Raw genomic sequence first — 55626 nt, forward strand, 5'->3', positions numbered from 1 at the left:
CACAGAGCAACAAATTCCTGAAGGATTCAGGTCGTTGCGAAGCCCAGGTCGGATCCTTCGGACAGCGTGATGTTCACAGTCCGTTCGAGCTTAGCGCAGGATTTTAAGCAAATCTTGTTCTGACCCCGCATAGGCTCGAAACGCTTCTGTTCCCGCGCAAACCGTTCGGGTTTCATCGCCTTGCGGACAAAACCGATAATGCGAGTCCGATCCTTTCGGCGGTTTTGATCATTGGCGAACGCATTGTATAGCCGGTGACGTTTTGTCATCTGCGGATCGGTATCTACAATGCCGACGGTCTGGAGAAGGTGTGCGATTTCCGAACCGATCAGTCCGTCTTCGGTGTCTCCCAATGCGTCGGCTATGGCTTGCAATTGCGATTGAGTGAACGTCGCCATTTCCGCTTAGCTCCATACCGCTAGCTTTGAACCAGGGTCCGACGCATCGAGGGCGCCAGTCGAGATGTCACACGACCCATGACGCTGCTGAACGTTCACAGAACTGACCGGTGAGCGTTTCTAATCCTTCGCGTTTTCTCGTTGTTAACGCCAGCGTCCTGCGCATATTTCGGCCAGTTCGAAACGACCTCGCTGACATTGGAAATGAGTGTCTTTGCCTTGGTTGGCTTTATGGATGCGGTTTCCGCAAAAGCCAACAGATCTGCCATTTCGAAGCCGTCGCGTTTGCCATTAAGGCTCATCTGATGTTGCCCAGTCCATTCGCCACTCGGATTGTACGAGTAGTTCACGTCGAAGGCTGGAGACAGCGTCCACTCGCCAGTCTGGTCCATCAAGAAGGCGATATTTTTGACGTGATCATCCTGGTTTCTGGCGATGATGTTGAATATCGCCCGGAGAAACTGCTGCTCCAATGCTGGAGCGCCGAGGCCGAGTTCGCGGATGGTCAGGATGGCCTGCTCGTAGGAATAGCCGCGCGGGTCGTTGAAGTCATAATGCTGTAGGGCGCAAAGCGACTGCATGTGGAGCTTGTGCGTCACCCCGTTTTCATCGACAGGTCGGTCAAACCGCCTTGTCATAAAATGACTACGTCCACCCTCATGGTGCAAACGGCACGGCATCATGTCGATGCCTGCAGCCGTTGCCATCAGGTAGTAGCCGTATTCGATCAAGCCGAACCCCTGCGGGTCGGGTTCTTCCTTGTCGCGGTTATTGTCGATGCCATCGAACTTCATCAACCAGTGTTCGAAGCCATCACCGGCGTCGATCTGACCATGGCGGAATTCGCCGGTTTTCTGGTTCCAGGCCAGAATCGCCTTCGCGCGCGCTCCACCTGCCGATGTGCCAACTCGGAGAATGTCATCGATTGCGGCAAGGTCGTTCTTGCCCTCAAGCACGCCTTCTAGACTCGCTTTCTCGTTCAGTACCAGATTGGCCAAGCGAACGAGGTTGGCGACCTCGACTTTGCGGGCCTTGCGTTTTGAGCTCATCAATGCCGGCTTGAACTCGAGAGCTCCCATGCCGCGAGTTCCGACATAGCAAAGGCGCTCCACCGGATTGAAGCTTTCAGGCGTGCGGCCTTGTTCTGCCAGCCAGGCGTTGATTAGTCGATCGCCATATTTGTCGGGAAGGGCGTCCGCCAGCATTCCCGGTAATCCCTTGAACGTTGTCCTGGGCAAGGCAGGGAAGGAGTAAGGATCCTGACTTAAAGGCATCACGAGCGGTGATAATTCGATTCCGGATTGGGAGAATTCAGGGTCGTACTGGAAGACGGCATACCCTTCGTCCGCCAACCACGAAACGGCTGCGATCTCGCGTCCCCAGAGATTGATGGATGCGTCGGTAGATGGCTCAGCCATGTGCTAGCTCTTTGTTCCCCATTCCCACGGTTTGGTCTTCTTGGTTGGCTTGGTTGAGCTTGAACGTTGCCGCTCAACCCCCTTCGTCCGCACCCGCTCGATTGGTCTGATGCGCGGATCGGGAACAAGGAGATCGACATTCTGCTGGATTTTCAGCGAAATCAGGACGCGGATGAGCGAGTCGAGTGTAGGATTATCCCCCGACTCGAGTCGCCTTAATGTACGCTCGGAAATGCCTGCATCCTGGGCGAGTTCAGCCTGCGTGATGTTTCGCGAGAGACGGAGTCGCTCGAGTTTCTGGCCAATGTCCCTCGTGATTGTTTCTGGAGTTCTCACGCGCACCTGTTTATTATCGGCCATATGTGACCTCATAATCCGTTTTTTAGCACTAGTAGGCCACATACGGCCGCTACTATGCATTTATAAAATTGAGACAATAGGACATATAAGGCCATTTATGGCAAAATTCAACCGCTGTAGGTCGCATATGGCCGCTTAAAATAGTTTGGTGGTTTCTAACCTGAAGACAATGAAGGATAGGACATCGTCTTGAGCAACAAAAAAGCAAGAGGTCCCGACATTGGATTGCGCCAGGCCAAACGGCTCAGTCAGTTGTACGAGCGGGAATGTGGTCTCTACCCGTGGTTGGCAACTCGATCTTAGGAACGGGAACACAATGGGACCGCGGCTCGTCATGGTCGCTATCCGCGCCCACTTAGGCATCATGTTGACAAGACGTTGGTGGTTCCAAATCATCACACGGACGTCAGGCAAACATCTCCGGCACCTTTCATGCTGTGTCCGCGTTCGGCGTAGTGCGGCGAGAGTTGGCCAGAGCGATGCCCGCGAGTGTTGCGGCTATTCCCAAAACCGCGAGCCAGTTCAGCGTTTCGCCAAAGAATGCGGAGCCCATGGCCAAACCGAACACGGGTACGAGAAAGGCAAAGCTATTGGCACGACCGAGCTCGGTGGTGCGCAGGATGTCGCTCCACAGCCAATAGGCGAGTGCCGATCCAAATAGGGCGAGACCAACGAGAATGGCCAGGAATTGCGGCGTGAAGGCTATGGCGAAAGGGTCTTCGAATACTGCGGCACCGCCGATTAGCGGGACCGCGCCGATCAGCATCTGCACACCCATCGCCATCAGCAGATCGACCCGTTCCACAATCGCACGTATCAACACGTTGCTCACCGTGATGCCCAGAGCTGCCAGCAGGATATAGCCTATCCCCAGGCCATAGGCGCCGGCGGCGGGCGTCTGCATTTCCGGCGCCGCTATCAGAATGATGCCGGCAAAGCCCATCGCCAGGCCCACCTTGCCGCGCCAACCGAGCTGCTCACCCAGAAAGACAGCTGCCAGGGCAGCGGCCATGAGTGGTTGGGCGTTCGCTATCACCGTGGCAATGCCGGGCGAGACGAATTCTGAGGCCATGAACATGCCGAGAAATCCGAGCGACGTAGCCCCAAGGCCAACTCCGGACAGTGCGAGCCAGACACGTCTCCCGCGCGGCCAGCGTCGACGCAGGACGATCCCCGCGCAGAGTAGTGCAGCTCCGGCGAGGAGAGCTCGCAGCGCCGCGAATGTCAGGTGCGGGGCATGGGCAGACCCCGCCACGATGAGCGGAAAGCAAATGGCCCAGAGGAACATCACCAACAAAATCTTCGCGAACTTTTCCAGGTTCATTCTGCGACCGCCGCCTTCATTATCGCGCCGGTCATCAGATTGCTGGCCCCAATCTGCGGCACGTCGGCTGGCGTATCGCGAAGCGTGCGCTCCTCCGCATCAACATAGCCGCGCGTCCATGGAAGGGAGTCGAACCTGCGTGTGAGCTGTATCTGGAAGACCACAAGCCCATTAAAGCGAAAGCCCGCCTCGCAGGCGGCCAGGTAAAATTCCCACATTCGGCAGAAGCGTTCGTCGTAAAGTGCTGTCGCCTCGGTCCGACGCGCCAGGAAACGCTCGCGCCAAGCTTTCAGGGTCTCGGCGTAGTGCAGACGCAGCACTTCCAGATCAGTAACGATCAGCCCCGCGTGCTCGATCGCAGGCGCGATTTCGGACAGCGAGGGGATGTAGCCGCCGGGGAAGATATACTTGCGGAGCCAAGGGTGCGGCGCGGCCGGTTCGGCCACGCTGCCGATGGTGTGCACCAATGCCACGCCGTCATTCGTCAGCAGGGAGGCGACCTTGGCGAAATATTCGCTGTAGTGGCTGGCGCCAACATGCTCGAACATTCCGACTGAGACGATCCGGTCGTAAGGCCCTGTCTCATGGCGGTAGTCGCGTAACTCGAACCGCGCCCATTTGTCCAATCCCTCGCGCCGGGCTCGAGCGGCTGAGTATTTCTGCTGCTCGACCGACAAGGTGACGCCGGTGACGTTCGCCCCTGTCGTGCGCGCAAGGTAAAGGCCAAGGCCGCCCCAGCCTGAACCTATGTCGAGTACCTGCTGCCCTGGCGCAAGCTGCAGCTTGGCCGCGATGCGGCGCATTTTTTGCTCTTGGGCCGTTTCGAGGCTGTCTGCTGGCGTTTTGAAGTATGCGCACGAATACTGACGTTCAGGGTCGAGGAAAAGCTCATAGAGATCGTCCCCCAGATCGTAGTGATGGGCCACATTTTTCTGCGCACGACCAACCGGATTGTGCATCAGAAACCGCCGGCCCATCATCCTTAGTCGCTTATGGACCCGGCGCGACCAAGGGCCCGGTCCGCGTCCGATATTCGATAGGCAGAGCGCGAGAAAGTCGTAGAGATCGCCTTGTTCCACCGTCAGCGTGCCGTCCATCCAGGCCTCACCCAGGGCGAGGTCGGGATTGAGCGCGATGCGCCGCAGCGTCGGCCAGTCGTGGAGGGCGATGGCGCATTCCAGCACGCCCGATCCGTAGCGGCGCGTCTCGCCGTCGGGCAGGCGCAGCCACACGGTGCCGGCGCGGGCGATCCTGCGCAGCGCGCGATCCAGGATCCACAGCGCCACGGGTGCACGGCGACCGGGCTTCTGGACCGTTGGCCCCGGAGCCGCGACGATCGGTTGGAGTTTCATGACTCTTCCTCCATATGTAGCCGCGTCGCGGGCTGGCGCGCCTCGCCGTGATCGCCGTGCCGACACCAGACGCAATCGCAATTCTCGTGGCTGCAACTCGGATCGGCGAGCGGCGCCCGGTAGCGCCTGAGCGCGATCGGCAACGCCAGCTGCTTGAGCGGCGTCAGGTCGTAGGCGCGGCGCAGGAGATCGCCGGTGTCGCGGCGGGCCAACCGACCGATAGCAAGCCGCATCCCCGGCTCTCGCGCCGTGTTGAAGATCCACCGGTTGGCGATTCCCGCCTTCAGCGTCCGGCCAAGCTCAGCCCGCCACCGCGCGGCGTAGTCGCCTCCGTCGAGAATGCTCTCGGCCGCCAACACGCCGGAACGAATGGCATAGCGCAAACCGAAAGCCGCGAGCGCGTCCTGAAAGCCTGCATGTTCGCCGACTACCGGATGTCCACCCTGCATAGCGCTTTTCGGCAGGCGTATGTTGCCATAGCCACCGAAAGGGCGAGGGTTTGTCATTTCCAGCCCGACATGGGCTCGGAAGAAATTCTCGGTCGCCTCCACGTACTTCGCCTGCTCGCGAAAGCGAGTGAACATGCAACTAGCCACGGTGCCGCGACCGCCCTGCACCAGCAGATAGGCGTAGCCTCCCGGCGCGACATCGTGCCCGAGCGCCAGCCAGGCGCCGTCGGCGATACCGGTCTTGAAGACGTGGCCGGCAGCAATCACGCCAGCCTCGCGCGGCCCGGCGGCGAGAACGCCCACGCCGGCGAAGCTGCCAACCCTGTCGCCGAAAACGACCTCCACACCGGCGGCCCGAGCCTGGGCCAATAGCGCGCTGTCGAGCGTACCCTCCGCTGAGCCCCGGCGCAAAAGGTAGAAGAGAGGTCTCCGCCCTTGGACCAGATGAGGTCTCCCGTGCGGATCGAAAATTGCACCCCGATCAAAGGCATGGCACTCGAAATCGGCAGCAATGCCGTCGGCCGCGAGTTCCGCTAGAACGTCTGATTCGCGCGTCCAGTTCTCAAGCCCCTGGAAATCGTCATGAAAGCGGTGACCAACGCAGTCCTTCCACTCGCGCACCACCACATTCGCTCCGCCACGGGCAAGCACGATCGCACAGGCAAGACCGGCAGGCCCCGCCCCCACGATCGTGATCGCCTCATTCGGGCTCGGCCGATCGGTCCCCGACCTCTGCTCGGATGGGGCGGCGATGCAATTCCGGGATTGCGTCATTCGTCGAGTTTCGTTCATGGGCCTCAACTCTCGGCAACGCAGCCTACAGAACGGCTGATAACCGACTGCGGATCTGTGGTTTACTCTGCGACGGGCAGCACGCCACTGCTGATGCTGGCGGCGCAGATTCTTGGTTGGCAATTCACCCGTTGAACCCAGCGCTGCTAACGGCGCCACATCCGCTTCACAGGCAGAAGAAGGGGTACGGGCACCTGTCGTCTCGAACGCACGACGATCCCAAGCAGAAGAACGGTCATGGCGAGTGTTGCAAAGGTCTGTGTCATCATTTTCGTTTGCTCCACTTAACGCCCCGGTAGAGTTACCTCGGCGCTCTTTAGGTAGACGCCGATTGGCGAGAAATATTACACTGCGCGCAGCAGTCTCTCGGTTGGGCGTCAGGTCGGAGTTCGACTACAATCACCCGGTAAAGCCCTCTCAACATATAGCTTTCTCGCCAAAGGAAGAGTTTCGGAGCGGGGGTGAAGGAGCGGATCGACTTTTCTATTTTGTGGCGACACAGGGCTCAAGTAGGAGGAACATCAGACGTACTCCCGGCCTGTGAGGGAGCAAGCGTTCCGGTCGGTTACAATCGACGAAGATCGCTTGCCCTACGAGTAACAAAGTTTAGGAAATTAACCCGCCCTGGGATTGCGCTCGGGGGAGTTTCTGACGGTGCCGGCACCGAGATTGAACCAGGCAGCTATCAGTAATCCAGCGAAAATAGCCGCGGAGGAGGACAGGTAAATCGTTTGTCTTGCCGTGACATTCCCTCTTGATTGCATGGGCGGATAGGTTCATCGAGAGACCGACAGAGACAAAGTCGCATCTCACCGAAATTCGTCAAGGTTTACGCTGTTCGTAAACAGTCCCCCGCCGAGACAGGCCAAGCGCCACTTGCATCGTGACATCACGCCGGATCTGGGCAACGAGGGCCCTCGCTTCGCGAATTTCCAGGTCAAGGGCCTCGGCGACTTCCGCCAGTGGCTGCCCCTCGATATCGCAGCGCAGGAACAACTCCTTGCGAAGTTTACAAGCACAGCTCCCCGAATCAGGCAAACAGGCGCAGAACATAGTGTCGAGTATCGCGCGAAACTCAGCGTCGATCTCCATTCCGGGGGGACCAGTTTTTGAATACTTGCGAAGCGTCATCGCCTTGCCCTTTCCATCCATATACGGCCCGGAAAATCCGCAATAGATAGACGCGCAATGGCGAAATTTATTACCGGATGAAGGCCCCGTCGGTTGACTGTTTGTCCGCGCAATGTGTGGCGTGTTCGGGGTTTTTACAGCCCCCGGGGGGACAAGAGCAATCGTCAAAGCCATGCTGACAACAGCCACCGCAATGAGCAAGCAACTGGTCACGCAGGGCCGCACGGGCACGGTGCAGGCGCACTGCCAGTGTACCAGACCTGATGCCCAGATCGGCTGCGACCATCGCGCGGTCTTCCTCGTCGACGTCGATCCGGTGAATCAATATGGCGTCCGTCGGGCGCAGTTTGGGTACTAAACCCTTGATGCAACCGCAGACCATCGCCATCGCCTCACTCGATTCAACATATTCTTCCGCCGATTGCATCTCGCGTGCAACGGCATCGTTCAGCCGCCGCCGCCGCCCAGCCTTGCGGAAATGGTCGTTGAGCGCCGAGCGCAGGATCGCATATAGCCAAGCATCCAGTCGCTCGGCATCTCGCAGTTGGTCCTGCCGGGCAAGGACGCGGATACAAAATTCCTGCAGCACGTCCTCGGCCTCTTCGCGATTGCGCAGCCGCTTCTCAAGGAAGCCCAGAAACGCGGCTCTACCTTGCGCCAGAGCCTGGTCCAGCCCGCCATCACCGGTCGCTCCAACAGCCTCTCTGTTCCCACACATGACCCGTGCTCCCAAGTGTCTGATCGCTAGCCTTTTTATGCGAACAAAACAGGACATTCTCGCGCACACTTGTTGCGCGCAATGATGTAGATCAAGTGAAGTGTTCCTAGCCCCGCAAGGAGGCAGAAAAACGAAATATAGGCGTAGCGAAGGAAGAGGATGTCCACGACGACTACGGCGACGATGGTCAGAGCAAACCAGCGCATGTGGTAGTAGGTCGAAATCAGCGGCGGAAGGATGATCAGGAACAGATATATGACGTAGGTCATCCACCGCGGCATCATATAGTCGAGGATCATCGTTCCTTCATAGGCAAGGCTATCCTGATTGACCGTGACCCGCACCCAGTCCGGATTGGCTAGGTGCGGCACGTAAAGCGACAGTCCGAATGCTAGTCCGGCCACCGACATCGCCGCCATCCAGGGCCGGCGTCGGCTGTTTGGTGGTTCCAGCACCCAAGAGGCAAGTGGGATCCAGAATGGCCACATAAACCAGGTGAAGAAGATGAACCCCAAAGCCCCGAGAAGCGTTGCAGCCGGATCGCCCGTGTTCACTCCCCACCAAACATTACCCTCCATGAATTGCTGCACACCGGCAAAGACCGGCATAAGCGCCACCGGCAAATAGCGGCGGTTGATTGCCCAAGCCCGAGTGACTGCATAGCTGCCGCCGACAACGAGAAATGCGCTGGCTGTGAAACTGACGGATTGGGAAAGGCACATGGCGCAGAGGGACCCTGAAGTTATAGATTGGAGAATAGATGTTGATCTGGCGGACAATTCCTCCCGGCATCATTTTATTGATACCATTGTGGACATAAGTAGCTTAGGCCACTTGTCGAATCCGGGGTTGCTACTGGAACCCGACTTAATCGGTACTATCCACACCGATTTTCTGTGGCAACGTCAACGAAACCGCACCTATCCGGAGGTCGCCCCCTTGCTCTATTCCAGTCTGCTCACGGTTTCGGTCTTTTTCATCACTGCTCTTATTCATCTCGGAGCCCTGCGATGGTGCTCCCGTGGTATGGCCGCTATCCCCCTAACGCCCTCGGCGCGCGTGCTGGCGGTTGCCGCGTTGCTCTTCACTGCCCATATTGCAGAAATCGCGCTTTACGCGATCACTTATTTTCTCGCAGAACATGTGTTCTTGGTCGGTGGCTTCGCTGGCTTACCGATCGCTGCGCCTCTCGACTATTTCTACTTCTCGGCGACTGCCTACACTTCGCTCGGCATCGGTGACATCTTCCCCACCGGTCATATACGTTTCCTGACCGGGATCGAAGCTCTGAACGGCCTACTGCTGGTCGCATGGTCAGCCTCGTTCCTGTTTGCACTAATGAACCGGATTTGGGAGTGGCAGCCCTGCGTGCGCCCCAAGCGATGAGAGAACACAGCCAAGAGCGCATCATTCCGTTTTTCTTGCACAAGTCATCAGGGCAATCAGCGCAATGACTGCGGAGAGCGCCGAACCGGCGAGCACCGCCAGTTTGGCAGTATCTGCGAGGAGCGGATCGTGAAACGCAGCCGTCACGATGAACAGGCTCATCGTAAAGCCGACACCGGCGAGCAGGGCAGCCAACGCGATGTCACGCGCAGTGACCATGGCTGGTAGGGATCCGATCCCCAAACGAACCGCGAGCAGCGTACCCAACAACACACCGAGGGGCTTGCCCAACACGAGTGCTGCTCCGATGCCAAGCGCTATCGGTTCAATGGCTAGCGCGGGTTGCGCAAGATCGAGCGGAACGCCTCCATTGAAAAATGCGAACATCGGTACTACGAAGAAGAGAGCGATCGGGGATATGCGGCGCATGGTACTCGTGACCGTATGGGGCTGGAAGGATGAAAGCGGGAGCGAGAGGCCGACCACCGCACCCGCCGCGGCACCTTCGAGGCCTGTCGCAATAAGCCCGGTCCACAAGACCGCCCCGGCCAGAAGATAGGGCGCGAGGTGCGCATATCGGCACCGGTTGAGGGCGAACAGCGTCAGCAGGCCGGCGATGATGACTGCAACTGGCCACACAGCCGCCACTTCGCCGTAGAAGAGCGCAATCACAATCACAGCTCCGAGATCATCGAAGATAGCGGTCGCTGTGATGAAGGCTATGACCCCAGGGGCGACCCGACCGCCAAAAAGCGACATAAGCCCCAAGACCAGCACGATATCGGTGGCAATCGGGATCGCCCAACCGTTAAGGGCTACAGGATCTGAGAAATTGAACAAGGTGTAGACTGCCGCCGGCAGGATCATACCGCCAAGTGCTGCGGCAGCAGGAACCGCAGCCGTACACGGCGACGCGAGAACACCTGTGGTGATCTCTTGGTTGGTATGGAGGCCGATCTGAAAAAAGAAGACTGTCAGCAGTCCTTGGTTGATCCAGTCGATCAAGGGTGCCTCAATCTGCAGCTCGGCTAGACCCAGCCGCAAAGGATTGTGGTGAAGGAAAGCATAGCCATCGGAAAGTGATGAATTTGCCGCGATCATTCCCAGCGCAAGTGCTAGGAGCATCGCAGCGCCAGCACGACGTCCGTCCCGGATCGCTCGCGGTATGGCCACCGTCATGGCTGGACATCTTCACGCTGTGACGCCAGCCAGCGCGACAAGTAGCTCCGTTCGTAGATAAACACTGCGGCGATGGCTGAAACAGCATAGGCAACAATTGCGGGGTCGCTTCTCAGCTTCATCGCTGTGAACGCAGCAAGGACAAGGGCGTCGAAAGTGATTGCTATCAGGAGCACAGGCGCGGCGGCTTTGATTTCCTGTCGCCGAAACCGCCAGACACCAAATTGCACCACCATGTCCATCACGAGATAGAAAAAGGCTCCGAGCGAGGCGATCCGGCCGAGATCAAAGAGAATGGCCAATGTAGACGCGATCACTACCGTATAAATTAGCGTGTGCCGCTGGATCGGTCCTGACATACCGAAATGGCGGTGCGGAATCATCTCCATCTCGGTGAGCATGGCGAGCATTCGAGACACTGCAAAGACGCTGGCGAGCACCGCTGAGGCCGTAGCCACGACCGCTAACAGCACCGTGAGCAGAAACCCAACTTGGCCCAGAGCCGGTTCCGCGGCTTCTGCCAGGGAATAGTCGCGGGCTGCGACGATCCGGTCAATGGTCAGGCTCGATCCCACTCCGAAGGCCACGAGCAAGTAGACCAATACGCACAGTGCTATGGATATCATTATAGCGCGCCCGACATTGCGATGGGGGTTTGTGATCTCGGCACCACTGTTGGTGATTGTGGTGAAGCCCTTGAACGCAAGGATGGCGAGCGCCACTGAGGCGATGAACCCGGTCGCGCTGAGTTCGCCCCCGTCTTGCGATGCGGCGGCGAAGCCAAACCCGCTCGACCACAGCGCCGCGATCCCGAACAGCGCGATACCGCCAATTTTGATCACCGCCATGACCATCGAAAACAGCCCGATCGACCGGTTGCCGGCGATATTCACCAAAAAAGCGAAGAGGATCACCGAGACGGCGAGGATTGGTACGAGCGGTCCGCCGTTAATGTCGAAAGGTCTCAACAGATAGGCGGCAAAGGTCCTGGCCACGAGACTTTCCGCAATAACCATGCTGAGCGCCATCAAGAGCGCGGCGCCCGCGGCGATCGCACCTGGGCCGTAGCACTTCTGCAGAATCATCGCGATGCCGCCTGCCGAAGGCCAGGCGTTCGACATCTTGATGTAGCTGTATGCGCTGAACCCTGTGACGATTGCACCGGCGATGAAAGCCAGTGGAAAGATTGGCCCGGCAAGCTCCGCAATCTGTCCGGTTAATGCAAAAATACCTGCGCCGATCATTACGCCGGTGCCCATGGCGATAGCACCGCCCAGTGTTATCGAACCGGCTTTATAGGTTTCATTGGAATGACTATGTTTCAATACTTTGCCTCGTCTCACACGTTTTCTCTGGCGACGTACGCTGCACACCATCGGAAATTGAAATGATCATGCCTGGCCGCGACAATCATCGGATGTTTGACCTGTCCGCGTCGTTGTCCAGCGAGAGTACACCATGTCGCAGTGCAAAGATCTCCGTTGCCCTCTTACACGAAGAATTTGGCAACCAGTACGATCGAAGGCTCCAACATCGTTCACCACCGGAACTGTCGATTTCGTAAACGGCAGCATCGTCGTTCGGATCAACACAGCGCGACACTCGCCCTGCGGAAAGCAGATGTACGACAAGGAGCCAGGCGAAATAGCGTACAACCGTCATCGGCGCGCTCCCGTAGCAGCGTAACGCCAGGCTTTAATCCGCATCGCGGGAAGCAAGGCGTGAAGCTCTGCCAATGCCGTGTCATAGTCAAGGTAATCTACGATGTTCGTCACTTTACCGGGCAGCCAACCATTGGTGGGCAGTGCGCGTAGCGCAATCAGGATCATGGCAGCGGTGAGTTCAGCCTGATCGCCACCGTCAAAATACCGCGCAGCAATCAACCTTCGGTCCGAAGTCTGAGCCTCAACAGCTATCCGTGTCCGTCTCGCTGCGAGCCTGGGTAGCAGCCGCGTTGTCCGGGCGATGGTATGGGCATGGCGCAGCAGTAGCGGGCCGAGTCCGATTCGCAAGAACAACACGATCGATCGGGTGACATATCCTGGATCGACGGCAAGATACGTCTCCACGCGGGTCTTGCTGCCCGCTGGCAGAATGCCATGATCAGGAAAACCGACCCCCAGAGCAAGGCGCGCCCTCGTGCATTGTCCGAATACAAAGCCGCGCCGCCGTTCGCCCGGTGATACAATCGCGCTGTTCTGCCCGTCTTTATACGGCGTCCCCAACGCGCGAATAAACCACTCTGTGGCAGCAAGGCCATAGTGTCGTCCCATGCCTAACTCGAGACCGATGTCGATGGAATCTACGTTCGGGCCTCGCGCGATTTCGGCGCCCATCAACGTGCTGAGCCCCGGCGCGGTACCGACACATAGGACAAGAAGCCCCGGCCCGTTCCGGGCTGCTCGCGAGAGATCGTAGATATAACCGGGCGTTGCCGATGTATCGAGTACGGTGCCTCCGCGTGCGATGATCGCCGCTACCGCCACGGGTGGCGTTGCCTCGGTAAGATTGACGACCGTAGCACCATCCGGGATGGCTGTAGCGGAGCCGGGAGTACGGATGTCGATGGGACGCCCTGAGAGCCGAGACGGTGAGAGCCCCTCCGGTACGCCGCCACCCCGCGACAGGAGCGTGATCCCCCAACGACCATCGCTCTGTAGAAGTGGGATCAGGTGTCGACCGACGTCACCCGATCCTCCGATCAGTACAAGGGTCTGGCTATCGAACTTTCTGCGCTCACTAAGATCCATGCGCCCGTGTCCGGACGTTGGGAATGAAAGCTGGCACTCTCGTCGTATATTGATCCCAGGCGTCTGCGAATCGAGCGCGGCTGTCGGCTTCTTCGCTGCGGGCGAGGCGAGCGTACATCCACACCAACACGGGGAACATTGCGAGGGTGAGCAGCGTTGGCCATTGCACCAGGAATCCGAGCATGATCAGCACGAAGCCGACATATTGCGGGTGCCGGATGCGGGCGTAAGGGCCGGTCGTGGCCAGCCGCCCGTGGCGCTGTGCCTGCCAGAGGTGGTGCCACGCTACCGAGATCAGCCAGAATCCACCGCCGATCAGCAAGAAGCTCAACAGGTGGAACGGTCCGAAATGCGGATTCGCTCGCCAACCGAGGATCATTTCTGGCAAATGGCCGCTGTCATGGGCGAGCCAGTCGACTCCCGGATAGGCTGTTTGCAGCCAACCCGAGAGCATATAGATCGTCAGCGGAAAACCGTACATCTCGGTGAACAGTGCGACGACGAAGGCGCTGAACGCCCCGAAGCTGCGCCAGTCGCGCGAGGTCTGCGGCTTGAAGAAACTGAAGGCAAATATTATGAAGACGGCTGAGTTGATAAAAACCATGAACCACAGGCCGTAGGAATATCCGGGCTCGGTCATGACTTGCTGCCTCCCGAGCCATGCCCACCATGCATGAAAAAATGCATGCCGACGCAGACGAGCAGCAGAAGCCAGAGGAACGAATAACCGCCGAAGATATGAATGCGGTGTTCGTAACCCAGAAGCAAACCGCCGATCACGAGGGCGCCGATGAGAACGGTGCCGGTACGAGATTTCCAGAACGACGGCGGGCGGTGGATGCCATTGCCTGTTTCTTGGTCTCCCTGAGCGTTGTGGTCGAGCATCTGCTTATGTTCCTTTCTCATATCTTTGCCCCCCGCAGGCGCAGTGCATTCAACACCACGGAGAGCGAGGAGGCACTCATCGCAAAAGCGGCGAAGATTGGGCCGATCAGGATGCCGAGGAACGGGTAGAGAATGCCCGCCGCGATCGGCACGCCGGCGCCATTGTAGATCAGGGCGAAAAACAGGTTCTGGCGGATGTTGCGCATCGTCGCACGGGCCAGCCGACGGGCGCGCACGATCCCGTCGAGGTTGCCCTTTACCAACGTGATACCGGCGCTTTCTATCGCCACATCGGCGCCTGTGCCCATAGCGATGCCGACATCAGCCTGCGCCAGGGCCGGAGCGTCGTTTACGCCGTCACCCGCCATGGCGACCTTGCGGCACTGCTGCTGCAACTCTTTGATGATCCGCGCCTTGTCCTCCGGCAGCACGTCGGCGCGGATCTCGTCGATGCCGAGCCGGCTGGCGATCGCACGGGCAGTGCGTTCGTTGTCGCCCGTTGCCATGATGATACGTAATCCCTGCTCGTGGAGTGCCACTATCGCCGCGGGCGTTGTCTCCTTGACCGGGTCTGCGACCGAGACCATTCCGGCGATCCGGCCGTCGAGCACGACGAACATCACCGTCTCGCCTTGGTCGCGGCGCACATTGGCCTTGGAGGCAAGTTCGCCCGCGTCGAGCCCAAGGTCCTGGACGAGCTTGAGGTTGCCAAGGGCCACCGCGCGGGAATCGACGCGACCCTTGACGCCTTTGCCGGTCACCGCCTCGAAATCGGTGGCCTCGGCGAGCTTCACGCCACGTTCCTCAGCGCCGGCGACGATCGCCTCAGCCAGCGGATGCTCCGAGCCCTTCTCCAGCGTTGCCGCGAGACGCAGCACCTCGGTCTCGTCGTGGCCCGTTTCGGGCAGGACGGCGACCAGTTTCGGCTTGCCCTCCGTCAGGGTGCCGGTCTTGTCCACGATCAGCGTATCGATCTTCTCAAACCGCTCCAGCGCTTCGGCGTTCTTGATCAGCACACCCGCTTGAGCGCCACGACCGGTCGCCGTCATGATTGACATCGGCGTGGCGAGACCTAGTGCACATGGGCATGCGATGATCAGGACAGCCACCGCCGATACCAGCGCATAGGCAAAGGCGGGCGCCGGACCCCAGATTGCCCAGGTGACAAACGAAAGCACCGCGACGGCGATCACTGCGGGCACGAACTTGCCAGCCACCATATCGGCCCATTTCTGGATCGGCGCACGGCTGCGCTGCGCGGCCGAAACCATCTCGACGATCTGAGCCAGCATGGTGTCGGACCCGACCCTAGTCGCCTGCATAATCAGGCTACCAGTGCCGTTGATTGTGGCGCCGGTCAACTTGTCCCCTGCAACTTTTTCCACCGGAATTGGTTCACCGGTGATCATGCTTTCATCGATCGAGGAACGGCCCTCGACCACTTCGCCGTCCACCGGTACCTTGTCGCCAGGGCGCACGCGAATACGGTCTCCAACCTGGACATGTTCCAGCGGTACTTCCTCCTCGGTGCCATCCTCGCGGACCACCCGCGCCGTCTTGGCCGCGAGGTCGAGAAGCGCGCGGATCGCCTTGCCGGTTCCCTCGCGAGCACGCAGTTCCATCACCTGGCCGAGAAGCACCAAGGTAACGATCACCGCTGCCGCCTCGAAATAGACACCGACGGCGCCGGTTTCGGGATCCCGGAAACCCAGGGGGAAGATGCCGGGCGCGATCACCGCGACAATGGAATAAGCGTAGGCCGCACTTACTCCCATACCGATCAGACTGAACATGTTAAGGTTCATGGTGCGGAATGATTTCCAGCCACGCACGAAGAATGGCCAGCCCGACCACAGGATCACCGGCGTGGCCAGCGCTACCTCGAGCCAAAGCGAGACTTTTTCGCCGAATAACTCGCGAATTGCCATAAGCCCCAGATATGGTGTCATCGTCAGGATAAGGAGTGGCACGGTTAGTGTCGCACCGATCCAGAAACGGCGAGTGAAGTCCGCCAGTTCGGGGTTCGGAGCGTTGACCGCCATCGTCGCCGAGGACAACTCCAGCCCCATGCCGCAGATAGGGCAATCGCCCGGTTCCCTCTGCCGCACCTCCGGGTGCATCGGGCAGGTATAAATCGCGCCGGTCCAGTCGGTGGGCACCTTGTCATATTTCCCGCCAGGTGCCGGCGCGGTGGCGTGTTGGCTACGGCCGGCATGGTCGTGCTTGCCATGGCCATGCGCCGCGTGGCCGTGTCCCCCGGCCTCCCCCTCGGGTACGAGAAACATGCCGCATTTAGGGCATTTGCCCGGCCCTTCTTGGCGCACTTCGGGATGCATAGGGCAGGTGTAGATAGCCTCGGCGCTGGTCTCGTGCGGGTGATGGTGTTGGCTCTTGTTCATGGCCTGTCCTACATGTTTTGAGGTCGATAGGTGACCCCGTTGACTTCCTGCAGTTCGCGGATATTAACAGCGATGCGCGCGACTTGAGCCGTAGCCTTTTCCAGCGACATGCCATCACAAAGCCTTTGGTGATGCCGCACACCATTTTGAGCTGCCATTTGGAATGCCTGATCACCATGGTGCCTGAGATTGTTAATGCCATATTTGAAGGACGGCCCATATTCGGTCCCTGGCACGCTCTGGTCATGACAAGCCGAACAGACGATGTTGAAATAGCGCTCAACCTCCTGTGAGGCGACCAGAAGTGTGGGTATAACGCAAGCCGCCTGCACCAGCTCACCGGCTGCTTCTTCCGTCCCCGTGGGGTGACGCGCGCATATGCTCTGGTCCCGTGGGAGTACAAGCTGGGCGATACGGGTACAGATAGCTTTTTTGGCCTTGTGCTGCACGAGTGGCATTAGTTGTTCGAACGTGCCTGCAGCCCGGCAATATCTGACGGATCGAGCATCGCGCCGACAGTCCCCAACTCAGCGACGGCCGCAGCAGCAACCGCCCTCGGCCGGCACTGTGGCGGGTTTCTCCACCGGAGTCTTTTCAACGTCCGCAGCAGGCGAACTCGCGGAGCCTGTTGCAGCATCGCCACAACATGCCATCGGCTGGCGGGTGTGTGTGTGTGGGCCTTCGGCCGGAATCAATGTCGTCTTGTCCATGTTCGGTCTCCTTCCGTTGAGGATCGACATGTAGACGCCGGCGAAGGTGCGGCATTACATAGAGTAATTCCGCTGATAGTCGGACCCGGTTTACTTGTCGGCTGTTCTCCGATGCCGACATAGGGATAGTCAGTGACAGTAACGAGTGTGACCATTTTTTCCCAGCCTCGTTGATGTCCCACCCTTGAAGTCTACCTGATACGAATACTGTTCGCTCACCGGTAGGTTGGGTCTGGGCATGGACGTGTCCCAGGGCCCGTTGGTCGCTCGGATCACTGAAGCAGGCAGGGCGGTTCCACAGGCGGAAAATGGTCAAGTCCCGTGCCGCTTGCGCGCAACGGCCGGCAAGGGACGCTCGCGCCGCGTCTGGCGACGAAGATGTCGACCCTGCACAATTGCCAGCTCACCATCCGCGCCCTTGTCCTGCCTTGCTCTTCGCGGCCTTCGGGTCCCGCTCCGAAACTTGAGGGAGCGGAAACCGAAGAAAGGACCGCGCAAAGCGCGGAGAGCCAATGGAAAAAGCAGACCTTGAAGAGCTGAAGGAAAAAGTCACCTGCGCGGCCGTCCTGGAAACCGCCGGCTTTGCCGTCGACAGACGGGAAAGCACACGTAGGGCGGTCAAGTACCGCCGGAGCGGCGACATCATCATCGTCATTCATGACGGCAAGGGCTGGTTCGATCCCCTGTCGGACGCCAAAGGCGACGTGTTTCGCCTTGTCGAACATCTCGACGGGCTTGCCTTTGCCGCGGCCCTTCATGTCGTCGCAGACCTCGTCGGTTTCACGCCATCCGAACCCGCCTGGTTCTGTCAGGCCAAGGCGAGGGAGCCGCACCAGACGGTGGCGCAACGCTGGCAAACCCGCCGCAAGCCGTGTGGAGGCTCCGCAACCTGGCGGTATCTGCACGATGCGCGCGGCATTCCCGAACCGGTACTGCGACAAGCCATTGCCGCTGATGTGCTGCGCGAAGGTCCGCACGGCAGCATGTGGGCCGGCCATACCGACGAGACCGGTCAAGTCACCGGCTGGGAGCAACGGGGTAAAGAGTGGCGCGGGTTTGCGAGCGGCGGCGCCAAGGTCCTCTTCCGGCTCGGGGCGACTGACGCAACGCGTCTCTGCGTCACCGAGGCGGCGATCGACGCCATGAGCCTTGCCGCGATCGAACGTTCGCCGCCCGGATCGCTTTATCTGAGCACCGGCGGAGGCTGGTCGCCATCGACCGAAGCTGCCCTGCGCTGGCTTGCGGCTCGCCCGGACGTTCTCCTGGTCGCGGCCACGGACGCCAACGGCCAGGGAGAGATCTTTGCCGAACGTCTGCGGGCCCTTGCCGAAGAGGAAGGTTGCAACTGGCAGCGGCTCAGACCGCCAACAGACGACTGGAACGCCTGCCTGAAAGAGAAGGGGTGAGAAGAGAAGACGAGAGGAGAAAGACAAAAAACGACTGCCGCATACCCGCTGCCTGCGTCAAGGGTGAAGCTCCGCCCGGCTGACGCCGGCCCTTGACCCAGCCAGCCGGAGAGGCGGCGCCAAGAAGGGGTCCGGAAGGGCTGAAGAAGATGGTGATACCGACAGGGTACGCTGCGCTCCAGCCCGTGACAGGCCTCAAAGGAGCCCGCCATGACCTCTCCAATCCGCAAGATCTATTTCGGTGTCACAGATCGCCGCCAGATGTTTCGTCTGTTCGACCGTCACGCGCAGCGGCCCGACCGTTGGCAGAAGGATGACAGCGCGCTTTATGCCGGCGAATGGTTTGAAATCGCGCAAGACCAGCACGACTACATGCTCGACATCCTGCCGCCTCTCTGGATGCGCGGGGACATGTTCGCCATGCGCGAATTCCTGACCGGCAGCGTCACCAGCGTCTTTTATACATTGCGCATCAACGGCGCGATGCGGTTCTTCCACGCCTATTGCGATCTGTCCGATCCCCGCTCCCCATATGCCATGCGCGGGGCCATCGCCGAGCGCGAGCGCTGGCCGGTCAAGGCGATGACCCGCGACGAGCGGCTCGAGCATATCTGGAGTGCCACCCATGACGATTATCGCGGATATGCCGGCGAGGACTTCCATCTCAAGCATCGCGGCAAGCGCACGGTTTTCGTGCACAGTCGGCCGGGGACGCGGTTTCAACTGCTCGAAACCCTGAGCGACGCGCAGATCTCGGAAAAGCTGCCCGTTCAACTGCGCCACCTGCCGCACGTGCAAGCTGCGTGAGGTGCGCCATGTTCACATTTGTAATTTCTGCGGTCCGCAAGGTCATTGCGCGCGGTGAAGCAGATGCCGCCGCAAATGGCGGTTTCCGCAATCCCTATTTTGGCGAGGGGCAAGACGAGCGTGAGAAGCCTGGGTTCTGGCTGGTGGGCGACGAAGGAGTGTACGTGATGTCGAACGGCAAGCTTGCCGAGGGACAAAAACCGCTCGTCGTCTACGCAAACGAATGCGATCCGAAGGCCAATCCCGACTGGTGGGACTACAAGCGCCGGCACTTCGGAGGCGACGATGGCGTCGAGTTTATCGATGCCGATCTGCTCATTCCAAGCTTTGACCGGAAGCCGAAGGCCACCCATCTCGGCATCCAACTTACCGAGAATGACATCTCGTTCTCGCTGATCACACGCTAACCCCTTTTTTCAATCCCGCACGTTTCCAACGCCGCCGGTTCGCCAGGTGGTGCGGTCTCGTGCGCCCGCATTCCAGGAGAAACCCACCATGGCAGACCACGATCCCTTCAATCTCGACCCGTTCGGTAGTTCGCAAAACACGCTCTCTTCCGGTCTGGGCTTCGGTGTGACCGCCTTTGCCGAAATCCCACTGATTGAGCCAGACGACACTGCCCGACCGCCAGCGACCGAGACGGTCAGGCAGCCCAAAAGCCGGCAGCTGACTGAGCGGCAGTCCGCTGAAGTGTCTGAGCGCGGCAGCAACTTCCATCTTTCCGGAAGCCGCGCACTGGCGAAGGGCTGGAAGGCCCGCGCCCGCGACAATCTCGAGGCGATCCAGCTTGCGACGTCGATCGCGGCCGAGGACCGGCCTGCGAGTAGGGAAGAACAGGCGCGTCTCATCCGCTTTACCGGCTTCGGCGCCTCCGATCTCGCCAATGCCGTCTTCACCCGGCCGGGCGAAGACAGGTTCCGTGAAGGTTGGGAAGACCTTGGCGAGGGCTTGCAGGAGGCGGTGAGCGAAACCGATTACGCCTCGCTTGCCCGCTGCACGCAATATGCGCATTTCACGCCGGAATTCATCATCTGGGCGATGTGGAAGGGACTGGAACGCCTTGGCTGGCGTGGCGGACGCGTGCTTGAACCGGGGATCGGCACGGGACTGTTCCCGGCTTTGATGCCGGAGACTTTGCGTGAAACCTCTTTCGTCACCGGCGTTGAGCTCGATCCCGTGACCTCACGGATCGCCCGGCTGCTGCAGCCGGTTGCCCGGATCGTCGAGGGCGATTTCGCGCGCACCGATCTGCCGGCGCATTTCGATCTCGCTATTGGCAATCCGCCCTTTTCCGACCGGACCGTGCGCTCCGATCGCGCCCTTCGCTCAAAGGGACTGCGGCTGCATGATTATTTCATCGCCCGGTCGATCGATCTTCTGAAACCCGGCGCGCTCGCCGCCTTCGTCACCTCGTCCGGCACGATGGACAAGGCGGATCCAACCGCTCGCGAACACATCTCCAAATCCGCCGATCTGATCGCGGCGATCCGCCTGCCGGAAGGAAGTTTTCGGCAGGACGCGGGCACAGACGTCGTCGTCGACATCTTGTTCTTTCGCAAGCGCAAGCCGGGCGAGCCAAATAGGGGCACGGCCTGGCTGGATCTGGCCGAGGTCGTTCCCGCCAGCGAGGACATTGAGGCCATCCGCGTCAATCGCTGGTTCGCCGAGCATCCGGACAATGTACTCGGCCGCCACGCCACCACATCCGGTCCCTTCGGTGAAACCTATACCTGCCTTTCCAACGAAGGCGACCTCGAGGCTGATCTGGATACGGCCATCCTTTCTCTTCCGGAAGCTCTCTATGACGGCGAGCCCGACGCGATCGATTTCGATCTCGAGCTTTGCCCGGCAGGGTGCGAAGTCGCCAGGCCCGAGGAGCCCCATGTCCGCGAAGGCAGCTTTTTCTTCGACACCTCGAAAGGCCTCATGCAGGTGATCGACGGCAAGCCCAGCCCGGTTCTCGTCCGCGAGGGACGGTCCGGCGAGGGTCTCTCGGAAAAGCAGATCAACATCGTCAAAAAACTGATCCCGATCCGCGACGCCGTGCGTGCTGTGCTGAAAGCCCAGGAGACCGATCAGCCGTGGCGAGATCTTCAGGTGAAGCTCCGCATCGCCTGGTCGAGCTTCGTGCGCGACTTCGGTCCGATCAATCATACCAGGGTCTCGATCGCAGAGAACGTCGAGACCGGCGAAACCCGCGAGACGCATCGTCGACCGAACCTGCAGCCTTTCCTCGACGATCCGGATTGCTGGCTTGTCGCCTCCATCGAGACCTACGATCTCGACACGGATACGGCGAAGCCCGGTCCGATTTTCTCCGAACGGGTGATTGCTCCGCAGGTCGCCCCAGTCATTACCAATGCCGCCGATGCGCTCGCCGTCGTCCTCAACGAGCGTGGCCGTGTCGATCTCGACCATATTGCCGAGCTTCTGCATGAGGACCGCACAACTGTGATCGAGGAGCTTGGCAGCGCGATCTACCGCGATCCGGCGGATGGATCCTGGCAGGCCTCGGACGCCTATCTCTCAGGTCCGGTGCGCGACAAGCTGGCGATGGCGCAAGCAGCCGCCGAACTCGACCCGGCTTACAAACGCAATGTCGAAGCGCTTGAAGCGGTGCAGCCGGCCGATCTCAGCCCCTCGGACATCACCGCGCGTCTTGGGGCTCCCTGGATCCCCGCCAGTGACGTCGTCGATTTCGTGAAGGAGACGATGGGAGTGGATATCCGCATTCACCACCTAGCTGAACTGGCCTCCTGGACGGTCGACGCCCGAATGCTCGCATTCCGGGCTGAGGGCACTTCCGAATGGGGCACCAAACGCCGGCATGCCGGCGAGCTCATTGCCGATGCGCTCAACAGCCGGGTGCCGCAGATCTTCGACACGATCAGGGAAGGGGACAGCGAGCGCCGGGTTTTGAATGTCGTCGACACCGAGGCCGCGAAAGAAAAACTCGCCAGGATCAAGACCGCGTTCCAGAGCTGGGTCTGGTCCGATCCGGATCGGACCGACCGGCTGGCACGGGTCTACAACGACACTTTCAACAACATCGCCCCCCGATCCTTCAACGGGGACCATCTCCAGCTCCCGGGCGCCTCCGGCGCCTTTGGTCTTTACGGTCACCAGAAACGCGGTATCTGGCGCATCATATCGGCGGGTGCGACCTATCTCGCCCACGCCGTCGGCGCCGGCAAGACCATGACGATGGCGGCCGCCATCATGGAACAGCGCCGGCTCGGTCTGATCTCGAAAGCCATGCTGGTCGTGCCCGGTCATTGCCTGGCGCAGGCCGCCCGCGAATTCCTCGCGCTCTATCCGACCGCCCGTATCCTCGTCGCCGACGAGACGAATTTTTCCAAAGACAAGCGCCACCGCTTCCTGTCGCGCGCGGCGACGGCGACCTGGGACGCGATCATCATCACCCATTCGGCCTTCAAGTTCATCGCCGTCCCTGCCGTCTTCGAAAAGCAGATGATCGAGGATGAACTTGGCCTTTATGAAGACCTGCTCACCCGGGTCGAAAGCGACGACCGCGTGTCGCGCAAGCGCCTGGAACGGCTGAAAGAGGGATTGCGGGACCGGCTGGAGTCCCTCGGCTCGGTCAAAGACGACCTTCTGACCATATCCGAGATCGGCATTGATCAGATCATCGTCGACGAGGCGCAGGAGTTCCGGAAACTCTCCTTTGCGACCAACATGTCGACCCTGAAGGGCGTTGATCCGAACGGCTCACAGCGCGCCTGGGACCTCTATGTCAAATCCCGCTTCATCGAAACCAAGAATCCCGGCCGCGCACTGGTACTGGCGTCCGGCACGCCGATCACCAACACGCTCGGAGAAATGTTCTCCGTCCAGCGGTTCCTTGGGTTTGATGCCTTGAAGGAGCGTGGCCTGCACGAATTTGACGCCTGGGCCTCGACCTTCGGCGATGTGGCGACCGAGCTCGAACTGCAACCCTCCGGCAAATACAAGCCCGTCTCGCGCTTCGCCACCTTCGTCAACGTACCGGAACTGATCGCGATGTTCCGCTCCTTTGCAGACGTCGTGCTCCCGGCCGACCTGAAGCAATATGTAAGAATTCCGGCGATTTCGACGGGCAAGCGCCAGATCATCACCGCCAAGCCGACAGAGGACTTCAAGCTCTACCAGCAGGTCCTTGAGGCGCGGATCTTGGCGATCGAAAAGCGCGAAGGACCGGCAAAGCCCGGCGACGATATTCTGCTCTCCGTGATCACCGATGGGCGGCATGCTGCCATCGATCTCAGGCTGGTCGACTTCGGCAACGACAACGAGCCTGACAACAAGCTCAACAAGCTGATCGAGAACAGCTTCCGCATCTGGACGGAAACTGGCGACAACACCTATCTCACCCGCGAGGGCAAGCCGTTCGATCTGCCGGGCGCGGCGCAGATGATCTTCTCCGATCTCGGCACGATCAACGTCGAGAAATCCCGTGGCTTTTCTGCCTATCGCTGGATCCGCGACGAACTCGTCCGGCTTGGTGTCCCTGCTTCCGAAATCGCCTTCATGCAGGATTACAAGAAGACGGAGTCCAAGCAGCGGCTCTTTGCAGACGTCAATGCCGGCAAGGTCCGCTTCCTGATCGGCTCGTCGGAGACGATGGGGACCGGGGTGAATGCCCAGCTTCGCCTGAAGGCGCTCCACCATCTCGACGTGCCGTGGCTCCCCTCCCAGATCGAGCAGCGCGAAGGCCGCATCGAGCGGCAGGGCAACCAGCATGAGGAGATCGATATCTTCGCCTATGCCACCGAAGGCTCGATGGACGCGCAGATGTGGCAGAACAACGAGCGCAAGGCCCGCTTCATCGCCGCGGCCCTTTCCGGCGACACATCCGTGCGCCGGCTCGAAGACCTCGGCGAAGGACAGGCCAACCAGTTCGCCATGGCCAAAGCGATCGCATCGGGAGATCAGCGCCTGATGCAGAAGGCGGGATTGGAAGCCGACATCGCCCGGCTTGAGCGTCTGCGCGCCGCACATCGCGACGATCAATTCGCGGTTCGCCGCCAGATCCGCAATGCCGAACGCGACATCGAGCATGACACGCGACGGATCGTCGAGACCGGCAAGGACATTGAGCTCAGGATCCCGACTGCAGGAGACGCCTTCGCAATGACCGTCGGCGGACAGTCCTTCACCGAGCGCAAGCCCGCGGGTCGAGCTCTCATGAAGGAAATCATGACCCTCGTGCATCTGCGGGAGGAGGAGGAGACAAACCTCGCGACCATCGGCGGTTTCGACCTGATCTTCTCCGGCCAGTGTTTTGGTCAGGACGACTTCCAGTACGACGTCACGCTTGCGAGATGCGGCGCGGAGACCGGGATAGACCTCGCCATGACCGTCACGCCGCTCGGCGCAGTGTCGCGCATCGAGCATGTGCTTTCCGGTTTCGAGGAGGAGCGGGCGCAATACCGCTTCCGGCTCGACGATGCAAAGCGACGGCTTGCTTCCTACCAGTCTCGCCAGGGCGGGGAATTCGGATTCGAAGAGGAACTTGCGGAGAAACGCCGGCAGCTCGCTGAAATCGAGAGAAACCTCGCCGATGACGTTGCAACGGTGGCAGTACCCTCTGAGCAGGCGGCGTGACGTGATGGTCCCTAACGCAATCGATCCTCGTCATCGATCAGTTCCAGGCAACAAGGTGCGGAGGGTCCCCATTTCCAGAGCACCAGGTTCATGTCACCGGGACCGGCCCCCTTGGCAAAGCTGCGAACGAGCAGCCCATTATGGCCGGCAGTGATCAGATCGCTCGCAAAGCGCTGGGTCCGTGCTTGTCCCTTGGTCTTCATTTGGTCGCGCCAGGCGGGATCGGCCAGGGCGACCTCATCGAGTCCTGCGGCTTCAAGGGCTGCCATGTCGGTTGTATCGAAGACCATCTCGATCTTCGCCCGGTAGCAGACAAGCGTGGTCGGCTGCAGATCGCCAACCTGGTTGGCTTCCCGCAAGGCTGTCAGCACCGATGTCGACGTGTAGAGCGCGGGTACACCTTTGGGGTTGAACCGGCCGCCATAAAGTGCGGCTCCCCGCCCGGACATCGGCTCGCGCGCATAGACCGGATTGAGCGCCCGGTAGAGTTTTCCGGAATAGCTGACCATCGCTCTCAGGCGTAAACGCCGGCGTCGACCGCGTCGATGAAGTCAAGAACCTCCTCGGCTCGGCCTTCCCGCACCAGCTGCATGGCCGTCCGCCCCGAAAATCCGGACAGCGGCTCTGAGCGAAACCAGGCATAAGCCATCAGGGCGGACCCGAAGCGCGGCTCTACCTTGTTGACGATCTCGACCATCTCGCGCAACCGGCGCTGGGTCTTGTCGGAACGCACCCGATCCTTGCGCTGTACCGCATCCTTGCCGAGACCGACGGTTCGCGCGATTTCCTCGCTGGTCGTACGAAATGCCTTGGCGATCTTGTTCGGCGCAAACAGCCCGTGATCCGAATAGGCTGCGAGATCCATGATGTTGCTCCACATATTTGCCGCTAATTTAGTCGCAATATAGCGTCATTATAAGCGGCATTCAATAGAAGCTCAGAATCCGCAGGGTCAAACAGATCCTCTATTGCCTGCCCCTTGCGCTCAATTTCGAACATTCCGCCTGCGAAGGAGGAATGGAGAAGGGGGAGGAAGGGAAGGGAACCGGTCACAGATCGGTCGAACTGGTGACGCTTTCGCTCAACCGCGCCTCTCGCCATCCCGGCCCGTCGTTCTTCGCAGGGCTGTCAGCCCCGCTCGTCCTGCCGGGCAGGGATGCTCGGCCGCAGTTGCACCGGCCCGCACGCTCCGCGGTCCGGGGGATGTCTTCAGGAAGAAGACCAGAAAGGGAGCCGGCGCCGTGCCGGGTCCACATTAATCCCGAAAAGGAGCTTCCCATGCATCTCATGAAGATCGATCCGCGTGCGCTGAAGGACAATCCCGACGATGCCCGCCGATCGAAATCGAGCCCGCAAGCCGATGCCCTGATGCTGGCCACCATCAAGGCCGTCGGCATCATCCAGCCACCGGTGGTCTCTCCCGAAACTGATGGCGGCAACAGCTTCATCATTCAGGCCGGTCACCGCCGTACCAGAGGCGCGATCGCCGCCGAATTCGACGAAATCGAGGTGCTTGTGGACAATGCGGCCGAGGACGGCGGCGCCATGCGCTCCATGGTCGAGAATATCGCCCGCGAACCGCTCAACCCGGTCGACCAGTGGCGAGCTATCGAGCGGCTGGTCGCGCTCGCCTGGAGTGAGGAAGGCATCGCGGCAGCGCTTTCGCTTCCCGTTCGCCAGATCAGGAAACTCCGGCTTCTCGCCAACGTTCTGCCCGCCATGCTCGACCAGATGGCCAGGGGCGACATGCCCGACGAGCGTCAGCTCCGGACGATCGCGGCAGCCTCGCTCGATGAGCAAAAGCAAGTCTGGAAAGCGCACAAGCCGAAGCGAGACGAGACAACCTCCTGGTGGTCGGTCGCCAACGGTCTCTCCAAGACCCGCATGTATGCCCGTGACGCCAGCTTCGATGATGAGCTTGCGCAGGCTTACGGCATCGCCTGGGTGGAGGACCTGTTCGCTCCGGCCGACGAAGACAGCCGCTACACGACTGATGTCGAGGCCTTTCTCGGCGCCCAGCAGGAATGGATGACCAACAATCTGCCGAAGGGCGGCATCATCACCGAAGTCAGCGGCTGGAACGGGCCGGACCTGCCGAAGAAGGCCGAGCGGGTTTATGGAAAGCCAAAAAAATCTGACCATACGGCGATGTATCTCGACCGCGACGGCAAGGTGCAGTCGGTGGTCTACCGGATGCCCGAGCCGAAGGCGGTCACCGGAAAACAGTCGAGTGACAAGACGGAGGAGGGTGGTGCCGCTGCCCTGCCGGCGCAGCGCCCGGACGTTACCCAGAAGGGCCAGGACATGATCGGCGACTTCCGCACCGACGCGCTTCACGAGGCGCTCGGCCGTGCACCGATCGAGGACGACACGCTGATGGCGCTGCTCGTCATCGCCTTTGCCGGCAACAATGTCCGCGTCGATACGGGGACCGGCAATTCCATCTCCTTCCGCAACAGAATAGCACCCCTTGCCGCCTCGCTCGTCGATGAAACCGGCAAGTTGTCTTTCGACATGGATGGGCTCAGGGTCGCGGTGCGATCGGTGTTGGTCGAGGTGCTGTCGTGCCGTCGCAACATGTCGAACAGCGGCATTGTCTCGCGCATCGCCGGCGACGTCGTCGGGGCCGACAGCTTCCTGCCCAATATGGGGACGGAAGATTTCCTCCTCTGCCTCTCCCGGCAGGCGCTTGAGGCGGCTTGCGCGGAAACGTCGGTGCAGCCGCGCAACAAGGTGCGCGAGACCCGTGCCGCCCTCGTCGAGCATTTCAAGGAAGCGAGCTTTGTCCACGCGTCCGCACTGTTTGCGCCCGACGCGAACGAGCTCGCCGACTGGAAGGCTCGCAACGAGATCGTCGAGGACGAGGATGCCGGCAATATGGATCGCCCGGAAGACCAGACCGAAGCGAGCGATACCGGCCCCACCGCCGTCCCTGAGGCTTTTCTCGAAGCCGCCGAATAGCGGTCCTTTTTCCTTCAGAACGCACTTCGCGCCGCCGGCATCGTCCGGCGGCGTTTCCGTTTCCAACCAAATCAAGAGGAGGACGACATGTCCGCTCAGTCCATTTTCGACCATTCCCCGCTTGGTGCGATCATCCACTTTTCCGACGGCACGCCCCGTCCGCCCGAACGGCACCGCCGTAAACTTCAGGCGTGGGAGCGCAACAACAACACCGGCCAGCTGGTGAAGAAACAGGCCGGTGCCACCGTTGGCAATACGCCGATGCCGGCCAGCTTTACGCTTCATGTGGGGGATTTCGGCAGCAAGGCTGTCGTGGTGCTCCGGGTTTTTCGAACGTTCTCAGTCATGAGCGCGCTCGACTTCTCGGTCATCGAACGGCCTGCAGCCGGTTCGATCCTCGTGCTTGACCGCCCCGGCGATGCCGGCGAACTGGTTCATGTCGCTGAAGACCGGCAGGCGACCGACGAATGGCTGTCGCGTCATGGCTATCCCAATGCTGTGCTGTATGAAGTGGGTGCTGAAGACATCGCCGCCAGTCGCGGGGAGGGGAGGGCAGCATGACTTTCCCTCAGTCAGAACCCGATAGGGCGGCGGCGCCAAAGGTTCGTTTCGCCACCAGCGCTGAAGGGTTTCCCGTCGCGCGCGTCGGCGATACGGCTTTCGCCATGTTGCCCGGCCGCGGTGATACGCACTTTCTGGCCACGGCCTGGCGCGTGCGTCGGCCGCTCGACGAACTCGGTCGCAATGATTTCTACGGGCATGGCGGAGAGCTTGCCGGTGAGGAGGCGTTCCGCGCCAAGGTGCTCGAACAGGCCGAGCACGCCCGCGAAAAGCTTGCCCTCGGGCGCCGGGAGGTCCGCTGCCACGCGAACACGCCATGGGGACCCTCGCAGGGGGTGACGGTCTTTGCCGAGGGAGTGGTCTGTCATTCGACCGCTGGTCATGGAGGTTTCCATCTTTCCTCCGATCGCAACACGAAGGTCGACCAGCGGATTCGCCGGCCAGGTGGCTGGTACGAAGAAGATGTCGAATGGGCAATCGTCGCGCTTACCTTTCCGCATCTCTTCACCAGCTTCGAGCTGCGCAACGCCGAGCAGACCGTGAAAGACAGTTGGCCGGATGCCTGGGAAGCGATTTTCGAAACCTTGCTCGAACCCGGCCAATCCCACGAGAAAGATCGGCGCGCGTTTCATGCCCGGCATGCTGGCGACTGGATCGCCATCTCCGCCATCAGGTCGGAGCAGCACGGCGGTTTTGTGGAGGTCATCGCCACCCTTGGCGGCGCGCGAGGGCAAGATGCCGAACAACGCCGGTTCCTCGTTCCGTCCGCCGAATACGAGATCGGCCGTTTCGGTTTCGTCGTCGATCCGGCCCGGCATGATGAATACGACGGCCCTTCGAGCTTCATCGGGTGGAGGCCGAGTTCGCCATGACCCGTTTGCTTCTTCTCCGCCGAATGGAAACCGCGCGCCGGCAGACAAAGGCGCATCTGGATCTGATCGAGCGCCAGATCGCGGCCCGGGCCGAACGCATGACGATCAGCGCCCAGGCCCAGGCCAAGGCCAAGGCAAGATCGCATCCGCGTGGCCGCTCCCACTGGACACGGTCCGACGACGCCCTGTTCCGGGAGTATGTGGACCAGCTCAGTTTCGAGCGCCGCGGCGAAATCGATGCACTCACCCGAAAATTGTCCCGGCAGGAGCGGGCGATCGCAGCCGTCAGGGCGAAGATCACCATTGAGGGTTGGGGTGCCAAAGCGGATACGCAACCCGCATTGTGACGGAAGGGCATTTGCGGCGGGCACTGGTCGTTCCCTTCACGATGGGCGTCGGTGGAATGCCACCCCGGCCGGCCTCCCTTCGGTTCTGGTCGCGGTCGTAAACCGGCTGCCGGAGCCTTCAAGGCCGCTGACGCGCCGCGGTGCGGCCGCGCGCCCCATCCTCGTCAAACCTGTCCCGCGGGACTGCGCGAGGGCTCGATAAGCCCTGCTGGCCCGCGGGACAGGTTTGCTCGTCCTGGGTTCGCGCGGACCTTGATGCCTCCGTCTTTCCGCCGGCTTCTATTGCCCGCGCCCGAAGGGAGGGCCGGCGGGGCCGGCTCGAGCCTTCGGTCCAAAGTCGAAGGAAAGGAACTCTCATGACCAGCAACGCCCGTCCCTCCCGTCAATCCGGCAAGGTCGTCCAGCTCCGCAAGGGTGCGACCCTCGAAATGGTTCGGCACACCTGCCCCGACAGTGCCCAGGCCTCGCTCATCTCTGAAAGCTTCGGTCTTCCCGTCATCGACAGTGACGGCATCCGCGATCTCCACCATCAGATGATCATCGATACATCCGACTCTCTCAATGAGGGTCTCGGCAACCGGGCCATGCAGATCCATCTCCAGCGCATTGTCGGATCCTATGTCGGCTCCGCCCACGGCGCCGGCCAGTTCTATTCCAAGGCCGTGACCGAAGCACGCGATGCCACAGCGAAGGGCGCCAATAACACGCGTGACGAAGACCTCGACGGTCCCGTCGGTTTTGACGGCGCTGCTCACCGAAAACGCGAGTTCGCTGCCGATATGGGCCTGCAGGCCCACGCACTTCGCTGCGCGGCCGAGGGCGTCGTGGCGGCCTACGAGAACGTTGTCGGCGAGGCCTGGAAGCCCTTCCAGCGCCAGGTCGAAAATCCCGGCCAGTCTGTCGACCGGAAAGCGGCTGAATTGCAGATGGCGGCGTTTGGCTGATGTTCCAGGGCGGGGCTTCGGCTCCGCCTAATTTCCTGCCTGATCACGAGTTCAAATTGACAAAACAACGTAAAATACGTATTTTACGTAAAGCGATGGAGCTTTGCGATGAAACAGTACACTTTCTCTGACATGAACCGATCCTCGGGCGAAATCCTCGAAGCGGCGATGATCGAGCCGGTCGTGCTCACCAAGCACGGCAAGGAGAAGCTTTTTGTTCTTTCCGCCCGTGACTATCACCGCATGCGCGGTGAGCCGAGCCCGACGAAGTCCTATTCCCTGCATGATATTCCGGACGATGTCCATGAGGAACTGATGTCGGGACTAGGCGCTATTCTTGAACCTGTCAAAGATGATGCCAGGGACGATGTTTAAGCAGGGTGACGTCGCCGAATTCCACTATCTGTGGCATCGCGAAGCGGAAAGGGGTGAGGAATCCGGCCGGAAACCTCGCCCTGTTTGTGTCGTCATCAAGACGCCCGGGAACCCGGACGTCGTGTTTCTCTTTCCTTTTACCTCAAAGCCGCCTTTGGACGGCCAACTTGCGCTAAACGTTCCTGAAATCGAGTGCCGGCGCATAGGCCTTGCATCTCCGTGCTGGGTCATTCTCGACGAGTTCAATCGCGTCGAGATGGACAAGGACTATGACTTTGTTTCTACCGAGCCTATCGGCTCGGTCAGCGCGGCGTTCCTCCGAGAGATTGCCACGACCATAAAGCAAGCAGCCCAAGCTTCTGCCATCAAGGCCGTGAAGCGGACCTGACTTCCCTTCGAGCGCTCCCGGGCGGCAAGTCCACCGTTCTTCAAGATCTCCCTCTTTTCGCTGCGGTTGGAGAGGATGGCTGATTGTCCACTTCAGTCGTTGCCAGGATGCGTGCAGCAACAGGCTCATTTCACAGAGGCAATCCAATCCCGCTCTTTGAGAGATGGCATTCCTGGTGCGGCGCGGACTTCCACGATCAACCCGTAAAGGGTCCGCTAGCGAGCTGCGGCCGCTTGGCTTTGGCCGGCGCGGTGATCGCGTCCGCTTGACCGCACACTGACGGAGCCATCAAGAGCGGGAATTGGCCCGCTCCAACGATGGAGCCCTCAAATGCAGCACGATCTTTCCCTCGCCCAGAAGCATGCCTGGAACCTCGCCCGCACCCTCATGACTCCGATTGTCCTCTTTAAATCCGGCGGTGAATACGGCGTCCTCCCGGCAGACGAGATCGAAGACGCCGATGTCGAAGTGCTCTTCGAGTACGACCCCTACAGCGGCGGCCACTCCATCCACTGACTACTCATCTTTTCCTTGATGGCGGCGCCTGGCGCCGCCTTCCCGCTGCGCGGCAGCACCGGCCGTGGCCCGTCCCGGGAAAGTCCAGGCGGAGCCGGCAGCAGCTGCAACGGCGTTGCCGTCCTCCTCTTCGTTTCGGCCCTGCGCCACCCCGCCGCGCTTCGCACGCCGGGGCCCCGGCTTGGGTGCAGCTCCTGCCTCCGCGCTCCGCCATTTCGGACCCCGTAACGGACCGCGATCGGCGCGGTCCTGAATGCAGGAGGTTTGAATAATGAAGAGAAAAGAGAAAAGTCCGCGCGCCGACATCTACACGCGGATCACGGAGAAAATCGTCGCCGATCTTGAGAAGGGAACCCGCCCCTGGATCAAACCCTGGAGTGCGGGAAGGCTCGAAGGCCGGATTACACGGCCGCTCAGACATACCGGCGAGCCATACACGGGCATCAACGTTCTGCTGCTCTGGTCGGAAAGCGTCGCCCGCGGCTTTGAAGCACCGCTCTGGATGACTTACCGGCAGGCCAGCCAGATCGGCGCGCAGGTTCGCAAGGGAGAAACCGGCGCAACCGTCGTCTATGCCAGCCGGTTCACCAAGACCGAAACGGATTCCCGCGGCGATGAGGTCGAACGCGATATCCCGTTTCTGAAGACGTACACGGTCTTTAACTGCGATCAGATCGACGGGCTTCCCGAACACTATTACCACCGGCCGGAAAAGGTCATCGATCCGGTTGAACGGATCGAGCACGCGGACCGGTTCTTCGCCAACACCGGTGCGATCATCCGCCACGGCGGATCGAAAGCCTTCTACGCGCCGGCAAGCGATCACATCCAGATGCCGCCCTTCGAGACGTTTCGGGACGCTGCATCCTACGTCGCTGTCCTCAGCCACGAGCATGTCCACTGGACTGCACCAGAAAGCAGGGTCGGACGCGACCTGTCACGTTACCACAAGGACCGCACCGAACGTGCACGCGAAGAGCTCGTGGCCGAACTCGGAAGCTGTTTTCTCTGCGCCGATCTCGGCATCGCGCCGGAGCTCGAGCCCCGGCCGGATCACGCCAGCTACCTTCAGTCCTGGCTCAAGGTGCTCAAGGGTGACAAGCGGGCGATTTTTCAGGCGGCGGCCCATGCACAGCGCGCGGTGACCTATCTGCACGCTCTTCAGCCCACACAGGTCAGCGAAGACCGGCAGGCGGCCTGATACTTTCCCTAACTGATGCCACCGCGGAGGGCAATCAGCCCTCCGTCATGCACCTGCGCGTACTTTCGCCAGGTGCCGGCGTACAATCGACGACGCTTTCCATGATGATGGCGGCACAGCGCAGTCGGGCCAGTGTCCTCGACTTGGTCCAGGGCAGCAGGAGATCACTGCACCACCATTCGACTGAAACGGCACAGGAAAAGCGAGAGCCCGTGTCAGAAGCATTGATGCAATATGCACCGGTTCCCCTTTCCGTCGCCAGCTTTTGCCACCCCGACCTGCCGCTGGACGTACGCGGACAAAGCAGGGATTGCCGGTCTGTTCGGAGCTTAAAGATCGACAATTCCCCGGACTGGCATCAACGCCAATAACGCACGCTCATTTTCGTCTCGTATGCAGCCGTGGATCGGTGGTCCGGACACGACGTTCGCAGGTCTTCATTTCCTTAAAATGTCACATACGCGCCGCCCAAAGCGGTCTCGATTGAGGCATGTCTGACCGGGACCCGGCTTCGCCTCGCTCGGCTAGACGCAACGGCGGATAGAAACTTTCTTCCCCTTCGAACTGGCGTTCGAATTCCTCACGGGTAGCCAAGAAAGTGTCTTCCCGCCGTCCTCCATTTCATTTCGGTTCCGCAGGAATGCGCGCCGATCGTTCCCGGTCTCTTCGACAGCCATCGAGGCCGCGATGGTCGTGGCCCGAAACATCGAAAGGATGAAGACAATGGCAAACATCGGCACATTCACCACCACGAAGAACGGCTTCACCGGTCAGATCAAGACGCTGGCCCTCAACGTCAAGGCCCGCCTCGAGCGCGTCGAAAACCCCTCCGAAAACGGCCCGCAATTCCGCATCTACTCAGGTTCAGTTGAGCTAGGAGCCGGATGGCAGAAGCAGGCGAAAGACACCGAGCGCGACTACATCTCGGTCAAGCTGGACGACCCGAGTTTCCCCGCTCCGATCTACGCCACCCTCATCGAGGTGGAAGGTCAGGAAGGCCTGCAGCTCATCTGGTCCCGCCCGAACGGCAACCGCGACTAAGCGACCAGCACGAGGGCCTCTCCACAAGCGGGCCCTCGATCGCCATTACCCGAGCACAGCGCATCTGTCACCTGATCGGTGCAGACGTTATTCGGCGCCGGCGATTGTCTCCCGATATCCCCGCCGCTTCTTGGTCCGCTCTATCCGCACCAGGGCATTGGTGGCATCGGCCGGGCAGTCAAATGTCTCCATCATCGTCTGTCCCCGGGTTCCGATACGTCCCCAATCGCGAATGAGCGAAGCGCCGCCAAACAGCGTTGGCTGAACGATGAGGCAATAGAACCGCCGCATGTTCCGGGCCGGGTCAATGCGGTGAAGATGGACCGGCTCGCGTTGTTGTGAAGGCATGGGAAGAGTCTCGCTGACGAGGCTGGTTCCGTCCAATGACTTCTATGAATCGATAATCCTTAATCGATTCACGCCCTTCATCCGTGTTTTCCTTTTCGAAAGCTGAGAAGGCAGCCGCGCATCGAGCGCGGCAGCCTTCTTTTCTAGCCGAAACCGGGTGAGGCCTGGTCTGCTCAGATCGCCCGAGTGTAGTGCGGCGGCAAGTCTGCCCCAAGGACGCACGGTCCCCCCAATTTTCCGGCTACGCCAGAAAATCGGCACCCCCGCGCGCCGCCGCCGGCGGTCGCTTGCGCGATCCCTGACCCAGCCTCACCGCCACACCTTCGGGCGTCATCTTTCAAAGACAATCAAGAGGAGATGACGATGCACCTTGAAATCCAGATTGAAGAACTTCGCGCAGAGCTTCGCAACGCTGTCGATGCCGGCGAGCGCTGCCAGATAACGGCAGAGCTGGAGATGCTGAGAGCAGAGCTTGCGGTCATTGCGTCGGATCAGGACAAAACAATCGAAAGCGTGCCGCCCTTATAAGGCGGCCGTTTCTCGTCTTCGCGATGGAAAGCCTTGGCCCGGATCGACCGGACCAAGGCTTGTTTGACGACCGGCAGATTGCCTCCTCGGTTTTAGAATTGTCATTCCCGGTGAAAACGGTTCTCACGGACGTCCGCATTCGAGCGACTAATTGCCGGTGTCAACTCCAAGCTCGTTCTTGTCTGTTTGCCTTTCGTGTAATACATATTGGTACTAAAGAATGCCTCAGAAATAGGAGAGCACCAATGGCCCGGAACACGTCCGTAACGCTTGGGGATCATTTCACCGGGTTTATCAGCGATCAGGTGCAGACAGGCCGCTACGGCTCCGCCAGCGACGTCGTGCGGGCGGGGTTGCGGCTACTGGAGGAACATGAGGCGAAGGTAAAGGCGCTGCAGGATGCGTTGATTGCCGGGGAACGCTCGGGCGAACCCCAGCCTTTTGATTTCGATGAATTCAAGGCACGCAAACGTGCAGAGTATGAGAGCCGATGAAGGTTCTTGTCTTCTCTCCCGCAGCAAAAATGGACCTTGAGCACATTTGGGATCACAGCGTTGAGATTTGGGGTCTGGATCAAGCAGATCGCTACCTTGACGAGATAAGGGACGCCTGCTTTGGTCTGGCTTCCGGTGACCGGCGAGGCAGGCCGGTAGATGTGCGTGCCGGGTATCTGAAGTATGCTACGGGAGTGCACATGGTCTATTTCCGTGATCACGTTGACCGGTTGGAGGTCATCCGCATATTGCACCAGAGGCAGGACGTGAGCCGGAATCTACCGACATAGCAATTGGCGTGGACCAGGAGGGTTCCCGCATCCTTACCGTCGCTCTGTTCCGAACCGCGACGCCGTCACTTTTTCAGTCATCTCCTTCCTTCGAAAGAACATCGCCCGGCCACACCGCAGCGGCTCATTCCCGCTGGTGAAAACAATCTGCTCATCGGACCGCATCTGCAGAACTTCATGCGGCTGAATGAGAGGACGCTGAGAGAGCTGCCGGGAGCGGTTTCGCGAAACTTGCCCGCCCCGTGAGGACCGGCTCACCTGTTCAACCTCGATTGTCGTCATGCCGCATCGCTCGGAAATATACCGCGCCGTGTCCGGATCGTTGATCGCGGCGAAGGACACCCAGGAGGCGGATTCGAACCATTTGGAGGTTGCGTCGCGGCCGCCGAATGCCTCCCGCATCTGCCCGAGCGACTGGAACAGCATGACGAGCGAGATGCCATATTTGCGGCCGGCATCGCGTGCCGTCTCGATGATGCGCATGTAGCCGAGACGTGCGACTTCATCGAGCAGGAAGAGAACCCGGCCGTTGATGTCTCCGTCGCGGTTGTAGACCGCTTTCAGAAACGCGCCGATGATCACTCGGGCCATGCCAGGATGATTTTCCAGGGTGGACAGATCGATATTGAGGAAAATTGTCGTCCGGCCGTTGGCGATGATGTCGGTTTTGAATGTGTTGCCTGAGACGAGCGCGGCATAGGTCTCATAGGAGAGCCAGTGGGTTTCCTTGGCGGCCGTCGCATAAACGCCGGAGAAGGTTTGCGGCGTCATGTTGATGAAGGGACCGACGAGTTCTTTCACGAACTCGTTTGGCGCCGTGTCGTGAATGTCGGCCAGGAACTCCTTCAGGTTCTCTTCCGGTTTGGTGAGAATGCTGCGCACCGTGCGCAGCGACCGCTTTCCAGAAGAGTTGTCCAGGTCGGAAAAGACGACATGGGCGATCACGCTGGTGATGAGCTGTTCCGCATTGGTGCGGAAGAAGTCGTCCGCTCCGGAGGCTATCCGCGGCTTCTCCGACATGAGCCAGGCTGCGACCGTTGCCATGTCCTCTTCCATGGAGGATCCAAACTGTCCGATCCAGTCGAGGACATTGAAGCCGACGCTTGGATTTTTCGGATCGAGGCAAATGACCTTTTGGCCCATCGCGTTGCGGCTGCCTGCCACCATTGGTGCAATTTCAGTCGAGGGATCGAGGACGATCATTGACCCGGGATATTGGAGACAGGTCGGGATGACGACCGATGTGGTTTTGTATCCACCAGAGCCGGCGAAGACGATGCCGTGTGTGGATCCAAAGCCCTGTTCGAAAGCGACGAGGGGAGCCTTGCCGCCCTTGCCCCAGGTGTTGCTGTGGCGGGGATCGAAATTGATTTCCGAAACGCTGTCCTGATCGACGCGATAGCGTTCGCCGATGACGATACCTCCGTTCTCGGCAAACATCCTCGCGGCGGTTCGGTTGTCCATCCAATCGCTTTCGCCATGGATGCTTCTGCGACCGGAAACGCGTTTCGGCCGGTTGTTGCCGAAGGCTCTGTTGCCCCTCAAGCCTACCTTCAAACCGAACAGGCCGACAAAGAGCGCCCCAACCGCACCACCGATCGAATAGAGATCGGCGTACTGCAGAACCGACCCTGGCTGAACTTGCTCTGAGAAAGCATTGAGCCGCAGCGCCTCCCGGAGCGCGGCAAAGGCAAAGACCATCAGGCCTCCGCCGAGGACCCCGAAGCCAGCCCATTTGATGTCGAGACTGCCACGTACCGAGAAGAGAACGATGAGCCCCAGTCCGGCAGAGACAAGAAAGGGAAGGGTGAGCCCGATCCGGCCGAGCAACAGATAGGCTTTCTGCGTCGTGGCGATGGACGCCAGCCAGGTTTCAATCCCGGTGAGGCCCCATAGCGCTATCAGCATCAGGGCTATCGGGATCAGGAACAGCAACGCCCTTTTGAGTGTCATTCTTGAATGCGGCCTTTCCGATCGCGCGCCATCTGTCGCGCTGATTTGTGTCGCCAAGGCGGTTCGAAGCATCCATGAGAATGCCGAGAAGGATGGCCTTGTCTGTCTCGCGAAGTCCGGCTTTGACGATCAGGCCGCCGAGCTGGATTTTTTCGCGTGCGTCTTTCTTGCGGTCTAGCAATCGCGTTCGCCTTATCCGGTTTTCCAGACTTCTGAATTGCCCTTCAATTCTGCGGAGCTGCAGCGTGAGCTTGTGAAGCGGCCGGCTTTTGAAATCGGGCGGCGAGGTCGTTCAAGGCTTTGGCGAGTTCAGACTCATCAATGTCGAGTTCGGCGAGGCCGCTCTCCATGACGAGCTTGGCGACGCGCTCGGACTGCTTTTTGAGCACCTGCCTTTTCTTCTGCTGGAGCTTGGCAATCTGAGCTTCGATGTCGTCGATCTGCTCGGATGCGGTTTTGGAAGTGCGCGGAGCCATCAGATTTTCCTTGATTTTAAATGGGTTGTTTAAAGGGAGAGGGCTCGCTCATAGCGTGTCATATTCCTCAAGTCGAGCTTGGTTGCAAAACTTGTCGTGGATACAACCAAGAAGGAGTCCGCTTCGAAAAAAGCGGAGCGGCCTCGCGGCAAGCTGAAGCGCTCCCTGAAGATCCGGTTTTCCAGCCCGTGAGGGCCGCAGTCCGGTTTTGAAGAAAACCGGACGGAGCAGGCGAAGGCTTGAACGCGCTCCCCATAAAGCGCTGAAGAGAAAGCCGAAGCCTGTGGTAAATCGGATCTGGGCGGTGGCGGACTTGCCACATCACCCGCACGGCAGACCGGCAGAGAACGGAGTTTTTCTGAAGCCAGGGCGGCGCTTCCAGCGTCCTATCGCCGCAAACGGCGATAGCTCTCAAGCGGAAACGATTTTCAATCGTTGAGTGCAGAGCGCACTTATAGGATTGCATCTGCAATCCTGTGCTGGTACGAACGTTGAAATGCAACCAATGGGCTGCAATCCCCGTCTTCGCCGTTCTGGCGCTTTGTCTCCCCGCTATCCTCTTTGATCGTCCCCGCCAGCCTTTTCACATTCGGAATCCCCGCCCGCTATGGCCATCTACCATTTCCATGTCCAGGTGATCTCCCGGAGCGAAGGCCGGTCGAGTGTTGCAGCGGCCGCTTACCGGCATCGTGCACAAATGACGGTGTCGAATGAGTCCGATCACAAGACATTCGACTACGCGCATAAGAACGGCGACCTGGTGCATGAGGAACTGGCGCTGCCTGATCAGACGCCGGAATGGTTCCGGACGCTGATCGACGGTCGGAGTGTAGCGGGTGCCAGTGAAGCGCTCTGGAATGGGGTCGAGGCGCATGAGACGCGCGTCAATGCACAGCTTGCCCGCGAGATTGTTTTGGCGCTGCCGTCTGAACTCAGCCGGGAGGAGAACATTACCCTGGTGCAGGGCTATGTTGGGCAAGCCTTCACATCGCGGGGCATGATCGCGGACTGGGTCTATCACGACAAGGAAAACAATCCTCATGTCCATGTCATGTTGACGATGGCGCCGCTTACCGAGAAGGGCTTCGGATCGAAGTGGGAAACGCTTGTCGATGAGAAAGGTGAGCCGGTTCGGAAAGGCAGCCAGAAGAATGGAAAGATCCAATATCGAGCCTGGGCGGGCGACAAGGAAACGCTGAAACAGTGGCGTGAGCTTTGGGCCGTTCATGCAAACAAGAGCCTGGAGCTTGCTGGGCACGATGCGCGGATTGATCATCGGAGTTATGAGGCTCAAGGGATCGAACTGCTGCCGACGTCGAAGATCGGTGTGCAGGCGCGCAACATTGCTAGCCAGGCAAAATCGCAAGGGCGCGATGCCGGTCTGGAACGCTCGTCATGGCATGCGGAAAGCCGTCTAGAGAATGTCAGGCGGATCACGCGCCGGCCGGAAATCGTCATTGATGCCATCACGCGCGAGAAGAGCGTTTTCGATGAGCGGGACATTGCCAAATACCTTCACCGCTACGTGGACGATCCGGGCAGATTCCAGGACCTGCTCGCGCGCGTTCTGAATTCTCCCGACGTCGTGAAGCTTGCCGTCGAAGCGGTTGATCCGGAAACGGGCGAATTGGAACCGGCGAAATTTACCTGCCGGGAGATGATGCGGCTTGAAGCGGAAATGGCGCGGCGGGCGGATCACCTTGTGTCCGTGTCTTCGCATGGCGTGGATGCGCGTTTGCGTGCCTCGATGCTTTCGAGTGTCAAAAAACTTTCCGATGAGCAGCGTGTTGCGATCGAGCGCATCACGGGTGACGAGCGCATGGCGTCGGTCGTCGGCCGGGCTGGGGCGGGCAAGACCACGATGATGAAAGCCGCGCGCGAGGTATGGGAGGCAAACGGCTATCAGGTTTTTGGTGCCGCGCTTGCAGGCAAGGCTGCCGAGGGACTGGAGAAAGAAGCCGGGATCGCATCGCGCACTTTGGCATCCTGGCAATTGTCCTGGGGACGGGGCGAGGGGCTCCCTGACAAAAGGTCCGTGTTCGTGATCGATGAAGCCGGCATGGTCGATAGCCGACAGATGAGCGTCTTTGTCGAAACGATCGCGAAGGCGGGAGCCAAGCTCGTTCTGATCGGGGACGCGGAGCAGCTGCAGCCGATCGAAGCGGGAGCCGCCTTCCGCTCTCTGACGGATCGAACCGGATACGCGGAACTCGGCACGATCTACCGGCAGCGCGCCAACTGGATGCGCGAAGCGTCCATGGATCTTGCCCGTGGCAATGTCGCGAACGCGATCCGCGCCTATCGAGCAAACGGTCATATCGTCAGCTTGCCGCTCAAGGATCAGGTTTTTAGGAAGCTGATCGATGACTGGTCACGCGACTACGATCCGTCGAAGTCGATGCTGATGCTGGCGCATTTGCGGGAAGATGTGCACCGGCTCAACCGGATGGCGCGGCAAGTGCTGATTGACCGCGGCGTGATCGAGACTGGCAGAAGGTTCCGCACCGAGGAGGGTGAGCGGTTCTTTGCCGCCGGCGACCAGATTGTCTTCCTGAAGAACGACCAGGAGCTGAACGTCAAGAACGGGATGATCGGCCGCGTGGTCGAAGCAGGCGAGGGGCGCATCCTCGCTGAGATCGGGGATATCGGTTCGAACCAGACCCGGCGTGTAGAGGTCAGTCAGAAGACCTATCGCAATGTCGATCATGGCTACGCGACAACGATACACAAATCGCAAGGCGCTACCGTCGACAATGTGAAGGTTCTCGCAACGCTCTCCCTCGACCGGCATTTGACCTATGTGGCGATGACCCGGCACCGGGAGGACGTGAAGCTCTATTACGGCGCGTTGTCCTTCGCGAAGAACGGCGGACTGACAGAAGTGCTTTCCAGGAAGGGCGCGAAAGATACGACGCTCGATTATGCGGGCTCGGTTCTCTATGCCCAGGCACTCAGCTACGCCAATAGCCGGGGGCTTTATGGGCTTCGGGTCGCCAAGGCGATGGTCCAGAACCAGCGCCGCTGGTTTGCCGAGCAGAAGGCTAAACTCTCGGAGCTCGGTGAGCGGCTATTGTCCTTAAGCGAAAAGCTGGGGATTGGCTTGACCGGTCTTGAGCGAGGTCTTGCTGGGGAGACGAATACCGTCCAAAGACATTCGCGCGAACATCCTGCCACATCACAACCCTGGATCGCGGGTGTGAAGATGTGGACCATGTCCATTCCTGACGCTGTGGAGACCAGGTTGCAGTCGGATGCCACGTTGACAACTCATTGGACCGAAGTTCAGAACCGCGCCCGGCTCGTTTACGAGCAGCCGGAGCAAGCCGTAAAAGCGATGCGGATCGAGGACGTCGTGACGTTGAGCGGTGTAGAGCAAACTGTGGCTCGCGACAGGCTCGCAGAAGACCTGGCCAATGCGCCTGAGCAGTTTGGTGTGCTGCGTGGCAAGACCGGCATGCTGGCGGGCAAGACCGCTCGCGAGGACCGCGAGCAGGCATTGAACAACGTTCCGCAGCTCAGCGATGATGTGAAAACCTATATCCGTCTTAGAGCCGAGATTGGCGATTTGCGAACCGTGGAGCTTGAGCGCGAACGCGATCTGTCGCGTGTCGATATTCCGGCGCTGTCACCGGCCGCCGAGACGGTCTTGTCGCGGATCCGCGATGCCATCGACCGGAACGATTTGAATAGCGGTCTGTCCTTCCTGCTTGCTGATAAAATGGTCGAGGCCGAGCTCGGCGAAGTTGCCGCCAAGCTGGACCAGCGGTTCGGGGAGAGGGCGTTTGTCGGCACCGCCAAGCCGGAGGGAGTTGCCTTTGAGAAGGCGGCTGCGCGGGTTGCCGATGAAGACCGGACCAAGCTTGCCGACGCATGGCCGAAGTTCAATGCCGTCCAGAAGATCAACGCCAAGAGACAATCTCAGGAGCAAGCTCAGGCGCAGGCCTTGAAAAAGGATCTTTCCAAAGATCAGGGCATGACCCGGTGACTAACGAAGCGAGGAGGAAGGGCCGGCGAGGGGCTCTGTTCATCCTGTCTCTTGCCGGCCTGGTGATTGGCGGCATTGCCGCGGCCGGTACTTTCGGGAGATACCGGATCAACACAACAGCGAGCTTTCCGCTCGGACTTTGGCGGATCGAGGCATTGCCCCGCGAAGTTCGCGTGGGCGACACCCTGTTCATCTGTCCGCCTGCAGATGCACCGGCGATCAAACTGGCCCGCGAACGGCTCTATCTTCCCGCGGGTCTGTGCGATGGCGGGATGGCGCCGCTCATCAAAACCGTCGTGGCCCTGCCCGGGCAAACCATTACCGTCGAGGGCGACCAGGTTGCCATCGACGGAGAGCTCCTTGCGCATTCCATCATCCAGGCGAAAGACGGGCAGGGGCGCACCTTGACCGCCCATGCCGGGGGCGTCGTTCCCGCCGACGCACTCTTTGTTCATTCTGATTATGTGGCTTCCTTTGACTCAAGATATTTTGGACCCATTCCGGTGGGCGGCGTTCTCGGACTGGCGCGAGAAGTGTTCACCTTCCAACCTTAAATTTGCGCGCAGTCTGTTTTGTATTCTGGGAGGCATGGCGACCGGCACAATCGGCTGGTCCGGGTATGTGCTCCTGTTGCCGGCCGGAATGCTGTTTCCGGCTTTCTGGGCTTACGCCCCGTCGCGATCCGTGGCGGCACTGGTCGCCGCCGCGCACTTCCTTGGAGCGTCACGGGGCTTGCCGCAGGGCTCCAGCATCTTCTTCGGCTCTCAATATGCCATCGGATTGGCGCTGTGGTTCGCGGCATCGCTCGTCTTTGTCGCTGTTCACTCTGCGCTTTGGACGCGTAGAACCGGGTGGCACCAAGCGTTTCGCTACCTGATCGCAAGTGTCTTGATGAGCCTACCGCCCTTCGGGATCATGGGTTGGGCCGGCCCGATTACCACGGCCGGCGTGCTCTTTCCGGGATGGGGCTGGTTGGGACTGGCAGCGACCGCGATCCTGTTGCTCATGATGACCACAAGCCTTTGGCGGATCGCGGTTCCGGTGGTGGCCGGTTGTGCTGCCTGGTCCGCCGCATTCTGGACAGAGCCAAAGGTAATTGAGGGTTGGACCGGCATCAACACCACTTTCGGTTACGAAAGAGCTGGACAGCCTGCCGGTTATGAGCAACAGCGGGAAACCATTGCCATGGTCCGCAAGGCTGCCGCGCAAGGCGAGAAAGTCGCCGTCCTGCCCGAGAGCGCGCTCGGAATATGGACCTCAACGACCGAACGGCTTTGGACGGACGCTTTGTCCGAACTGCCGGTGACTGTGATTGGGGGAGCCGCCGTTGTTCAAAGGACCGGCTACGACACGGTGATGCTGGAGGTCTCGGGAAGCGGCGCGCGAATCCTCTATCACGAGCGCATGCCGGTCCCGATCTCGATGTGGCAGCCCTGGCGGCGGTTCATGGGCGATGGAGGCGGCGCGAACGCCTACATCTTCGACAATCCCGTCGCGCAGGTCGCCGGCACCCACGCCGCGCCTCTGATCTGCTACGAGCAGCTCCTCGTGTGGCCCGTCCTGCAATCCATGGCCATGGGCTCAGACACAATCGTTGCGATCGGCAACGGCTGGTGGACGGGTGAAAGCAATATCACCGACATTCAACGCTCCAGCGTCACAGCATGGGCAAAGCTGTTCGATGTGCCACTGGTGATCGCATTCAACGAGTGAACCCATGATAGATGCTGCCTTGATAGAACAATGTGCCGATCCCTCCCTGACCCCTGCCATCGTTGAAGAGTTCATCGCAGCAGCCGGCTCGGAGGACGCGTTGAATGTGACGGTTCGGGCGGGATCGAAGACATATCTGGTGCCGAAGACGAATTCCACGCAAGAGGCCATGAAGCTGGTTCAGGATCACCTCGGCAAAGCCGTCGTCCGTGTCGGGATCACGCAATATCCGGTTGGCATTGGCATTGCGGACAAGTCTCAGGTCTCCGCGGACGTGTTCGACACCTGCAACAACATCAAGATTGGGACAGCGTTGTTTGCCCGCGTCTACAAGGTCGTGACGAAGTGGTACGGCACGCCGGTACCGGAGGCGTTTGAAGATGCCATCGAGACGTACCAGACCGGGTATTTTGACGGGGAATATGTGTTCGCGGCGGAAGATCCAGGCGAAAGCGTTGACCTGGCAGCTCCGAGCCCGACAGGCTCAAAAATAGGTGCGACGGGAACGGAAAACGATATTGCGGGATCAGACCCAAAAAGTGAACTCCGGCAACAGCTGTGGGCACAGGATCCGAACAAGGCGGAAATTGGTGTCGATCTGTCTGAAATTGGGGATTTCAACAGGGAATGAATACCTGTGTTGTCGTTAGCCAAGATGATCGTTAAGTTGATGCGCACAGTTATGTCGAACCATATTGCTGGACAGAGAGTGAACTCAGATCAGTTGTAGAAGTTTCGATTTGATCTGACGGTTACCGCCTTTGAGGCTGTGTATGTCAGATCAGGTTTGGTCTATTTTCTTGTCGAGCCAAACCTTCTTTCCATCGGCCAGGGTTTCCATGGGCGTTCTGCCACAGCACATTTTGCCCTGATGCGTGCGTTCGCGATTGTAGTGATCAATCCATAGATCCAGCTCCTTTTGCAAGTCATCGATGGTTTCGAAGACGGTCTTTCGGAATGCGACTTGATAGAATTCCTGTAAGACCGTCTTGTGGAAGCGTTCGCAGATACCGTTCGTCTGCGGTGATTTTGCCTTGGTCTTTGTGTGGTCGATATCGTTGATTGCCAGATAGAGCTGGTAATCGTGGCTCTCTGCCTTGCCGCAATATTCGGTGCCTCTGTCGGTCAGGATACGCAGCAAGGGTAACTCATGCTCCTCAAACAATGGCAGAACACGATCATTGAGCAGGTCCGCAGCCGTGATCGGTGTCTTGGTTGTGTAGAGCTTGGCGCAAGCGACCTTGGAATAGGTATCGACGAAGGTTTGCTGATAGATCCGGCCGACGCCCTTCATGGTGCCGACATAGAACGTGTCCTGAGAGCCCAGATAGCCGGGATGGGCCGTTTCGATCTCTCCGCAGGCCTCGTCGTCATGGGCCTTCTTCTCAAGAGCGGCGACCTGGCTGTCTGTCAGGATCGTGCCTGTTTCGGCCACATGGATTTCCAGGGCCTTCAGGCGCTGCTTGAAGTTGGCCAAGTTGTTCCGGAGCCAGATAGAGCGAACGCCGGATGGGGAGACAAAGACACCACGCTTGCGCAGCTCGTTTGAAACACGAACCTGTCCATGAGCTGGCTGCTCAAGGGCATAGTCCAGGACGGCGGCTTCGACTTGCTCATCCACGCGGTTCTTCTGGTTGGGCTTGCGCCGGCTCTTGTCCAGAAGCGCTTCAACACCGCCATCCTCAACAGCTGACTTGTAACGGTAGAAGGTGTCACGGGAGAGCCCCATCACCTTGCAGGCCTGGCTCACATTGCCAAGCTCTTCGGCCAGGTTTAGAAGACCGACTTTGTGTTTGATGATCCGTTCGTTACTCTCATACATGAGGGTTACCTTTTGGGCTTGAGATGATTGTTTGGTCACAACCATCAAAGCCGGTAACCCTCAGCTCGAAAACCGAGATGTCAGATCAAGTCTCAATTTCTACAGATCAGTTGTTCCCATATTCGTTTAGCAGAACAGCGACAAATGAACGACGATTGCAGTTTCTGATTGATCCTGTAACGCTTCGAAAGCGTCCTTAGGCTCTGTTGAGTATTTCGTATTGCTCGACGGACCGCCTCTGTCGTTGTGGCGCTTCGGTTTAGTACATGTCGCATAGATCCTCCTTCCATTCGGGAGACAACACTGCGCCATCAAACTCTCGGATCAATCACCTAGAGGGGAATTCTCATTGCAGCGAGCCTCCTGTTGCGCCAATAAGTCACAATCGCGTAAATTGATTATCGAAGAACTGCGTTTGCCAACGAGATACTAGACAACTAGATGTGGCTCAGGAAGTCATCATACCGTTGAGTCCAAACCTATCACACACTATCTGTTAAACCGACTACTCAAGTGGAACAGCAAAACCAAATTTGGTTGTTGAGATTCCATTTGGCAAACGCCTTCAGGTGAACGCTTTCAATGAAGAAGGATATGGTAAAGGCAGCCGCTATTATCTCTGTTTGGTGCGGCAGTCTTCAGCAAAGTTTTGCTCAAATGGAGCATACATTCCCAGAAAATAAGTTAGTGGTTGAGCATGCAAATGTAGTTAGGTCGGTGTCAAATATGGACACATTATTTGGATATGTTACTATTTGGAATGGAACTAACCAAGCAGTAAATATTTCAGAAATATATTCCGAAGAACTTGGCGTTGCTTCAGTTTATTCTGTAAATTATTCTGATGTCGATCCTGTATTTGTTGAATACCCACTAACTATACCTGCGCACGCGGAGCTTATGATGAGGCCTTCTGGAATTTACCTAGAACTAAAGAGGGAAAATGTAGGTTTCGAAGGAATATCTGAGATTTCTCTTACCTTGGAATTTGAAGACAAAACTAGTTTGCAAGTGCCTGCAGAAATACTTGTAACTGGCGAAGATTTACCTGACCACCATCATGGTGATGGAAAGACGTATGGGCATGATTAGTAATATTATATCGCAACAGTTAAGCAAACGTCATTGGGATTTAATGAGCTTAAATTTTTGAAAACCAATCAATTGCGATTGCGCACTCAACTATCTCATCTAAACATTGCGTGCGATCTTACGGGGGTTTCTAAAAAACCTCAAAACAACTACCCGCAGCAAAAAGCTGAAAATTGGAAAGTGTTTCTCGCAGCACCAATACTCGGGCAGAAACGACTTCGAACTGATCTTCGGCAGGCACGAGGAGTTTCGCAGCATCGCCAAGTGCTATGACTGCAACGCCAGTAACTTTCTGTCATCCCTCTGGCTCGCGTTAAGCGTCTGCGACTGGTTATGGTCTGAAACCTAACGAAACTTCACTGTAGCTTCGAATCCTCATCAATAGGTATCAGGTGCGTTTTGTTTCACGAAATCCTGAAACACTTTTAGCGTCTCATCACTAACATGGTGTTCGATACCTTCCGCGTCTTGCTCGGCCACTTCCGCGGAAATTCCTAGTGTAACCAGGAAATCAACGACAATCCTGTGCCGCTTGCGGCAGGCGTCCGCCAGTTGGCGGCCCTCCTCGGTCAAGCGTATATCGCGGTAGCGCTCCTGAAGGATAAGGCCTTCTCGCTTCAGCCTGGCGAGATTTTTCGATACCGTCGGCTGCGCAACGCCGAGCCGTTCGGCAATTTCGACTGGGCGCGCAGACCCGTTCAGGTGAATGAGTTCCGCGATGAGTTCCACATAGTCCTCGACCATTTCATTCTGATGCGCGGTGCGCACAGCCTCAAACCCGCTGGCCTGTTCATCGACACTTCTATCGGACGCCTTGGGTGAAGGACCGGTCATGAATGGAGCACATCCTCTTTGCTTTCAGTGTGACTGTGTATGCCGCCAATTTTGCCACTTGACAATGCGTTAGAATGTCCTAAGAAAATTAGCCAGAGCTAAATTTAATAGGCGTTGCTATGAAATATCTCCTTGCCAGCGCGGTGATCTGCCTTGTTCCGGGCACCGCGCAAGCCACCGCAATCAAAGAAGCCCCTTGGGCTCCACGTGCAGCCGCCTATCGGCACACCTTGTTTCTGGGTAACCTTTCCCCAGTCCCCTGGGAGAAAATCGAAGCCAGCTGGAACCGTGCCGTTCCAGGCAGCTCACTGCCGGATGCCGCGGTTTCCCGCGCAAGTGACGAGGAAGCCGCTGCTCTTAACAGGGCACTTCAGGTGCAGGACCGTCAGGCGCTGTTTGAAGCAGCAACGGTCATCGTTGCGCAAGGGATACTGCGTCACCTGGAAAATGCGGATGCCAGGCTCGGAACCCCAGAAGCAGCCACTGAGTTGGCCAAGGCCGAAACGCTTTACCGCGCCTTTGAAGATGCTATTCGCGCCGCCGATGAGCCCGCCGCCCGCCAGCTTGGCAGGGCATGGCTCGTCCTGAATTCGTCCCTTGGTAGTGGCGGTGTTCTGGGCCAAGGCGGACAGGAGAGCAACAAGGCAGAATTCGAAAACGCCCGCAAAGATATTTCCGATTATATCAGCACCAACTACCTGCCGGCAGAATTTGCAACTCGTGACAAGCTGGCTCCTGTTCCTGAAACGGTTTTCCTTTCCGGATGGGAAGTGAAACTGCCTGCAACATTGCCTCCGGGGTCAAACATTGCCGATCAAAGCGAACTACCGCGCCTTATTCTTCAATTCGAGGAAGCCGGGGAAGACGAGGCCAACCTGCCGCTTGTCGCTTATGGCGACATGCTGTTTGACAGTCCTGAGATCTTCGGCGGCCCTGCGCAGGAACTTGGGATTGCCTGTTCCACCTGCCATAATAGATCTGACATCAACAGGGAGTTCTTCATTCCGGGGCTCAGCAATCGCCCCGGGGGAATGGATGTCGATGGTGCTTTCTTCAATCCGATGTTCAATGACAGGAAGGACGATCACCTCGATACGCCGTCGATGCGCGGTATACGGTTCACCGCGCCTTATGGCCGTGACGGAAGGGAACCCAGTCTGCGCCGCTTCATCCGCAACGTGATTGTTACCGAATTCGCCGGCAAGGAGCCCACCCCGTTTCAGCTTGATGCGCTAGTCGCCTATGTCCGTGAGTTCGACTGGCTGCCGAATCCGCAAATCGACCGGGCAGGCCGGTTGACCGACAAAGCCTCCGAAGCGGCAGTGCAGGGTGAAGCCATCTTCAACACTGTTTTTCCCGGACTAAACGGCAAGTCCTGCGCGTCCTGCCACACGCCAGATCAGAATTTCACGGATGGACAGACACATGATATCGGCAGCTCAGAGCCGCCTTTCCCCGGAGGCACAGCCACAGCCTTCGAAACGCCAACGCTGCGCAACATCAACTTCACCGCCCCCTATATGCATGACGGTTCGCTGCCGACGCTGGCCAGCGTTGTCGATTGGTTCAACGACACCAGAAATCTTGGGTTGGACGAAGAGCAACGAATGGACCTGACGGCGTATCTGGAAGCCATCGGCGATGGCGAAGAGCCCTATCAGCGCTTTGAAGGCCGTGACAGTGTCTTCCGCCTGTCCTGGGAAGAGCTGACTACTTTCGCGTCAACCCTGGACACACTTCTGCCCGCCCGCGATGCTCAGAATATCGCGTTGCTCATCGATACGGTTGCGCCGGATCTTGCAGCCGACGCCAGCGTGATGACCAACCAGGAGGCAAAACCCGAAATCTATGAACTCAGCGCGATACTGAGGGCCGTGGGCAATGCCAGCGCTGAAGGAGACTGGGGCGAGGCGGAACAGCAATGGAAAAAATTCAAGACCATGCAGGCTGCAATTGACGAGAGGATGTTTTGATGCTGAACCGCCGTACGTTCTTGGCCGCGGCGTCCGCCAGCCTCGCCCTGCCGGCTCTCGCCGCCGAGGCGGGGCTGACCTTGGCCTTCATACCGCAGGAGAACCCGGAAAAGCTTCTGGGAGATATCAAAGTCATCACCGGCTGGCTGTCGGAGCAAATGGGTGTCCCCGTCACCGGTTTCGTCACTTTTGACCATGCAGCCGCAGTCGAGGCGCTTCGTAACGGTGATGCTGACATTTCCTTCATGGGCGCCCTACCATTTGTTCTCGCGGAAGATCAGCTCGGAGCCGTACCGCTTTTGTCGGAAGTCTACCGGGGTCAGCCCAGCTACTCCGGACGGGTCTTCGTCCGCAAGGACAGCGGCATTGAAACCCTCGCCGATCTCAAAGGCCGTGACATTGCCTTCGCCGACCCTGTATCGGAATCCGGATATATTTATCCGCTGGATCTGTTTGTCCGCGAGGGCCTAATTTCCGGCGCGGCGGATGCCGACAGTTTCTTCGGCAGGAAATTCTTTGCCGGTGGATACCAGCAGGCGATGCAGGCTATGGCAAACGGATTGGTCGATGCCGCCGGAGCAAGCCAATATGCAGACCTCTTTTTAACGCCGGACCAACAAGCAGAAGTCAAAGTTTTGGCCGAGTCGGAACAGATCCCGAGCCATGCGGTGATCGCCCGCCCGGGCCTAGAGGGCGGGTTGCGGGCAAGATTCACTAAAGTGATGCTTAGCCTGAACAATCCGGAGAACCGTTATCTGCTGGCTTACCTCTATGGACCGGATGGTTACATTGCCGCCGACCCGGAGGTCTACGAGGGTGTTCGTGAAACCGCTCGGCGCTATGGTTTCCTGAAATGAGTGTCGCCGCAGTTATCTCTAATGTCACGCATCAGTTCGATGAGCATCCAGCCCTGTCGAACGTTTCCCTGACCCTAAACGCGGGAGAAAGCGTTGCGTTTCTGGGGCCGTCAGGGGCGGGAAAGTCTACTCTGCTGGCACTTCTTGACGGGCGGTTGCGGAACTGGTGCGGTACGGCAGAAGTTCTGGAGACACCTTACTCCGCGACAGCACTTCCCCCGAGAAATGCAAGATCGGACGTCGGCTTCATTTTCCAGGAATTCGCGCTGGTTGACCGGTTGAGCGTTTACCAGAACGTGATGAACGGGAGGCTTGGCCGGATGCGGACCTGGCAATCGCTCTGGAGCCGCTTCGGTGAACGCGATCACCTTGTCGTCTCCGGTGTTCTGGAAGATACCGGATTGATCGATCTGGCCGCGCGCCGCGCGGACAAACTCTCCGGCGGACAACGGCAACGCACCGCCATCGCCCGGTGTCTGGCCCAGGAGCCGAAACTGATCCTGGCGGACGAACCTGTCAGTAATCTCGATCCGGCTAATGCCGAGAAGATTCTCGGCCTGATTACAGGTGCTGCCCGCAAACGAGGCATTACCGTCGTTTTCAGCTCGCATCAGCCGGAGTTGTCGCAGCGATTTGCAGACCGCGTCATTGGCCTGCGTGACGGCAAGCTCCTCTTCGACTATCCTTCGGCTCAGGTGAGTGCAGCCGACATTTCCGAGCTATATCACGGGACAGCACCGGGCTCCGAACTGCGTGTGGTGAGCTAATGTCACGAGCCGTGACCTGGTTGGTTCTGGCCGCCGCGCTTTTATGGTCTCTTGGAAGCGCAGAAATGGGATTGGAAAAGCTCCCCGGTGCAATGGCGCGACTGAGCGAATTCCTCGGCCGTATGCTGCCGCCAAACATGTCCATATGGCCGGAAGTTCTTCAAGGCTTGGCAGAGACCCTGCGCATTGCTATTCTGGGAACCTTCTTCGCCGTCCTGTTTTCCGTCGTTCTTGGCATTTTGGCAGCGGAAACGCTGGTTACACCGGCAATCTGGAGACCCGTCCGGTCGCTGCTTGCGATTGTGCGCGCAATTCCACTGATCCTGGTTGCCATGCTGATGGTCGGTGCAGTCGGCCTCGGTCCGTTGCCCGGTATCCTGGCAGTGACATTTCATGCAACAGGCATGCTGGCGAAATTTTATGCCGAGGCGATTGATACCGTCTCGCCCGAACCGGTGAAGGCACTGGAAAGCGCGGGCGCCAACAGATTGCAGCAACTGCGCTGGGGGATCTGGCCGCAAATGGCGCCGGTGGTTCTGCGCGATACCGTCTTCCGGTTCGAACTGAATTTGCGCGAGAGCCTGATCCTCGGCATCGTCGGCGCGGGCGGCATCGGTCTTTATGTTCAGACCTACGTCCGCTCGTTTCAGTACGACAAGGCAGCGACAGTGACGCTGGCGATCATAGTTCTTGTACTGCTATCAGAAGCCGTGAACTCCGCTTTGCAAAAACGCTTCTCCTGAATGGAGGTGCAGCTTTTCGAACTGATCATGATGTCCAAAGAAGCTGCGCCCGTAAAAACGCAGCTAATTCCGATGCCTAATCAGCGGGCTCATTCCTCACTTTTCTGCGCATCAACTAAGACGGCAGTCCCAAAGGAAGGCTCCAGGACGTCTAGAATAAACCCTTACTTCCTTGGTACGCTGGCAACAGTGGTCACGCGGGCGTCGTCAATCCCGGTCCAAAGCGCGGCGGAATACGGAGATTGACGTTTAATGTATCGGTACGGCGTCGAATACCAAGGCAGAACTGTTTCTGCTTGGTTGTCCAATATCATGTCCCCGTAGTTTGTGCGGACTGTCAGCACAGCATGACCACTATTCTGGAGGTCCTTTGCGACGGTGATTAGCAGAGTGCTGCGCGGCCATCCCGCATTTAGAAGCTCTCGTTGCTTTTCAAGGACGTATTCCTCACAATCTCCATATCCGTCGTCTGGGTAGGTCCAGTACTCTGGTTTGCCATAGAGATCGTCATCGGTCATTGGCCGAACACGACGATTTACCTCCGTGTTAATCGCAAGCAATTCCAGCCATCTTTCTTCCGTCAATTTTACGACGACCGGCTCATAGCGCTCATTTGAACAAGCACCAATGTTGTCTTGGCAAAACTGTACGTATCCGATGGGTGCTTTGACGTCTTGGTTCATGTCCATAAAGCGCCCGGTATCGGCCGACGCAGGCGCGGAAAAAGTTACCAACAACGCCAAAAAGGCTGTTGGCAAAAGTATATCGTGTAGTCTTTTCATCCCAAAGCCCTCCCTTAAGGCTGGCTTTACGATGTCATATTGAAATTTATTTGAAGAAAAACTTCTGAATAAACATAAATTTAAATAAAGAGCAGTTTATACTAAATTTTGAATTTCTTTTTACTAAAAATCTAATTGGACTTGTCTAAAATTTTATCTTTCTCCTGCAACAAACGGATATGCTTGCGATTCTTCCGTTGATGATCCTTGAATTGAATTGCAGGACGATTTGGCGTGCACCCTCACAATCGAAAACATAAAGAGAAACCGAGGAGGCAATTCAGGTGAATATTTCGGATAGTTTTTTGAGGACAGAGCAACCTATTGATTGGATCACTGCAACCAACCGATGTTCCACCGCATACGTCTAACAACTACAGACTGCCTGATGCTGCTCGTGACAATTTGACTAGTTTGAGAAGGGCCTAACGACCGAAAAAGACAGCCCTTGCAGAAAACCTTTCATTGCCGACCTAGAAAAACAATCCAACACAGTTCCAACGCCGAATGCAAAATACCGATACGTTGGCTGGGTATTGCCGATGGACGCACTTGAAGAGTGGGTTAGTTTAACGCTCCTATCCACCAAACAAAGGCAGTTCCTTTTCACATTTGACAAAGTGTCGTTCTGGTTTGCTTTCCCATGGTCGGTTCATAAGACGGCATAGCCGAAAGAAATCAGATTCGTCTCAGTTTGACATCATCGACGCCAAGCTGTCGGATCAATCACCCGCTCAGACGCTGCGTGGTCCTAAAACGATATTGCGGCGCCGATAACGCAGACGGTGGCGCCGATGATGTCCCAACGATCCGGAAAGGTGCCTTCAATGGCCCACATCCAGATCAACGACGAAAAAATGTATATGCCGCCGTAAGCCGCATACGCTCGCCCGGCAAAATCGGCATCTATCCTGGTTAATGCCCATGCGAATAATGCGAGGCTGATAATTCCCGGCCCAAGCCAAAGCGGAGACTTGTCGAGACGCAGCCATGCCCAGAAAGCAAAACAGCCGCCGATCTCGGCGAACGCGGCAATGAGGTAGGTCGGTAATGTCCACATGCAAAATACTCCTTTCTCCAGAATTGCCGCTATCCATGGCAGCGTCGAGAGGCATTGTGAATTTTGCAGTGGACTTAAGCTGACGGTGCCCCGGAGTATCCCGGCGCTATCGGCATCGGCCATTCCAGCCCGCCGATGCCCGATCTCCTGACTTGCCGCCTGACGGCCCTTACCAAGAGTTCCTCGAGCTGATCGATGAACGGGCGGTGATAGATCTGTACCCGCACGGTGCCGTCCCTCTGATTGATTGTCTCGATCGTCCGGCACTGGTTCTTCCGGAACACGATCTCATCGATATACCTGTGAAGATGGCGCTTGCTGAGCTGGCGATAGACACCCAACTGCGTCCGCTTCAACAGGGCCGCGATGCCTTCGACCGTGTTAGAGTGAACGTTTCCGCGAACGTACCGCTTCTTGCTGTGAGGGACCGTTTCGTGCGCCTTGAAGTCCTTGGCCGCCTTGCCGATCGCCTTGTCGTCGTCGAACATGATGTGGGCGTCCGGTGAGATGAAACGCCCCATGAAGCGGCCGATCTGCTCACTGTTGGCTGACGACGACAGGAACGCCGCCTTGCCGCGTCCCCCAACGCTCCGCGGATACGGCTACGTCCGGCCGCGTCGTCGCTTTTCCGCGCGGGCGATAGACGTGTTTGTATCGCGGATCAAGGTTCGCCCATGTAGGTCGTGTCGACCTCGACGATCCCGTCGAGCAGACTGTCGCGGCCGTCCCGGTCGTCCATCATCTCCCGGATCGCGTGCGCCATCTTCCAGGCCGTCGGCTGTCTCACGCCGATCTGCTTCGCCAGCATGACGGATGAGATGCCCTTCGAGGATATGAGCGTCACGTAGCGCCTTTAGCCAGGTCCGCAGCGGCAGCTTCGTGGCATGCATAGGCGTCTTCGTCGTAACGGTGAACTGCCCCCGGCAATGCCGACACTCGAACAGACCGTCACGGGACGAACGTCCCTTGTTCCGGAAACGCCAGACATCAAGCGAGCCGCAATGCGGACAGTGCGCGCCGTCCGGCCAGACGAGCCGCTCGAACAGCGTCCGCACCGATGCCTCGGTCGGATACGTCTTTTCCAGCCATTCCAGGCTGTCCTCGCGCGGTTCTCTCTTCGCAACCATTGCCGTCCCGAGAAAACGGGAAACATGTGCGAGAACAGGGGAGGGAAAGCAACCGAAAGACCTAAACAATCTAAGTTATTGGTTAACTTGGGTTATGTGCCCATTCGCCTTTGTTTGGTGGATAGGTGCGTATGCCTTTGGTGTTGCGATAGTAGAGTCCGTAGAAAGTAATTGGGGCTGGCTTAGCGTTGTCGCGCTAGGGGTATTCGCACCTTTGGTTTGGCTTGTGTATCGCAATATTTTGAAGGTGCGCAAAAGGGATTAAGAACTCCCTAGTGTCAAAAACAAAAAATAACCACTTTTCCAGACAATCAAATGTACGGTCGATGTGCTCGTATTTGTAACAGCTCTGTTCTGTCCGTGTTGCGAGAGAACCAGAAGACCTCAACGATTCCTATTGCGAGGAAACCGAACAATGAACGTTGCCCTCCTGAGATGCGAGTATTCTAGCGAAATGTCAGGTAGTTATGCGTCCGGAGATATTTGAACCGGCACAATTCACCCGTAG

56 protein-coding genes and 2 pseudogenes are annotated in these 55626 nt (G+C 58.8%); 27 read left to right on the plus strand and 31 right to left on the minus strand.

Annotated features, from left to right (window positions below):
* Window positions 1-26: 26 nt before the first annotated feature.
* The 10 genes from HEP89_RS28965 to HEP89_RS29005 form a co-directional block, all read right to left on the minus strand.
* The gene (locus tag HEP89_RS28965; protein WP_228873468.1) at window positions 27-398 is read right to left on the minus strand and encodes a hypothetical protein; all 372 of its coding nucleotides are present in this window, start codon (window positions 396-398) and stop codon (window positions 27-29) included.
* A 95-nt stretch (window positions 399-493) separates the two neighbouring features.
* Window positions 494-1816 (minus strand): type II toxin-antitoxin system HipA family toxin, encoded by a 1323-nt coding sequence (locus HEP89_RS28970; protein WP_075282899.1) that lies wholly within the window; start codon window positions 1814-1816, stop codon window positions 494-496.
* Window positions 1817-1819: 3 nt separating this feature from the next.
* Window positions 1820-2176 carry a helix-turn-helix transcriptional regulator gene (locus tag HEP89_RS28975; RefSeq protein WP_228873466.1) on the minus strand — a complete coding sequence of 119 codons (357 nt, stop codon included), beginning with the start codon at window positions 2174-2176 and terminating at the stop codon, window positions 1820-1822.
* A 430-nt stretch (window positions 2177-2606) separates the two neighbouring features.
* Window positions 2607-3464, minus strand: a complete 858-nt coding sequence (locus HEP89_RS28980; RefSeq protein WP_230057706.1) for a DMT family transporter — start codon at window positions 3462-3464, stop codon at window positions 2607-2609.
* A 32-nt stretch (window positions 3465-3496) separates the two neighbouring features.
* On the minus strand, window positions 3497-4852 hold the full coding sequence (locus HEP89_RS28985) for a cyclopropane-fatty-acyl-phospholipid synthase family protein (RefSeq protein WP_083660635.1): 1356 nt from the start codon (window positions 4850-4852) through the stop codon (window positions 3497-3499).
* Window positions 4849-6093 (minus strand): NAD(P)/FAD-dependent oxidoreductase, encoded by a 1245-nt coding sequence (locus tag HEP89_RS28990; protein WP_139314151.1) that lies wholly within the window; start codon window positions 6091-6093, stop codon window positions 4849-4851. The genes HEP89_RS28985 and HEP89_RS28990 overlap by 4 nt, the downstream gene beginning before the upstream one ends.
* 146 nt (window positions 6094-6239) lie before the next feature.
* Complete coding sequence (locus HEP89_RS29945) at window positions 6240-6362, minus strand: hypothetical protein (protein WP_267480491.1); 123 nt, start codon at window positions 6360-6362, stop codon at window positions 6240-6242.
* A 553-nt stretch (window positions 6363-6915) separates the two neighbouring features.
* Entirely contained in the window at window positions 6916-7224 is a 309-nt protein-coding gene (locus tag HEP89_RS28995; RefSeq protein WP_139314152.1) for a hypothetical protein, read from the minus strand.
* Window positions 7225-7294: 70 nt separating this feature from the next.
* Window positions 7295-7942 carry a sigma-70 family RNA polymerase sigma factor gene (locus HEP89_RS29000; RefSeq protein WP_075282904.1) on the minus strand — a complete coding sequence of 216 codons (648 nt, stop codon included), beginning with the start codon at window positions 7940-7942 and terminating at the stop codon, window positions 7295-7297.
* A 35-nt stretch (window positions 7943-7977) separates the two neighbouring features.
* Window positions 7978-8664 carry a DUF6629 family protein gene (locus tag HEP89_RS29005; RefSeq protein ID WP_075282905.1) on the minus strand — a complete coding sequence of 229 codons (687 nt, stop codon included), beginning with the start codon at window positions 8662-8664 and terminating at the stop codon, window positions 7978-7980.
* On the opposite strand from HEP89_RS29005, the gene HEP89_RS29950 reads away from it, so the two are divergent.
* Window positions 8663-9328: a potassium channel family protein gene (locus tag HEP89_RS29950; protein WP_208992311.1), complete on the plus strand. Its 666-nt coding sequence runs from the start codon at window positions 8663-8665 to the stop codon at window positions 9326-9328. The two genes, HEP89_RS29005 and HEP89_RS29950, sit on opposite strands and share 2 nt — an antisense overlap.
* 21 nt (window positions 9329-9349) lie before the next feature.
* On the opposite strand, the gene nhaA is transcribed toward HEP89_RS29950, so the two are convergent.
* From nhaA to HEP89_RS29045, 7 genes are all read right to left on the minus strand, one after another.
* Window positions 9350-10507, minus strand: a complete 1158-nt coding sequence (gene nhaA / locus HEP89_RS29015; RefSeq protein ID WP_075282906.1) for a Na+/H+ antiporter NhaA — start codon at window positions 10505-10507, stop codon at window positions 9350-9352.
* Window positions 10504-11766 carry an APC family permease gene (locus HEP89_RS29020; protein ID WP_228873486.1) on the minus strand — a complete coding sequence of 421 codons (1263 nt, stop codon included), beginning with the start codon at window positions 11764-11766 and terminating at the stop codon, window positions 10504-10506. The genes nhaA and HEP89_RS29020 overlap by 4 nt, the downstream gene beginning before the upstream one ends.
* A gap of 399 nt (window positions 11767-12165) precedes the next feature.
* Entirely contained in the window at window positions 12166-12993 is an 828-nt protein-coding gene (locus tag HEP89_RS29025; RefSeq protein ID WP_139314153.1) for a hypothetical protein, read from the minus strand.
* Window positions 12994-13246: 253 nt separating this feature from the next.
* On the minus strand, window positions 13247-13897 hold the full coding sequence (locus HEP89_RS29030; RefSeq protein WP_075282909.1) for an isoprenylcysteine carboxylmethyltransferase family protein: 651 nt from the start codon (window positions 13895-13897) through the stop codon (window positions 13247-13249).
* Complete coding sequence (locus HEP89_RS29035) at window positions 13894-14142, minus strand: DUF2933 domain-containing protein (RefSeq protein ID WP_075282946.1); 249 nt, start codon at window positions 14140-14142, stop codon at window positions 13894-13896. Before HEP89_RS29035 ends, HEP89_RS29030 begins: the two co-directional genes overlap by 4 nt.
* 17 nt (window positions 14143-14159) lie before the next feature.
* Window positions 14160-16541, minus strand: coding sequence for a copper-translocating P-type ATPase (locus HEP89_RS29040; protein WP_075282910.1), 2382 nt, complete (start codon window positions 16539-16541; stop codon window positions 14160-14162).
* An 8-nt stretch (window positions 16542-16549) separates the two neighbouring features.
* Window positions 16550-16999, minus strand: a complete 450-nt coding sequence (locus HEP89_RS29045) for a hypothetical protein (RefSeq protein WP_075282911.1) — start codon at window positions 16997-16999, stop codon at window positions 16550-16552.
* Between the two features lie 764 nt (window positions 17000-17763).
* Here HEP89_RS29045 and HEP89_RS29050 point away from each other — a divergent pair.
* The 4 genes from HEP89_RS29050 (at window position 17764) to HEP89_RS29065 (ending at window position 25068) form a co-directional block, all read left to right on the plus strand.
* Window positions 17764-18657 carry a DUF3991 and toprim domain-containing protein gene (locus HEP89_RS29050; protein ID WP_075282912.1) on the plus strand — a complete coding sequence of 298 codons (894 nt, stop codon included), beginning with the start codon at window positions 17764-17766 and terminating at the stop codon, window positions 18655-18657.
* A 210-nt stretch (window positions 18658-18867) separates the two neighbouring features.
* Window positions 18868-19464, plus strand: a complete 597-nt coding sequence (locus tag HEP89_RS29055; protein WP_075282913.1) for a DUF1419 domain-containing protein — start codon at window positions 18868-18870, stop codon at window positions 19462-19464.
* 8 nt (window positions 19465-19472) lie between these two features.
* Window positions 19473-19871 carry a DUF3085 domain-containing protein gene (locus HEP89_RS29060; RefSeq protein WP_075282914.1) on the plus strand — a complete coding sequence of 133 codons (399 nt, stop codon included), beginning with the start codon at window positions 19473-19475 and terminating at the stop codon, window positions 19869-19871.
* An 88-nt stretch (window positions 19872-19959) separates the two neighbouring features.
* Complete coding sequence (locus tag HEP89_RS29065; RefSeq protein ID WP_075282915.1) at window positions 19960-25068, plus strand: DEAD/DEAH box helicase family protein; 5109 nt, start codon at window positions 19960-19962, stop codon at window positions 25066-25068.
* Between the two features lie 11 nt (window positions 25069-25079).
* On the opposite strand, the gene HEP89_RS29070 is transcribed toward HEP89_RS29065, so the two are convergent.
* Entirely contained in the window at window positions 25080-25577 is a 498-nt protein-coding gene (locus tag HEP89_RS29070) for an RES family NAD+ phosphorylase (RefSeq protein WP_075282916.1), read from the minus strand.
* A gap of 5 nt (window positions 25578-25582) precedes the next feature.
* Entirely contained in the window at window positions 25583-25933 is a 351-nt protein-coding gene (locus HEP89_RS29075) for an antitoxin Xre/MbcA/ParS toxin-binding domain-containing protein (protein WP_008188369.1), read from the minus strand.
* 413 nt (window positions 25934-26346) lie between these two features.
* Between HEP89_RS29075 and HEP89_RS29080 the strand changes: the two genes are divergently transcribed.
* From HEP89_RS29080 to HEP89_RS29125, 10 genes are all read left to right on the plus strand, one after another.
* Window positions 26347-28029, plus strand: a complete 1683-nt coding sequence (locus HEP89_RS29080) for a ParB/RepB/Spo0J family partition protein (protein ID WP_168693766.1) — start codon at window positions 26347-26349, stop codon at window positions 28027-28029.
* 87 nt (window positions 28030-28116) lie between these two features.
* Window positions 28117-28590 (plus strand): hypothetical protein, encoded by a 474-nt coding sequence (locus HEP89_RS29085; RefSeq protein ID WP_168693767.1) that lies wholly within the window; start codon window positions 28117-28119, stop codon window positions 28588-28590.
* Window positions 28587-29462, plus strand: a complete 876-nt coding sequence (locus HEP89_RS29090; protein WP_168693768.1) for a hypothetical protein — start codon at window positions 28587-28589, stop codon at window positions 29460-29462. The genes HEP89_RS29085 and HEP89_RS29090 overlap by 4 nt, the downstream gene beginning before the upstream one ends.
* Window positions 29459-29809 carry a hypothetical protein gene (locus HEP89_RS29095; protein ID WP_168693769.1) on the plus strand — a complete coding sequence of 117 codons (351 nt, stop codon included), beginning with the start codon at window positions 29459-29461 and terminating at the stop codon, window positions 29807-29809. Before HEP89_RS29090 ends, HEP89_RS29095 begins: the two co-directional genes overlap by 4 nt.
* A gap of 356 nt (window positions 29810-30165) precedes the next feature.
* Window positions 30166-30753 carry a hypothetical protein gene (locus HEP89_RS29100; protein ID WP_168693770.1) on the plus strand — a complete coding sequence of 196 codons (588 nt, stop codon included), beginning with the start codon at window positions 30166-30168 and terminating at the stop codon, window positions 30751-30753.
* Window positions 30754-30861: 108 nt separating this feature from the next.
* The gene (locus HEP89_RS29105) at window positions 30862-31128 is read left to right on the plus strand and encodes a type II toxin-antitoxin system prevent-host-death family antitoxin (RefSeq protein WP_168693771.1); all 267 of its coding nucleotides are present in this window, start codon (window positions 30862-30864) and stop codon (window positions 31126-31128) included.
* Entirely contained in the window at window positions 31091-31516 is a 426-nt protein-coding gene (locus tag HEP89_RS29110) for a hypothetical protein (protein WP_324252036.1), read from the plus strand. Before HEP89_RS29105 ends, HEP89_RS29110 begins: the two co-directional genes overlap by 38 nt.
* A 330-nt stretch (window positions 31517-31846) precedes the next feature.
* Window positions 31847-32032 (plus strand): hypothetical protein, encoded by a 186-nt coding sequence (locus HEP89_RS29115; RefSeq protein ID WP_008188323.1) that lies wholly within the window; start codon window positions 31847-31849, stop codon window positions 32030-32032.
* 271 nt (window positions 32033-32303) lie between these two features.
* Complete coding sequence (locus HEP89_RS29120; RefSeq protein WP_168693772.1) at window positions 32304-33233, plus strand: zincin-like metallopeptidase domain-containing protein; 930 nt, start codon at window positions 32304-32306, stop codon at window positions 33231-33233.
* A 723-nt stretch (window positions 33234-33956) separates the two neighbouring features.
* Window positions 33957-34274, plus strand: coding sequence for a DUF736 domain-containing protein (locus tag HEP89_RS29125; protein WP_075282947.1), 318 nt, complete (start codon window positions 33957-33959; stop codon window positions 34272-34274).
* Between the two features lie 87 nt (window positions 34275-34361).
* Here HEP89_RS29125 and HEP89_RS29130 read toward each other — a convergent pair whose 3' ends face one another.
* Window positions 34362-34622: a WGR domain-containing protein gene (locus tag HEP89_RS29130; protein WP_168693773.1), complete on the minus strand. Its 261-nt coding sequence runs from the start codon at window positions 34620-34622 to the stop codon at window positions 34362-34364.
* Between the two features lie 363 nt (window positions 34623-34985).
* On the opposite strand from HEP89_RS29130, the gene HEP89_RS29135 reads away from it, so the two are divergent.
* The 3 genes from HEP89_RS29135 (at window position 34986) to HEP89_RS29145 (ending at window position 35934) form a co-directional block, all read left to right on the plus strand.
* Entirely contained in the window at window positions 34986-35150 is a 165-nt protein-coding gene (locus HEP89_RS29135; RefSeq protein WP_168693765.1) for a hypothetical protein, read from the plus strand.
* Window positions 35151-35395: 245 nt separating this feature from the next.
* Window positions 35396-35644 carry a type II toxin-antitoxin system ParD family antitoxin gene (locus HEP89_RS29140; protein ID WP_075282925.1) on the plus strand — a complete coding sequence of 83 codons (249 nt, stop codon included), beginning with the start codon at window positions 35396-35398 and terminating at the stop codon, window positions 35642-35644.
* Window positions 35641-35934: a type II toxin-antitoxin system RelE/ParE family toxin gene (locus HEP89_RS29145; protein ID WP_075282926.1), complete on the plus strand. Its 294-nt coding sequence runs from the start codon at window positions 35641-35643 to the stop codon at window positions 35932-35934. The genes HEP89_RS29140 and HEP89_RS29145 overlap by 4 nt, the downstream gene beginning before the upstream one ends.
* 33 nt (window positions 35935-35967) lie before the next feature.
* Here the strand turns inward: HEP89_RS29145 and traG are convergent, their stop codons facing one another.
* Genes traG through HEP89_RS29160 form a run of 3 tightly spaced genes read right to left on the minus strand, consistent with a single transcriptional unit; the run spans window position 35968 to window position 38363 of the window.
* The gene (traG, locus tag HEP89_RS29150; RefSeq protein WP_168693774.1) at window positions 35968-37887 is read right to left on the minus strand and encodes a Ti-type conjugative transfer system protein TraG; all 1920 of its coding nucleotides are present in this window, start codon (window positions 37885-37887) and stop codon (window positions 35968-35970) included.
* Window positions 37808-38083, minus strand: coding sequence for a conjugal transfer protein TraD (locus tag HEP89_RS29155; protein ID WP_168693817.1), 276 nt, complete (start codon window positions 38081-38083; stop codon window positions 37808-37810). The genes traG and HEP89_RS29155 overlap by 80 nt, the downstream gene beginning before the upstream one ends.
* A gap of 28 nt (window positions 38084-38111) precedes the next feature.
* The gene (locus HEP89_RS29160) at window positions 38112-38363 is read right to left on the minus strand and encodes a TraC family protein (protein ID WP_168693775.1); all 252 of its coding nucleotides are present in this window, start codon (window positions 38361-38363) and stop codon (window positions 38112-38114) included.
* A gap of 607 nt (window positions 38364-38970) precedes the next feature.
* Here HEP89_RS29160 and traA point away from each other — a divergent pair.
* The 4 genes from traA to HEP89_RS29180 are packed head-to-tail and all read left to right on the plus strand — an operon-like array spanning window position 38971 to window position 44692.
* The gene (traA, locus tag HEP89_RS29165; RefSeq protein ID WP_168693776.1) at window positions 38971-42348 is read left to right on the plus strand and encodes a Ti-type conjugative transfer relaxase TraA; all 3378 of its coding nucleotides are present in this window, start codon (window positions 38971-38973) and stop codon (window positions 42346-42348) included.
* Window positions 42345-42902, plus strand: a complete 558-nt coding sequence (gene traF / locus HEP89_RS29170; RefSeq protein ID WP_286201098.1) for a conjugative transfer signal peptidase TraF — start codon at window positions 42345-42347, stop codon at window positions 42900-42902. The genes traA and traF overlap by 4 nt, the downstream gene beginning before the upstream one ends.
* The gene (locus tag HEP89_RS29175; RefSeq protein WP_286201099.1) at window positions 42811-44061 is read left to right on the plus strand and encodes a conjugal transfer protein TraB; all 1251 of its coding nucleotides are present in this window, start codon (window positions 42811-42813) and stop codon (window positions 44059-44061) included. Before traF ends, HEP89_RS29175 begins: the two co-directional genes overlap by 92 nt.
* A gap of 4 nt (window positions 44062-44065) precedes the next feature.
* Window positions 44066-44692 carry a conjugal transfer protein TraH gene (locus HEP89_RS29180; RefSeq protein ID WP_168693778.1) on the plus strand — a complete coding sequence of 209 codons (627 nt, stop codon included), beginning with the start codon at window positions 44066-44068 and terminating at the stop codon, window positions 44690-44692.
* 150 nt (window positions 44693-44842) lie between these two features.
* On the opposite strand, the gene HEP89_RS29185 is transcribed toward HEP89_RS29180, so the two are convergent.
* Entirely contained in the window at window positions 44843-45883 is a 1041-nt protein-coding gene (locus HEP89_RS29185) for an IS481 family transposase (protein WP_168693779.1), read from the minus strand.
* 161 nt (window positions 45884-46044) lie between these two features.
* Window positions 46045-46158: pseudogene (locus tag HEP89_RS29190) on the minus strand (IS481 family transposase); the annotation flags it as partial.
* A gap of 307 nt (window positions 46159-46465) precedes the next feature.
* Between HEP89_RS29190 and HEP89_RS29195 the strand changes: the two are divergent.
* Window positions 46466-46975 (plus strand): copper chaperone PCu(A)C, encoded by a 510-nt coding sequence (locus tag HEP89_RS29195; RefSeq protein WP_168693780.1) that lies wholly within the window; start codon window positions 46466-46468, stop codon window positions 46973-46975.
* Between the two features lie 378 nt (window positions 46976-47353).
* Here HEP89_RS29195 and mntR read toward each other — a convergent pair whose 3' ends face one another.
* A complete protein-coding gene (gene mntR, locus HEP89_RS29200) occupies window positions 47354-47809 on the minus strand; it encodes a manganese-binding transcriptional regulator MntR (protein WP_168693781.1) in 456 nt (151 codons plus the stop codon).
* 119 nt (window positions 47810-47928) lie between these two features.
* On the opposite strand from mntR, the gene HEP89_RS29205 reads away from it, so the two are divergent.
* From HEP89_RS29205 to phnE, 4 genes are read left to right on the plus strand one after another with little or no spacing between them, the layout of a single operon-like run.
* Window positions 47929-49782 (plus strand): cytochrome c peroxidase, encoded by a 1854-nt coding sequence (locus HEP89_RS29205; RefSeq protein WP_168693782.1) that lies wholly within the window; start codon window positions 47929-47931, stop codon window positions 49780-49782.
* Window positions 49782-50639 carry a phosphate/phosphite/phosphonate ABC transporter substrate-binding protein gene (locus HEP89_RS29210; RefSeq protein WP_168693819.1) on the plus strand — a complete coding sequence of 286 codons (858 nt, stop codon included), beginning with the start codon at window positions 49782-49784 and terminating at the stop codon, window positions 50637-50639. Before HEP89_RS29205 ends, HEP89_RS29210 begins: the two co-directional genes overlap by 1 nt.
* Entirely contained in the window at window positions 50636-51406 is a 771-nt protein-coding gene (locus HEP89_RS29215) for an ATP-binding cassette domain-containing protein (RefSeq protein ID WP_168693783.1), read from the plus strand. Before HEP89_RS29210 ends, HEP89_RS29215 begins: the two co-directional genes overlap by 4 nt.
* Window positions 51406-52149, plus strand: a complete 744-nt coding sequence (phnE, locus tag HEP89_RS29220) for a phosphonate ABC transporter, permease protein PhnE (RefSeq protein ID WP_168693784.1) — start codon at window positions 51406-51408, stop codon at window positions 52147-52149. The genes HEP89_RS29215 and phnE overlap by 1 nt, the downstream gene beginning before the upstream one ends.
* 164 nt (window positions 52150-52313) lie before the next feature.
* Here phnE and HEP89_RS29225 read toward each other — a convergent pair whose 3' ends face one another.
* The 5 genes and pseudogenes from HEP89_RS29225 to HEP89_RS30000 form a co-directional block, all read right to left on the minus strand.
* Window positions 52314-52931, minus strand: coding sequence for a transglutaminase-like cysteine peptidase (locus HEP89_RS29225; RefSeq protein ID WP_168693785.1), 618 nt, complete (start codon window positions 52929-52931; stop codon window positions 52314-52316).
* Between the two features lie 751 nt (window positions 52932-53682).
* Window positions 53683-53991 carry a YnfA family protein gene (locus HEP89_RS29230; protein ID WP_168693820.1) on the minus strand — a complete coding sequence of 103 codons (309 nt, stop codon included), beginning with the start codon at window positions 53989-53991 and terminating at the stop codon, window positions 53683-53685.
* A gap of 74 nt (window positions 53992-54065) precedes the next feature.
* Window positions 54066-54551 (minus strand): transposase, encoded by a 486-nt coding sequence (locus tag HEP89_RS29235; RefSeq protein ID WP_269586499.1) that lies wholly within the window; start codon window positions 54549-54551, stop codon window positions 54066-54068.
* Window positions 54552-54652: 101 nt separating this feature from the next.
* A complete protein-coding gene (locus HEP89_RS29955; protein ID WP_228933516.1) occupies window positions 54653-54835 on the minus strand; it encodes a hypothetical protein in 183 nt (60 codons plus the stop codon).
* Between the two features lie 130 nt (window positions 54836-54965).
* Window positions 54966-55118, minus strand: a pseudogene (locus HEP89_RS30000) (transposase); the annotation flags it as partial.
* Between the last annotated feature and the right edge of the window lie 508 nt (window positions 55119-55626).

This window comes from Labrenzia sp. 5N (assembly GCF_012395805.1).
GTDB lineage: Bacteria > Pseudomonadota > Alphaproteobacteria > Rhizobiales > Stappiaceae > Roseibium > Roseibium algicola.

Bases quoted from the DNA above. Each gene is read 5' to 3' on its own strand.
- HEP89_RS28965 (WP_228873468.1), bottom strand. From the start codon at position 398: ATGGCGACGTTCACTCAATCGCAATTGCAAGCCATAGCCGACGCATTG.
- HEP89_RS28970 (WP_075282899.1), bottom strand. From the start codon at position 1,816: ATGGCTGAGCCATCTACCGACGCATCCATCAATCTCTGGGGACGCGAG.
- HEP89_RS28975 (WP_228873466.1), bottom strand. From the start codon at position 2,176: ATGGCCGATAATAAACAGGTGCGCGTGAGAACTCCAGAAACAATCACG.
- HEP89_RS28980 (WP_230057706.1), bottom strand. From the start codon at position 3,464: ATGTTCCTCTGGGCCATTTGCTTTCCGCTCATCGTGGCGGGGTCTGCC.
- HEP89_RS28985 (WP_083660635.1), bottom strand. From the start codon at position 4,852: ATGAAACTCCAACCGATCGTCGCGGCTCCGGGGCCAACGGTCCAGAAG.
- HEP89_RS28990 (WP_139314151.1), bottom strand. From the start codon at position 6,093: ATGAACGAAACTCGACGAATGACGCAATCCCGGAATTGCATCGCCGCC.
- HEP89_RS29945 (WP_267480491.1), bottom strand. From the start codon at position 6,362: ATGATGACACAGACCTTTGCAACACTCGCCATGACCGTTCTTCTGCTT.
- HEP89_RS28995 (WP_139314152.1), bottom strand. From the start codon at position 7,224: ATGACGCTTCGCAAGTATTCAAAAACTGGTCCCCCCGGAATGGAGATC.
- HEP89_RS29000 (WP_075282904.1), bottom strand. From the start codon at position 7,942: ATGTGTGGGAACAGAGAGGCTGTTGGAGCGACCGGTGATGGCGGGCTG.
- HEP89_RS29950 (WP_208992311.1), top strand. From the start codon at position 8,663: ATGGCGCAGAGGGACCCTGAAGTTATAGATTGGAGAATAGATGTTGAT.
- HEP89_RS29005 (WP_075282905.1), bottom strand. From the start codon at position 8,664: ATGTGCCTTTCCCAATCCGTCAGTTTCACAGCCAGCGCATTTCTCGTT.
- nhaA (WP_075282906.1), bottom strand. From the start codon at position 10,507: ATGACGGTGGCCATACCGCGAGCGATCCGGGACGGACGTCGTGCTGGC.
- HEP89_RS29020 (WP_228873486.1), bottom strand. From the start codon at position 11,766: ATGGGCACCGGCGTAATGATCGGCGCAGGTATTTTTGCATTAACCGGA.
- HEP89_RS29030 (WP_075282909.1), bottom strand. From the start codon at position 13,897: ATGACCGAGCCCGGATATTCCTACGGCCTGTGGTTCATGGTTTTTATC.
- HEP89_RS29035 (WP_075282946.1), bottom strand. From the start codon at position 14,142: ATGCTCGACCACAACGCTCAGGGAGACCAAGAAACAGGCAATGGCATC.
- HEP89_RS29040 (WP_075282910.1), bottom strand. From the start codon at position 16,541: ATGAACAAGAGCCAACACCATCACCCGCACGAGACCAGCGCCGAGGCT.
- HEP89_RS29045 (WP_075282911.1), bottom strand. From the start codon at position 16,999: ATGCCACTCGTGCAGCACAAGGCCAAAAAAGCTATCTGTACCCGTATC.
- HEP89_RS29050 (WP_075282912.1), top strand. From the start codon at position 17,764: ATGGAAAAAGCAGACCTTGAAGAGCTGAAGGAAAAAGTCACCTGCGCG.
- HEP89_RS29055 (WP_075282913.1), top strand. From the start codon at position 18,868: ATGACCTCTCCAATCCGCAAGATCTATTTCGGTGTCACAGATCGCCGC.
- HEP89_RS29060 (WP_075282914.1), top strand. From the start codon at position 19,473: ATGTTCACATTTGTAATTTCTGCGGTCCGCAAGGTCATTGCGCGCGGT.
- HEP89_RS29065 (WP_075282915.1), top strand. From the start codon at position 19,960: ATGGCAGACCACGATCCCTTCAATCTCGACCCGTTCGGTAGTTCGCAA.
- HEP89_RS29070 (WP_075282916.1), bottom strand. From the start codon at position 25,577: ATGGTCAGCTATTCCGGAAAACTCTACCGGGCGCTCAATCCGGTCTAT.
- HEP89_RS29075 (WP_008188369.1), bottom strand. From the start codon at position 25,933: ATGGATCTCGCAGCCTATTCGGATCACGGGCTGTTTGCGCCGAACAAG.
- HEP89_RS29080 (WP_168693766.1), top strand. From the start codon at position 26,347: ATGCATCTCATGAAGATCGATCCGCGTGCGCTGAAGGACAATCCCGAC.
- HEP89_RS29085 (WP_168693767.1), top strand. From the start codon at position 28,117: ATGTCCGCTCAGTCCATTTTCGACCATTCCCCGCTTGGTGCGATCATC.
- HEP89_RS29090 (WP_168693768.1), top strand. From the start codon at position 28,587: ATGACTTTCCCTCAGTCAGAACCCGATAGGGCGGCGGCGCCAAAGGTT.
- HEP89_RS29095 (WP_168693769.1), top strand. From the start codon at position 29,459: ATGACCCGTTTGCTTCTTCTCCGCCGAATGGAAACCGCGCGCCGGCAG.
- HEP89_RS29100 (WP_168693770.1), top strand. From the start codon at position 30,166: ATGACCAGCAACGCCCGTCCCTCCCGTCAATCCGGCAAGGTCGTCCAG.
- HEP89_RS29105 (WP_168693771.1), top strand. From the start codon at position 30,862: ATGAAACAGTACACTTTCTCTGACATGAACCGATCCTCGGGCGAAATC.
- HEP89_RS29115 (WP_008188323.1), top strand. From the start codon at position 31,847: ATGCAGCACGATCTTTCCCTCGCCCAGAAGCATGCCTGGAACCTCGCC.
- HEP89_RS29120 (WP_168693772.1), top strand. From the start codon at position 32,304: ATGAAGAGAAAAGAGAAAAGTCCGCGCGCCGACATCTACACGCGGATC.
- HEP89_RS29125 (WP_075282947.1), top strand. From the start codon at position 33,957: ATGGCAAACATCGGCACATTCACCACCACGAAGAACGGCTTCACCGGT.
- HEP89_RS29130 (WP_168693773.1), bottom strand. From the start codon at position 34,622: ATGCCTTCACAACAACGCGAGCCGGTCCATCTTCACCGCATTGACCCG.
- HEP89_RS29135 (WP_168693765.1), top strand. From the start codon at position 34,986: ATGCACCTTGAAATCCAGATTGAAGAACTTCGCGCAGAGCTTCGCAAC.
- HEP89_RS29140 (WP_075282925.1), top strand. From the start codon at position 35,396: ATGGCCCGGAACACGTCCGTAACGCTTGGGGATCATTTCACCGGGTTT.
- HEP89_RS29145 (WP_075282926.1), top strand. From the start codon at position 35,641: ATGAAGGTTCTTGTCTTCTCTCCCGCAGCAAAAATGGACCTTGAGCAC.
- traG (WP_168693774.1), bottom strand. From the start codon at position 37,887: ATGACACTCAAAAGGGCGTTGCTGTTCCTGATCCCGATAGCCCTGATG.
- HEP89_RS29160 (WP_168693775.1), bottom strand. From the start codon at position 38,363: ATGGCTCCGCGCACTTCCAAAACCGCATCCGAGCAGATCGACGACATC.
- traA (WP_168693776.1), top strand. From the start codon at position 38,971: ATGGCCATCTACCATTTCCATGTCCAGGTGATCTCCCGGAGCGAAGGC.
- HEP89_RS29175 (WP_286201099.1), top strand. From the start codon at position 42,811: ATGTGGCTTCCTTTGACTCAAGATATTTTGGACCCATTCCGGTGGGCG.
- HEP89_RS29180 (WP_168693778.1), top strand. From the start codon at position 44,066: ATGATAGATGCTGCCTTGATAGAACAATGTGCCGATCCCTCCCTGACC.
- HEP89_RS29185 (WP_168693779.1), bottom strand. From the start codon at position 45,883: ATGTATGAGAGTAACGAACGGATCATCAAACACAAAGTCGGTCTTCTA.
- HEP89_RS29195 (WP_168693780.1), top strand. From the start codon at position 46,466: ATGAAGAAGGATATGGTAAAGGCAGCCGCTATTATCTCTGTTTGGTGC.
- mntR (WP_168693781.1), bottom strand. From the start codon at position 47,809: ATGACCGGTCCTTCACCCAAGGCGTCCGATAGAAGTGTCGATGAACAG.
- HEP89_RS29205 (WP_168693782.1), top strand. From the start codon at position 47,929: ATGAAATATCTCCTTGCCAGCGCGGTGATCTGCCTTGTTCCGGGCACC.
- HEP89_RS29210 (WP_168693819.1), top strand. From the start codon at position 49,782: ATGCTGAACCGCCGTACGTTCTTGGCCGCGGCGTCCGCCAGCCTCGCC.
- HEP89_RS29215 (WP_168693783.1), top strand. From the start codon at position 50,636: ATGAGTGTCGCCGCAGTTATCTCTAATGTCACGCATCAGTTCGATGAG.
- phnE (WP_168693784.1), top strand. From the start codon at position 51,406: ATGTCACGAGCCGTGACCTGGTTGGTTCTGGCCGCCGCGCTTTTATGG.
- HEP89_RS29225 (WP_168693785.1), bottom strand. From the start codon at position 52,931: ATGAAAAGACTACACGATATACTTTTGCCAACAGCCTTTTTGGCGTTG.
- HEP89_RS29230 (WP_168693820.1), bottom strand. From the start codon at position 53,991: ATGTGGACATTACCGACCTACCTCATTGCCGCGTTCGCCGAGATCGGC.